This is a genomic window from Collinsella sp. 4_8_47FAA, assembly GCF_000763055.1.
In the GTDB taxonomy this organism is placed as follows: Bacteria; Actinomycetota; Coriobacteriia; order Coriobacteriales; family Coriobacteriaceae; genus Collinsella.
Genome location: NZ_KN214134.1, coordinates 341,641 through 392,434, shown reverse-complemented (window position 1 = coordinate 392,434; position 50,794 = coordinate 341,641). Strand labels below are relative to the sequence as shown.

The window sequence follows — 50,794 nt, the reverse complement described above, 5'->3', positions numbered from 1 at the left end:
TGACGCCGGCGCGCGTGCTGCGGATGGCCCTCGGGGAGGACGCCTCCGCCCTCATGGACGCGTTCGGGATAGAGGAGCTGGCGCCCGGCGAGCTCGACCTCACGCCCGGCTGCATCGAAAGGGCCAGGGCCGCGAGGGGCGAGGGGCCGCTGGCGGGATAGGCGGCGGGCCGGGACATGGGCCGGAGGGCCCGTTGCGCTGAGTCCGGAACGGCTGCGCGGCGGGCTGGCGGAGCATGCGGCGGCGGCATGGGGGCACCGGACTCCACAGCCCCTCCACCTGCGGAAACGAAGTGATGGCCAGGTGCCGGGAGCTATTTCCGCGTTGCGCTAGCTGCGGAAACGCGGGGTCCGTTCAGGCTGTTGCGTTGAGATTGAAAATCAACCCGGTTCTATAAATCGGCACGTCAGAGGCATCAGCCGGCAGCAAGAAGTTTTTCGCTCAGAGCCGCACGGGCAAACTCACTTGGCGTCATCCCCTCGGCAGCCGCCCGTCGACGAATGGCCTCCTTCATTCCCAGAGGAATCTTGACCGACAGCGTTGCCGTCCCCTCACCTGAGAGCGGGGGCCGTCCATGCACGATCCCACCAACGGTGTGTTCGCCATCCGGAAACTCTCCGCGCTCGTACGACTCGCACCACGCGTCAATCATTTCATCCGTTACAACCTGACCATTAGCGGCCGTATACGTCTTGCCCATCATCGACCCCTCTGCCGAGCTCGCTCGATCTCTTGCCAGAATTTCTTCTGAACCGGAGACAGGGCATGAATAATGAGCCATCCACGAATTAGTTCGACCGCAACAAGTTCCACACTTCGACCATCTGGAAGCCATCCAATGGCAAGCCATCTCGGCGGCTCGTCCTCCGACTCGCGGCGAATGCACTCAGTAACCGCGAACCAGGCACCTAGTACCTGCTTTTCCGTCAAGTGTTTTTTGGCGTTCGGATGGATCTCAACATCCATGCACCTTCTCCTCCATCTTACCCAATTTCGTATGACGAAAGTCCGCTGTCGCCAATCTCTTACGCCGGCACGCGTTGGAGAGCAGGGGTCGAAACAATGATTGAAGGACGCTCTAGTACGGCCCAGGCGCCGGGGCAGGAGCACATACACCAGGGACGTACGTTTTCGTAGCGCGCGAGGATATTGCCGTCGCGATTGATGAAGGCGATGTCGATGGGATAGGCCATAAAACACGTATGGACCGAAGAACAGCGTGGAAACGCCATGACGAGCGGCAGGCCGTTGGCGGCAACCGGACGCCGTCCCAGCATGCCGCGCAGGCGCACGACAAACGACTCCGCCACCACAAACTCGGCCGGCGTCCAACCCAGCCTGTTGAGTGCCCGCGCGTAGGCGATGTAGGACGAGACCGCGGTCACATGACCACCCCCGGACGCCATGGATCGACCGTCACCGCGCGCTCGTGCGACAACGTTGTCGGCGCCCCCAGCAAAACGCCAGCGATGCTGAGAGAAGTCGGCCACGGCTCATAGTGCATGGTGCAGGTGTAGGTCCTAAACGTACCGGATAGGGAGAGCAGGCCACCATCCAATGCCTTCGCGCCTTGCTCGCTCGACACTTCGATCTGCAAGTCATAGCCTTCCATGGCATTCAGAATTTGAGTCTGAACCGTCGCCGAGGCATCGGCAGAGCTTTCGTCGCCCTCCCCCTCCGACGCCACGGCGTGCGCCAACACGATGTCGGGCACCACGCGGTCGAAGCGCGCGACAGCGCTGGCAAAGATCATGACGTTGTACACGACGAGTGCCAGCACCAGCAAAACGGGCGTAACCACTGCCATCTCAACCGTCGCTTGGGCGCGCTCCTCGCGCAGACGCATGCGGATACTCATTACGACCCACCGCCCAGAGCGCCAACCAGCGTGGCGACATCGACGGTGAGCGGGATGGAGCCGCCGCCGGGCAGAGGAATCTCCGCAAGTGTGAACACCGTACCGCTAATGGTGCGTTCGACTTGATATTCCAACGCCTCGCAAAGCGCCTTGGGATCGGTCACGCCCAACGGAATACTTCGCAGTTTGTCTTGCGCTTGAGAGAGACCCGCAATGTCAGACCCCGGGCTCTTAATGACATTTGCGGAATCGGTCAGCACCGGCTTTCGCAGGCGCAAGTCGCACGGCTCCAGGCCCAACGCCGCCACGGACGCCGAAACGGTATCGCCGAGCCACGATGCGATGGAGCCCAACGCGCCGCTGCCCCCTCCTAGGCCCTTAATCATCTCGTCCATAAGTTCGTCGGCCGAACCTTGGATATCACCGTATCCTACGAGCAGCCGTCCCCAAACATCCATGACGCCATCGAGTACGCCGGCAACGCCGCCCGAGCGTTCCTTCAATGTCGAGAAAAATCGCGAAAGCACGTTGTTTTGCGCCGCCGCCTCATCGGGCGCCAGCACCGCGGCAGAGATAGCACCGCGATCGCCAAGCCTGACTGCCGTGTTAAACGAAGAGTTGAGCTCATCGGGGCTCGAGATGGCACCCGAAACCGCAAGGGCAACCACGCCGTTGCGACCGGGCGGGGCGATACGCGGGCGCTCGCCGGAAAGCTCCTTGATGGCCTGGTCAAACGCATTGCCCGCACGGTCGGCCTCATCCTCGGTCTGACGCTCGAGCTCGAGCTCTTTGTTGCGGCATTCGACGTAGTCTTCCAGGGCCTCTTTGAACTTATCGAAGTGGTACTCAAAGCCGTTTTCGATAGAAGTCGAAGGCGCTGCAACGGCACCGAGCGACGAAACGCCAAAATGGCATCTGTTGCATCTGTCCTGTCCGTCATAATCAGCAACCGAGGCTAACCCGCCTGGCGACCCCTTCTTATAGTTGGGGCAACTCGTTCCGTAATGCAGATACGTCTTGCCATCGATGGCGCTGGTTGGCCACGCCGCATCGGTATAGAGTTCCGTCGCTCGCACCTCGTCAGCGTTGCGCGGCAACAGCGGGATATGGGAAGTAACTTCATCTCCGTCCTCGGTTACATATGCACGATTGACCTCTGTACTCGCATAGGTGTAAAACGCCTTGCGCGCCGCCGACTCCGCCTTCATCTCGACGCTCGATCCCTGAGGTTTTTCATTCGCCAAGCGCTGCCGGTAATAGATTTTCGCGCGATCGAGCGCTATTTGCGGCTCCCATGTGATGCTCGACTTTTCATGACGGTTCTGACTGTCAGATAGTTCTGCTAGTTTTTTCGCACGCTCCCACATACACGAGTACTTGCCAATCGAACTCTCGTCCGACCCGCCACAATCCGCCAGCCAAGCGCGCTCTTTAGCCTTCGCCGTGTCCTCAGAAGCCTTCCGCAGCTCCTCGGCCGCACGCTCTAAATCATCTGATGTGCCTTTAATGGCATCGGTCGAGATCTCGGACCCCTCGAGCGCAGCGAAGTCCGACTCGGATGTCTTGGGCACGGCAAGCGCCGTACCGGTATAGGTCACACTATCGGTATCCTGCGCCGACACCGCCTGCGTGGCACGCGCGGCGATCAGATACGGCAGAGCCGTCTCGATTTTCTGTAAGCCTTCCGATGCGCTTTTGGCAAACTTGTTGCGCGTTTTAATGATCTCAATCCCGGTGTCGACCATATTGCCGGCAACTGGTTCGGCACCCGGGATGAGGATGGCGACCAGGCCCGTCCCGATCGTGGCAAACCCCGCTAGGCCCAAACTCAAGATGCTCGCATCCACCACCGTGGCAGCCGTGTGATAGGACGACACCACATTGGCGCCTGCCAGCGCGCCGCTATCGGCAGCCACCTGGGTGTCCCCCGCGCGCGACATGCTCCATATCGCCGCCGTCGACGAAAACAGCAGCGTGAGCACCACCAAGATGACCACCGCAGAGGAAAGCGTGGTGTAGGCACCGTCTTCGATAAACAGGTCGATACCGGCTCGACCCATAAAGCCGCCTCGCTTGCGATGGCAGCTCGGACGGCGCGTCAAAACGCGTCTAGACCAGAAACGCTTAATCCCATGCAGCAATCCACGAATCATAATCTCCCTCCAGCCATTCGGGACGTGATTGATACGAGACATCGACCTTGAGCTCAACGTAGCCGCCCTCGGCGGTACCACCCATAGCCTGCGCAAACGCACCGATCACAGGCAACGGCTTGACCTCGCCGGAAACGGACACGGACGAGACGCCGCCCGCATCGGCCCGGCTAAGCTCGACATCCCACGACAACGGCCCGCCGGCATGAAAGATCGAAACGTTGGGCACTGCGGCAAGTCGGCGGCGGGTGAACTCCTTAAGATCGTCGTCCTCCGCCGTCGTCGTGGTCATGAGCCGCGCGGTCTCGGCGGCGGCAGACTCCATGACCGCGCGCGTATAAAGCAGGCACACCGGTTGCAGTGCGAGAAGGATGAGCGTCAGAAACGTCGGCAGCAAAAAAGCGGCCTCGACCGTAGACTGCGCCCGGTCCTCGCGCGCGATATCAATACAACGCGATGTCCTTAGCGCCCGCAGCGGCGTCGATAACCGACGTCGAGGTAACGCCATGGGATGCCGCCCGCTCAACCAGCGCTGCCAAGCGCCCATCGGTGCCAGCACGCCAAAGCCCCGCGATCGCCAGCACGATCGATAACAGCGCCACCGTGACGATGGCGTATTCGACCGTCGCCTGGGCAGATTCCTCACGCAGAACGCCATGCATTTCACGATCCCTCCTTTGAGCTTATTGTTTGCGGGACCAGACGCACGGCGCGCAGACGACACGAAGCATCGCCAGCATCCGCGGCAACCGTCACCATATCGACCCAGCCGCGCCCATCGCGCACGATGGCGCCCCATACGTTGCCCTTAATATCGAGATAGCCGCTCAGGGCGAGCTGGGCCGTTGGCACCTCGCGGTAGCCGCGTAACATATCCGCCGCTGCCTCGGTCATCGGTCGGTCCTCGGACCATGCAAGCCGGACCGCAATCGCGTTGTCCTCAGGTGAATCCGTCGCAGTGCCAGACCGCTTGTCGAGCGTCCGCAGAAAGGTTTGCGCCGTGACAGCGACATCCGAATCGTCCGCATCTCGCATCTCATCTTTTTGAGACGCCACCGCCGAATCTGAGCCCGAATCGAAGGCGGCCCCAGGACGCTGCTGCCGCGCGGCGTTAAGCCCCCAAAGCACCGCCGCTATCGCCACGGTCAGGCAAGCAAACACCAGCAGCACCCCGATGGGGCGCTCGCCCTCTACAGGCTGTTGATGCCCTCGCTGATAGCGTTCCATAGATCTTGGACCTTGCCCTTAAATGCAACAATGGCAATGATGGCGATCACCACGAGCACGCCGACCAAGATGGCGTATTCGGTGGTGCCCTGCGCACTCTCCTCCTGCAGTAGCTCCCCGGCATGCTGGCGAGCGCGAATTGACTGGCAAACAGCCCAGCTCCAGACCTTGCCAGCAACGTCAGTCATCGTGTTCATGTATTCCTCCCTACATCATCCCGCCTGCTCCCAACAGCGGGCCCAATATGGACAGAAGCAACGCCGGCAAGATGAGTGTGCCGGTGGGAATCAGCAGCTTGACGGGCGCACGCTCGATCTCGCGCTCGACCGCGGCGCGATGAGCCGCACGGATCTCGCGACTTTGAGCGGCCAGTGCCTCGGCAAGTGGGGCACCCAGAGCGAGCGCCTGTCCCACCGTGATGGCAAAGGTCTCGAGCGCTCGCACGTCCAGGTCGCGCGCGGCGGCCAACAACTCGTCCTCACGCGTGCCCACGCCCACCTGCCACGCCATGCAGGCCCGCTCAAGTCGAAGAGCCAGCACTGACCGGCGGTTGGCGCAGAAAATCTCAAGCGCCGCATCAAACGAAAGACCGGCCGAAAGACCCAAGCGCACAACATCGATCATCTCGGACACTTCGCCGAGCGACACTCGCGCCGGGCCGCCCGCTCCAACCGCGCCCTTCATTCGCGCGGTCAGAGCATCGACCACCGAGCGACCCGCGGCAGCGACCAGCACCGCCTCGCGCTTGCAGGCCTCTGCGATCTTGCATGCATCCGCCCGATCCAAACCCGTCGCGACAAATACACTCAGAGCGCACAGGCAAGCCGCAACTGCAACCGGGGCGCTCATAGCTCCACCCGCATAATGCGCCTGATAACCACCAGGGCAACGGCGTTGAGGGCAAGACCCAGCACCACAGCGCCCGCGCCGGCAGGCGTCGCAAGACCGCGACGAAAATCTGCCGAAAGCAGCGCCAACACCGCGCACATGCCCGTCGGCATCGCCGCGACCATATGCGCAGACATGCGGGCCTGCGACGTCTTAACATCTAGGCGGCGCTTGAGCTCAATGCGCTCCCCCACCATGCTCGACGCCTCGGACAGTAAGTCGGCAAGCGGAGCGCCGGTGCGCTGTGACACCTTAAGCGCCAAGGTCACAAGCGAAAGACCGGGGGCGTCGATGCGCACGAGCAAGTCATCGAGCGCGTCGGTCGCCGAGATGCCGCAATCGATCGCCGCCGCCACCCGCAAAAACTCGGTATGCACCGGTTCTTGCGCATGAGCGCCCACAAAGCGCATGCCCTGAGCCAGCGAATGTCCCGAGGCAAGCGACATGGAAAGTGCGGTAAACGCCTCGGGCATGGCCTCTTCTGCATCGTGTTGCTCGCGCCGGCTCTCAAAGCCATCCCGAGCGGCGCCAACGGCAATCGGAGCAACAAGTCCCAAGGCAAATCCGAGGGGCGATAACGACACCATCGTTAGTAAAATGCAGCAGACACCGCTCGAGAGCAGCAGAAACGCCAAACGCCCCGAAGCATCTTCGATCACGAGGCCAAGGCGATGCGCCGGAGCCAGCGATGCCCACGAACGGGCGATCTTTTTCAGCAGATCGTTTTCCACCAGCTCACGCGGCAGTTTCTCTGCCACCGTCTCGAGCGCCTGACGCGCCAGCTCCGCCGGCGGCACCTGCGGCACACGAGGTTCCGCCCCGCACGCCGTCGCGACAGAAAACCCTGCCAAACCCCCTACGACGAGGGGCACAGCGACCTCCATTCGTCCACCTCCTCTTGTGTGAGCGTCCCCGACCGCAGGCCTTCTGCGATAAACGGCGGCTCGCGGTCAAGCGTCCAGGTGCGCTCGGCGGCATCGAAAGTCACATAGCGCTCGAGTTCTACGCCGCCCGACGCGGCGCGACGCACCCCCGAATACGAGGAGACGAAGCGCCTGCCATCGGCGTGGCGCTCGGACATCACGATGCCGTCGAGCGCCATGGCAATCTGCTCCTCGATGAGCTCGCTCGGCAGATCGATGCCATAACGTGCAAGCAACGTCAGACGCACCACGGTCTCCTGTTCTGAGCCCGCATGAAGTGTGGTGAGCGACCCGTCGTGGCCCGTGTTCATGGCCTGCAACATGTCGCAGCACTCAGCACCGCGCACCTCACCCACCACGATGCGGTCGGGGCGCATGCGCAGGGCATTGGTCACCAGGTCGCGGATCGTCACCGCGCCCTCGCCCTCAATTGAAGCCTCGCGCGCCTCTAGACGCACCACGTGTGGATGATGCGCAAACTTGAGCTCGGCAGAGTCCTCGATCGTCACGATGCGCTCGCCGGTGGAAATCTCGCATGACAACGCGTTGAGCAGGGTGGTCTTACCAGATCCCGTGCCTCCCGCAACCGCCAGGTCCTGTCTCAGCGACACCGCGCATGACAGCAGCTGCGCGTACCAAAGCGGCAGCGACCCCAGCCCCACAAGCTCGTCCAGCGAGCAGATGCGGTCCGAGAACTTTCGGATGGTGAGAATCGGTCCGTCAATCGCCACAGGCGGAATCACCGCGTTGACGCGATAGCCCGTTTTGAGGCGGGCGTTGACGATGGGGCTGCGCTCGTCGATACGGCGGCCAAGTGGCGAGATGATGCGGTCGATAAGCACACGGATCTGCTCATCATCCTCAAACGCATGCTCGATGGGGTACAAGACGCCGCCGCGTTCAAAGAAGGCCGAGCGGCAGCCGTTAATCATGATCTCGGTAACGGTGTCGTCCTCGATGAGCGGCTGCAACGGCCCCAAGCCCACCACATCATCCAAAATCTCGTCGATGATGGTCTCGCGCTCGGGCGTCGCGAGATCGGTCGGCTCCTCAACATTGAGCGCCGCCTCCACCGCGGGACGCAATTCCGAGCGGGCAAGTGCCGGGTCGATATAGGCGCTGATACGCGCCACTTCGTCGTAACCCATGCGGTCCATCACGGCGCGCTTGGTGCGTCGTTTCACCGCGCGGCGACGCCCCGCATCTACAGGCGCTGCCGCCGCTGCAGCGCCGGCAGCCTTAATCCTCGTTTGCAGGCTCATCGCTGATCACCCTCGCGCGACCAGGGAAGGCGGATACGCGGACGTTCGGTGCGCGTTGCACGGTCGGCGACCATATCGCTCCAAGGGCCGACGGCGCACCCCAGTTCCACGAGCATCTCGCGCGTGGCCTCGCGCACGCTGGTCGCAAAAGCGCTGGTCTGCCCCACTGCCTCGTCAGCGCGCCCAAACGCCATGAGCGCGGCGAGATCCTGCCCGCCATCGGCGATACGAATCTTGGAGCTCAACGCACAGGCAATCTCAAAGCGCATGGCGACGTCCTCGTCTGCCCCGCGCGCGCCAAACCGGTTGAATACAGCGCTCATGCGCGTGCGCGGCACACCTACTCGACTTGCCAGTTCAATGACGCGCGACGCCGATGTCGCGGACGACACCGCCGCATCGCCAACGACCAGGCAGCGGTCGCTCGCCGCCACCGCAGCCGCCACGGCATCACCCCAAAAGACCGAGGTGTCGACAAAGACCACGTCGGATTCGCGACGCAGAACATCAAGCAGTAGCTCCACCGGACGTGCCATGAGCTCGGCTTGCTCGGGCGCCGCGACGGGACCCCAGAGCGTAACGCCCGGCGCCACGCGCATCGATGCGGCTACGATATCTGGCTCGGCGAGCGCGCCCGCCGCCGACGGCTCGATAAGTGCCGCCATATCGCGCGGAGCATCGACGCCTAACAAGTCGTAAAGGTTTCCAAACATCAGGTCCAGGTCGAGCACGGCGGCACGCAAGCCCAACAGCGACGATGTGTGTGCCATGGTGGCAACGATCGTCGACTTGCCGCAACCGCCCGAACCCGAAATGGCGCAGATGACCGGAGCTCGGTGCGGCGAAGCGGCAGCGTCTGCCGGCGGCATCGGAGGCGGCGGGGCGGGCGTCGGCGGCAGCGTCCCCGTCTCCCCCGCCGCAACCACACGCTGCGTCCAAGCCGGCATGGCAGCTTGTTCGGTCTGCAAGGCAGGCTCGTTCTGCACAATCTGCTCATGCTGCATCAGCGACAACTCGCCGCACCCGGCAAAGCCCTCAACTTCGTCGAGTTCATCCGCCAGATTCACGCCGTGCACGTATCCCAAATCTACAGCCGGGGAGTCGCCAGCATGCTGCGCCGGCCCTCCAGCGTCATCGTATACAAGGGGGTTCCGGGGGCGCCGACCATGCTCGGCTTCCGCTTTTCCATAATCATCAACACGCGGGCCTCTTGTAGCGCGAGGCGCCCCGGGTTCCCTATCAACAAAAGCATCGGGCTCAATCGTCATGCGCCGATCGGAATCAACCGCTCCCTCGCCCGCGCGCCCGTTGCCGCATATACTGTGCGCAGCGATGACCTCGGTCGCCCCTGCGCGAAACAGCCCCTCGATATCCGACGGATCGAGTGCTTCTATCAACACGACCACGCGACTCACGCGGCCTTCGGCCGTCAGGCGCGCAACAGTCTTGCGCACATCTTCGATATCAAACAGAGACGCCGCGATGATGGCAGCCCCGCGGCGCGACGGAAACGCCCGCGCCATGGAAATCAGCCCGTCCAGGTCACCCACGCGAAGCACCTGTGCACCCGCATCACGGCCCTCGACTTCCCGCTGCAACAGCCCGTAATCGCCGCACGCGCAGCACGCAAGCCAGATCGCCTTCATCACTCGTCGCCTCCGCTCTTTTTGCCGCGCGCCGTGGCGGGAATCGTCAAGCTGACCGTTCCCTTGCCCGAGGCTCCCAGCAGTTCCTTGACGTCTTCGGGGTCAGCCGCCAGCGTCACCCATTCGATCTTGCCCTCGCGCGTGGCACCGGAATTCTCACTGGTATCGATCACGTACGCGCCGCACAGTCGATCGGTTACGCCATCTTTTTGCACGTACACGTCCACATAGCTGCCCACGCCCGTGGCACCGCCGACCGAGTGCTCGGCATCGACCGCCACCGAAACGGCGACCTTGCCCTTAGGCACCTCGAGCTTGTGGCTCTCGGCCTTGGTGTAGACATTGCAGATCACGGCGTTTTTGGGAATACGTGAAGTCGTCACGTCGCCGCGTACCTGGCGCAGCTCGGTCGCCGCGTCACGCGGCAGCAAACTCGTCAGCCATTCCTGGGTTATGACATTGGTCTCATCGAGGGTCTCGCCCACATCGATATCGCGCGCCGCGACGCATACCTCGACGCGATCGCCACCATACTTGGCCAAGGTCTCAGCCTGGACCTGTTCGGCTTGCGAGCGGATCGACGAGCCGTAAACCATGCAGAGCAGAGCAGCGAGCACGCCCGCGACCAGACTGATGGCGATGCGCTTGCTCTTGTTCACGGCCGCTCCTCTCATGGCAGTGCCGGGCGAATGCCCGTACCACCATTGTCTGGGCGGTCAGAGTGCAAAGCGGCGCAATCGCGATCTTGGTTTTCGATGTCAAACCAATCGCTGACCAAAAGCTGACCAGCCCGTCAAGCTCGTGGCAAGGTTTTGGTCAGCACGTCAGCAAACTGCATATTTCGAGGCTTTTCCGCAGCAAAAAAGCCGTCTCCCGAACAGTTGGGAGACGGCTGTCATAGGAAAAATCAATTACAGATGGACATCGGGATCGAGCATTTGAGCGCTCACGCGCATGGATGACGCCAAGTTTTGGAACGTTTCCAGACGCAGACTGTCGATCTGCCCGGCGTCCTCGGCCTCGCGAACGGCGCAACCCGGCTCATGGGTATGTGTGCAATCGCCAAACCGGCACGCGCGCGATGCCTCAACAATCTCGGGGAAGGCGCGCGCCAGACCCCGCTCGTGACCCACGAGCGGTAGGCTGCGCAGGCCCGGGGCATCGGCGATCACACCGGCGTCGCCCGGCAGCGCCACCATCACGCGCGCGACGGTAGTGTGACGGCCCTGGTCGTCGCGTTCGCGCACACCGCCGGTCGCCAACGTATCGTGGCCCAGCAGTGCATTGAGCAGCGTCGACTTGCCGGCACCCGACTCGCCCAGAATCATGGCGCAGCTCCCGGCAGGCACGCAGGCACGGACCTCGTCCAGGCCGCGGCCCTCGGCAGAGGACGTCACGATCACGCGCACGTCCGGACCCACCAGGCGGCGCACGCGGTCCAGATCGCGCTCGAGCTCCTCGGCATCGCAGCGGTCAGCTTTGGTAAGCACCACCACCGGCTCGGCATCGCAGTCAAGCGCCAACACCAGCGAGCGCGCCACGCGGTCGAGCAGCACCTCACCGGCACCGAGCGCCTGCACGATTAGCACGCTATCCACGTTGGAGCAGAGCACCTGGCGCTCTCCACGGGCACGGCCGCGCCAACGCTCAAAGCTCGTACGGCGCGGCAGCACGCACTCAATCACGCCCATATCGTGCCCGGGAGCGCGGCGCACCGCCACACGGTCGCCCACGGCAGGCAGCAGGACCTCGTCCTCGCCGCGCGACTTGGCAAACCCCACGGCATGCTCGGCGCGAAAGGTGTCGTCGGCAGTCGCCACCAGCGGAAACCCGCGATCCAAGCGCACCACGGCGCCAAGCTGCATCTGCTCGGGCTCCTCGGCATGTGCGCAAAAGTCGTCAAATGCCGCCTGCTGAGCTTCATCGACCGGCAGGTCATCGAACGCCGGAACATCCTGCAGCGCGTCGAGTCCCGGCACGTTTGCCAGCAGCTCCTCGGCAGATGCGGGGGCCTCGGTCGCAAGCTTCCGACGACGATCGCGCTTAGCCCGCGCCCCCGTCGTCTTTTTCTTCGCCTTCGCCTTAGCCTTGCCCACAAACGCCTCCCAGCACCACAAATCACAACTGAGCAGGTATTTTACCCACAAAAAAGAGTCGGTCGAGCAATTGCTCGACCGACTCACACACTTTCCCTCAGCTTATGGTCCCGAGAGGTTATCCGAAGGCCCGACCGCCGGGAGGGATTTCTTCTGAGCGATCCCGCAGCGCGAAGCGCGAGGACCAGCGAAGAAGAAACCCCGCAGGCGGTCGGGCCGGTGGGAAGGATGGCCTTTCGACCTACTCTTTCTCGACCGCGCGCATGATCGCCTTGTAGATCTCCATCAGCGGGATGATCAGGAAGGCTAGACCCAGCGCGGCAAGAACGCCCTTGAGCTCAAGCGTCACGGGGCCAAAGAACATCTCGGCAAGCGTCGGCTGAACGGTCACGATAACCGTCAGTACCAGCGCCAGCGCGGCGGAAGCCCACAGCCACTTGTTCTGCTTCTTCATGGTGAACAGCGACGCACGACGGCTGCGCATATTGAAGCAGTGGAAAATCTCGACCATGTTGAGCGTGATGAACGCCATCATCACGCCTTCCTCGTCGGCATTGCCGGCGATCATATCGGAGATGTGGATGTAGCCCATGTCAAAGTACACGCCCACAAAGAAGCTCGCCAGCACCAGCGCGGTGATGATCAGGCCCTGGACCACGCAGTCCAGGCCCATATTGCCGGCAAAGACGCCGTCCTTGGCGTTGCGCGGCTTGCGCTTCATGATGTCGCCCTCGGCATCCTCCATGCCCAGCGCGAGCGCGGGGAAACAGTCGGTGACCAGGTTCACCCACAGCAGCTGCACCGGCTGGAAGATGGTAAAGCCAATGAGCGTGGCGATGAACACCGAGAACACCTCGGCAAGATTGGCCGAAAGCAGGAACTGGATGACCTTGCGGATGTTGTCGTAGATGCGACGGCCCTCTTCGCAGGCACCGATGATGGTGGCGAAGTTGTCATCGGCAAGCACCATGTCGGCGACGTTCTTGGTGACGTCGGTACCGGTGATGCCCATGCCAACGCCGATGTCGGCGCGCTTGATGGACGGGGCGTCGTTGACGCCGTCGCCCGTCATGGCCACGATCTGGTCGCGCGACTTCCAAGCCTCGACGATGCGTGTCTTGTGCTCGGGCTGGACGCGGGCGTACACGCCGTAGTCCTCGATGTGCGCGTCGAGCTCCTCGTCGCTCATGCGGTCGAGGTCGGCGCCCGTGATGGCCTGACCGCGATCGGTGACGATGCCCAGCTGCTTGGCGATGGCCACGGCGGTGTCGATGTGGTCGCCCGTGATCATGACGGTGCGGATACCGGCGTCGTGGGCCTCGCGGATGGCGTCGGCGACCTCGGGGCGGACCGGGTCAATCATGCCGGACAGGCCGCAGAAGACCAGGTCATGCTCGAGCGCGGCGGGGCTGCAATCGCCCGGGACCTCGGTGTAGGTGCGGCTTGCCAGCGCCAGTACGCGCAGGGCCTCGTCGGCCATGGCCTTGTTAGCGGCCACGAGCTCGGCGCGACGCTCCTCGGTCAGCGGAACGACCTTGTCGCCCTCGTAGATATGGGTGCACAGGCCGATCACCACGTCGGGCGCGCCCTTGGTGTACTGCTCATACTCGCCGTCCAGGGTCTCGACGACCACGGACATCATCTTGCGACCAGAGTCGAACGGGGCCTCACCCACACGCGGATGCTCGGCAGTCAGGCCAGTGAGACCAGCCTTGCCGGCATCGTTGACGAGCGCGCACTCGGTCGGCTCGCCCACGGCCTCGCCCAGCTCCTCGTCCCACTGGGCGTCGGAGCACAGCGCCATGCCGGCCAGGAACTTCTCCTTAGGCGCAGCGAGCTCGTGCTTGACGACGGTCATCTTGTTTTGGGTGAGGGTACCGGTCTTGTCGGAGCAGATGGTCTGCGTGCAGCCAAGGGTCTCGACGGCAGAGAGCTTGCGGATAATCGCCTGGCGCTTGGCCATCTTGGTCACGCCAAGCGACAGCACGATAGTCACGACGGCAACTAGGCCCTCGGGGATGGCGGCGACGGCAAGCGAGACAGCGACCATAAAGGTATCGAGCAGGGCGGTCGGATCGGTAAGGACGTTGCCCACGCCGTGGCGGATGATGTCGACGCCAAAGATGACGACGCAGATGACGATAACCATGATGGTGAGGATGCGGCTGAGCTCGGCGAGCTTCACCTGCAGCGGCGTGAGCTCTTCCTTGGCCTCGGCCAGGGCGCCGGCGATCTTGCCCATCTCGGTGTTCATACCGGTGCCGACCACGACGGCGCGACCGCGGCCGTATACCACGGTGGAACCCATGTAGCACATGTTCTTGCGGTCGCCGAGCGGCACGTCGTCGGTGCCGGCGGCGAGCTCAATGACGTTGGCATGCTTCTCGACGGGCACAGACTCGCCGGTAAGGGCGGCCTCCTCGATCTTCATCGTGGCGCTCTCGAGCACGCGGCAGTCGGCCGGGACGGAGTCGCCCGCCTCGAGCATGATCACGTCACCGGGCACGAGCTCGGCGCTCGGCAGGTGCACGAGCTTGCCGTCGCGCAGCACCTTGGACTGCGCCGCGCTCATCTCCTGCAGGGCCTCGAGGGCCTCCTCGCTTTTAGCCTCCTGGACCACGCCCAGCACCGAGTTGACGATAACGACGAACATGATGATGGCGACGTCGGCAAAGTCGGGCTCGCCCTTGACCATACCCGTGAGCGCGCTGATAACGGCGGCAACGATCAGCATGATGACCATGGGGTCGGCCATCTGCTCAAAGAAACGCTTCCACAGCGGCGTTTTCTCGGCTTCCTCGAGCTTGTTAGGGCCTGTCTTGGCGAGGCGCGACGACGCCTCGTCGTTGCTCAGGCCGAGGTTCTCATCGACGCCCTGGTCGCTGAGCACCTCCGCCGCGGCGGACAGGTATTCCTTTTGCATATAGAGTCCCCTCCTGGGATTCGGGCCACTCAGCAGATTGATGCCCGATCATAATTCCCAGGAGAAGGGCAAGGGCTCATCAAGGCTGCCGTGCTGAGCGGCAGTTGATAGTGGAGCTATGGTACCCCAAAGCAGCGCGTCTAGCCAAAACATTCCAATTGGAAACACGGCTCGAGTGCAACGATGCAGACCGTGTGATGCTCAATATTGATAAAACGTTTTTTCTTCGGCGCATCGTCAAACTGAAATATCGCCCAGATAGCAGCGGTCAGAACGGTTGGTAAAGTTTTTGCATATACCGTTTTTCCGCAAAAAATGAACTTCTAATTCGGCATACGGTCGATTTTTTGGGGTATTCGGTCGCCATTTCGTTATAATCATCTCAGTTTTATTTCTTATGGTTTATCTATCAGCGCAAGACGATGTCAGATGGAGGTCTGAATGTACAAGCGCACCAAGATTGTATGCACCATGGGTCCCGCCTGCGATAGCGACGAGACCATCCGCGAGATGATCAAGGCGGGCATGAACGTCGCCCGTTTTAACTTCTCGCACGGATCCTACGACGAGCACCACGGTCGCATCGAGCGCGTCCGTCGTATTTCCAAGGAGCTCGGTCTGCCCGTCGGCATCCTGCTCGACACCAAGGGCCCCGAGGTCCGCACCGGCCTTCTGGTCGATGGCAAGAAGGTTGCCGTCAAGACCGGCGATAAGATCGTCGTCACCGCTCAGCCCACGTCCGAGGATTTCCACGGCACCTCTGAGCATATCTCCCTCGACTACCTGGCTCTGCCCTCCGAGGTCGAGAAGGGCTCCCTCATCCTGATCGATGACGGCCTGGTCGCCCTCGAGGTCGAGTCCGTCGACGGCCAGGACATGACCTGCGTCGTCAAGAACGACGGCCTGATCGGCGAGCGCAAGGGCGTCAACATGCCCAACGTCAACATCTCGCTGCCCGCCATCACCGAGCGCGATCGTCAGGACATCCTCTTTGGCCTGACCGAGAACATCGACTACATCGCCGCTTCCTTCATCCGTGACGGCGAATCCGTCCGCGGCATCCGCGAGCTTTGCCGCGAGAACGGCGGCGAGCACGTGACGATCTTCCCGAAGATCGAGTGCGCCCTGGGCGTCGAGAACTTCGACGAGATCCTCGAGGCTTCCGACGGCATCATGGTCGCCCGTGGCGACCTAGGCATCGAGATCAAGCCCGAGCTCGTTCCGCACATCCAGAAGGAGATCATCGCTAAGTGCAACGCGGCCTACAAGCCCGTTATCACCGCTACGCAGATGCTCGACTCCATGCAGCAGAACCCGCGCCCGACGCGCGCCGAGGTTGCCGACGTTGCCAACGCCATCTACGACGGCACCGACGCCGTCATGCTGTCCGGCGAGTCCGCTGCCGGTAAGTACCCGGTCGAGGCCGTCAAGATGCAAGCCAGCATTGCTCTCGAAACCGAGAAGTACCTCCCGGCTCACGCTCCGCTCGAGGTTCCGGCTGACGCTCACGGCACCCGCGTCGTCAACAACGTTGTGGGTATGTCCGCCGTGAACATGGCTACCACCGTTGGCGCCAAGTGCATCACCGTGCCGACGACCACCGGTCGTACCGCTCGCCTGATCTCGCACTTCCGTCCCAACATGCCGATCTGCGCGTTCTCCCGCCACGAGTGGGCCGTCCAGCAGATGATCATGTACTGGGGCGTTATCCCGCACCAGGCCGAGATTACCCAGGGCACCGTCAACGGCACGATCGTCAAGGCGATCGAGACCGCTAAGGAGCTCGGCTACGTCGAGGCCGGCGACCTGACCGTCGCCACCGCCGGCGATCCCCGCATGAGCGTCCAGCTCGAGGACAAGGTCTCCTCGACCAACGTCGCTTACGTCGCTCAGGTGCGCTAAGTCGTACTTGCAAGCACACTTGCATCGCAAAGGGCCCGGAAGGCGAAGCCTTCCGGGCCCTTTTTCTGTGCCAATGCCGGCGCACGGCAAAACACACACTCATTTCTTTACCAAAAGCGCGAAATCCACCCTTCGAGACCCAATGAATAAAGTCCCAAGCGCTAAAAGTGTTCGCCCGGTGGCAAACCCACACCTTAACCGACGCTGCTAAATCGTTTTAGCAAGAGCCGGATTGACCTGCTTTTCGGAAGTATGCGGCAAATTCTGATACCTCCGAGCACACCCCGTTTTTTCGCAACAAAATGCCTGATAAACTAGCCTCAAAAGCCAGGTCTGCTCACAAGGTTTAGATTTTGCCGCATACTTCCGAATTGACACTGGCATCGCACGGTCCAAAAGCATATTTCGACCAGGAGGACGTCATGGACCTGACGCTATGCGGTCAATCCGCTTTTTACTATCACCGTATCCCGCCACAGATATTAGGCCTTTACCCTGCCATTAGCCTTGGCAATATGGATCGCAGATGTTGCGGCCTCGGAAGTCATGCAGTTGTAAAAGACCTGCTTCACGCACCGCTTCACAGGATTGTATTCACTCGGGCACAATCCGGGTCGCGAAGCCTGTTTAAATCGCACCTCCTGACCCAAGAGCCGCCTCCCGGGTCGTTTAGGCAAACCGAGCATGGGTTTGATGTCACATCGCCCGAGTTCACACTGCTCAACCTTGCTACGCAGGTCTCACGCAACCAGCTGCTTATGGCGTGTTATGAGATGTGCAGCTCGTTTGCTGTGTATACACCCTGCAAACGAGCGCAACGGCAACTTGATGAAGCTATTTCGCTTAAGCTCATTCCACCCAACTGCGGCTGGGAGCGGGTTATCGACGTCAACGGCAAGGATACCAACCTGTGGAAGCGCACGCCGCTTCTTTCCGCAGCGGATATCGCCGCGTTCGCCAAGCAGGCCGCAGGCCTGCGCGGTGTTAAGCAGCTCCGCTGGGCCGCCGAACGCATGACAGGACAGACCGCCTCGCCCTTCGAAGTACAGACCTCCATGCTTATCTCGCTCCCCCGCGACGAGGGCGGCATGGGCATCAATATCGCAAACAACGTGCGCATCCCACTCAGCGACGCCGCGCGCTCGCTGTATGACAAAACCTGCTGCTACGCCGATATCCTCATCGAAAGCGCCACCGACAGCATGGGTGTCATCCTTGAATGCCAAGGCCGCTCCGCCCACGACAGCGAAGCCGCGAGCCTCTCCGATGCCGAGCGCGCCACCGCGCTCACAAGCATGGGCTACGACGTCATCCAAATTACCTTTGGCCAGATTAAGGATAAGAAGAGCTTCGACCACATAGCCGAGCTCATCCATAAAAGGCTGGACTTTCCTACACCCCAAAGACCAAACAGGAGCGCGCCGCCGAAGTCACCCTGCGGCAAGAGCTACTTGTCAATTGGGTTGAGCTATTCACCGTCAAGCCGGCCAGCTAGCAGCTAGCAATCAGGGGAAGCGCAGGCATATCGGGCGATTCGACGCGAGCCGCAAATCCCGCCTCGGTTAGCTCGATGACCTCGGTAAACGTTGTATCGAAAAACTCCTCGGTTAGCAGGCGATACGGCGGATGATCGGACTCGCCGGGGTTTTCGCGTACAATCTCGTGCATAACGCCGATGGTCTTGAGCACATACTCCTTATGGATGGGATACTGACCAAAACGGGTCGCCGCAGTATACAGGCGATCGGTCGCGCGCGGTATCGAAACGATGCCGAGTGTCTTGCCAAACCAGTCAAAGTCGCCTTGCTTTTTAATGCGGAATTCCTCGCACGGCTTGCCGCCGTGCGCCTCCAGGTACTGATTCACACGCGTATTCCATACGGTATCGGCCACCAGATGCGACCAAACGCCCAGCGTCAGATCGAGCAGCGACTGCGCCACGTCATCGGGCGCGAGCGAAAGCTCGCTAGCACCGGGACCGGCGACCGGCTCGGCGTCCTTGTAACGTTGGGGATAATGCACCCGATTGAGTCGCTCGCGCTCCTCGACAATCGAGGTCGCGGCAGCTGGCGCACCGGTGGGCGAACTTTTAAGCAACGGTGCCACATAGGTATCCCAGAACTCATGCTCACGAGGCTTAGGGATAGGCTCGGGCTTTGCAAAGTGCGTAATGCGGTACGGGATGGGATCGGCGATGCCAGGGACCATATAGCCCACGAAGATATCCGGAACCACGCAGCCAAACAAAAAGGCATTGCGGTCGCGCACGCTATTGGCAAGCGCACCGGTGCGCTCCAGCAAACGCTCCGTCTGAGCGATATGAATGTTCCAGCTTGGCATAGCCACCCCCATAAAAACCTGGATAACTATACCATCACGGCAAAGCCGCGCGGGCGGCTACGCACGCTCCACGCAGCAACTATTCCACAACGCCGCTCTCGGTTCCATACGACGATACCGGCGCCTCGACCACATGGTGATATCGATCGATAAAGATTGCACGGGCACCCAGGCGTCGTACCAAATCCTGATGGTGCGTGCTCATCAAGACCGTCTTACCGGCAGCAACATAGGCCAGTAGAAAGTTGACCACGATGTCGCAAGAGTCCTCGTCAAGTCCGTTGGTAGGCTCGTCGAGCACCAGGATATCCGGGTTCATCGACACGACGGCAGCCAGCGCCACGCGCTTCTTTTGCCCGCCCGAAAGCTGATAGGGCGAGGCATCGACCAGATCGGCAACCTGGAACAGCTCCATGGCGTCGCGGACGCGACGCTCGAGCTCGTCTGCCGGCAGCCCCATTTGAGCCGGGCCAAACGCGACCTCCTCGCCCACCGTGGCGCAAAAGAGCTGCGCATCGGCATTCTGGAACACAAAGCCCACGCGCTGATGGAACCGCTGGGCCGTCGCGGAATCCTTGAGATATGCCGCATCGACCGCATGCCCGTCAAACAGATACGCACCCGCGTCCACAAGTTCAAGGCCGTTGATAAGGCGCATGATCGTCGTCTTGCCGCAGCCGTTGGGACCGAGCAGAGCAACGAGCTCCCCACGGTTCACCTGCAATGAAATGCCGTCGATCACCGTATGACCCGCATAGGAAAACAGCACGTCGCGAAACTCGATGATCGGCGTGACCTCGGTGCCGGCAGCACCGCTCGCACCCATCGCGTTATTCGTATCGTTTGCCAAAACGTCGCCCTTCCCTACTCACATCGACGGTTCGACCGTCCGCGCTACAGCACCGCGCACAACACGGCGAGCAACGCAACGCCGGCCGCGTAAACCGCATCGCGCCAGCCAAAGCCGCTCCGTGCAGGCGCCGGATACACGCCGGCGAAGCCGCGGCACAGCATGGCCTCGTCCATCGCGCGGCTGCATTCCATCGCCTTGATAAACGTCATGCCCATGATACCCGCCAGCGAGTCGGTACGCGAAAAACCCGCGGGCGCGGAACCGACGCTGCGCAGCATGACCGATTCGCACAGATCGTGCGCCGTGCGTCCCAGCACCTCGATATGCTTGAGTGCCATATCAAACGTAAAGATAACCTCGTCGGGCAGGTGCAGCATTTTGAGCGCCGCCGACATGCGGCTCCAGGTAAGCGTCCACGAAACACCCAGCACCAGCGACACATTAATAAACGTCTTGAGCGCGATCTTGAGCATGGCGCCCGTGGCAGACGCGCCCAGCAGCAGGGCAGGCAGTGCCAGAACCACGGCAAGCCCCGTGGCGCCGAGCGCCGGTACAAAGGTCGCACGCAGCCCGCGTGCGGGGCGCACCGCGACCAGCACCAACGCGATTGCCGCCATCAGCATCAGGTACAGCGGACTCTGCGTCAGGCACACGCACAGGACGCAGACGAACATCCCCACCAGGCGCACCGGAGCCGAAACGCAAGAAAGGGCGCGGTCGACCATCGACCCGCCCTCGTGCGCGCCTCCACCCAGGCGAACCCGCTCAAGCAGGCTCGCCAGGTGCAGGACATTCTTTTGCATCACACGATGCCGAGCCCCCGCGGGCTCGTAACGCTGCTCGGTCGCAAGCCAGCTAGGCAGCTCGGCTATTGCCATGAGCACCGCTTTCCTTGACCGTCAGCGAGATCAGACGGAATGCGATGGTGAGCACCGCCACGCCAATCACGCCGGACAGGATATACATGGCAGCCTGACCGGCAAAGCCAAGACCCTGCTCCTCGGAATAAGCCTGCAGGTAATCACCCGTGGGCAGCGCGTCGGCAAAGGTCGGGGTATCGAGGCCGACCGAAGCCTGCAGGCTGTCGTCGCCAGCCTCCTGAACGGCGGTCGCGGCGCCCTCGGCGTCCCACTCACCCCAGGCGTCACCGGTGGCAAGCAAGCCCAGCGGCGTGGCCACCACGAGCACGGCGACCAAAATGAGCGTGGGGACCAGCGAGGTCTTCTTGGCAGCAGCGCCCTCGGCAGCAAGCTGGCCATCGACGGCCTCGGGCCCGACGATAATGCTCGGCGCCGTCTTCTTAATGAAACCGTAGATGGCGGCCGTCGCCACGCCCTCGATCACACCGGCAACCAGCATATGCGGGATCAACATGGCCGGAATAGCCACGGACAGCGGGAAGGGGCAGTACAGCGGAGCGCCCGAAGCGTTGGTGAAGAGCATCGGCTGAATACCGAACTCGACCGCCGCGCACAGGGCCGCCAGGCACAGGCCAACCCAGCCGCTCACGATGGCAGAAACCGAAGTGCCCCAGCTCTTGTCGTGCAGACGGCTGTTGAGCGCACGAAACACGATAGCAGCGACAAACGGCAGCACAAAGGCCATGTTAAAGCAGTTGGCGCCAAACGACAGAACGCCGCCGTCGCCAAATAGCAGCGCCTGCAGCGCCAGCGCGACCGAGACAGCGATAGCCGCGGCCTCGGGGCCCAGCAGCAGCGCGATGAGCGCGCCGCCGACGGCGTGACCTGTGGTGCCGCCGGGCAGCGGCACGTTGAACATCATGAGCAAGAAGGAGAATGCGGCGCAGATGCCCAGGAACGCCATATGCTCGCGATCGAGCGTGGCACGCACCTTCTTGATGCAGTGAACCCAAACGGGCACCATCGCCACCGCCATGACGGCATCGGTCTGCGGGGACAGATAGTTATCTGGAATGTGCATGTACGCCTCCCGGTTGTCGGCGCACAGAATTGCAACGCCGCTTAAATCACCTTGACAGTGTTACGTATTGTCAAATTCGTAACACGACGCGGGCTATCATAGCAAAACGGCGCACTGCCGACAAAGCAGCACGCCGTTATGTAATGCGCGTGTCATATATACAGGCTCAACGGTGCCTCATACCGAGCATAGCGGTCACGTAGGACTCGGCGGCAGCCACCGCCGACCCATATCCCAGTGCAGGACCTATCCGCGGACCTCGCCGTTTACGCCCTTGCACACCTTGGTGACGATCTTCTGGTGTGCTTTTTCGACCTCTTCGCTGGTGAGTGTGTGGTCGTCGGAGCGATACGTAAGCGCAAAGGCCATGGACTTCTTGCCCACGCCCACGCGGACCGGGTCGCGGTAGACGTCGAACAGGCGCACGCCCTCGAGCAGCTTGCCACCGGCGCTGGTAATGCGGCGCTCAAGATCCTCGCAGGTCACGGAGTTATCGACCACGATAGCCAGGTCGTGCTCAACAGCCGGATACTGCGAGAACTCGCGGTAGTTCTCCTGGTTGCGAGCGCCCTTGATCAGCTTGTCCAGATCGAGCTCAAAGGCAACGACGACCTCATCGATGCCCATCGCCTCGCGCGCCTCGGGGTGAATCTCGCCGACCCAGCCCAGCACGGTGCCGCCGGACAGGACCTCGGCGGCGCGACCCGGCTGCAGGAAGGCATAGCCCTCGCCCTCGACGGGACGGAAGCGAACCTTCTCGATGCGCAGCTGGGCGAGCAGCTCCTCGACGATGCCCTTGCCAAAGAAGAAACGCAGCTTACGGTACTTCATGCTCCAAGACTGCTCGCTCCACTGGCCCGAGAGCACACCCGCCACGGACTTGGTCTCCTTGGGTAGGCTGGCGTTCTCGCGGCCGTGGAACAGGCTGCCGACCTCGTACAGGTGCACGTTGGGCGTGCCGTGGGCCTCGTTATAGGCCACAGACTGCAGCAGGCCCGGCAGCAGCGAGCGGCGCATCTCGGTCTGCTCGGCCACCAGCGGGTTCATGAGCACCACGGGGCAGCCGCGGCCCTCGGTGGACATGCCGATCTTCTCCAGGTCGCCCGGGGCGGCAAAGCCAAAGGTCGTGGTCTCGTTGAGGCCACAGGCGCGCAGGATCTCGCCGACCTTGCGGGTAAGCTTCTGCTCGCGCGTCAGACCGCCGATGTGGTTCTTGGCAGCCGGGATGGTCGCCGTGACGCGACCCATGCCCCACAGGCGCAGGACCTCCTCGATCAGGTCAATCTCGCGCGGCAGGTCGGGACGGAAGCTCGGCGGGGTGACCATAAAGTCCTCGCCGTCGCGCTCGACGGTGCAGCCCAGGCGGGTGAGCGAGCGCTCGATAAAGTCGGGCTCGATGTCGGCGCCGCAGATGGCGTGCACGCGGGCCAAGCGCAGCTTGATGCTGTCGATGGTCTTGGGCGCGGGGAACACGTCCACATAGCCGGGGGCGACCTCGCCGCCGGCGATCTGCTCGATGAGCGCGCAGGTAACGTTGGCGACATCCACGCAGCCGGTCTCGTCGACCTGGCGCTCAAAGCGAATGGAGGCGTCGGAGATCAGCGACAGGTCGCGGCTGGTGTGCGAGGTGCGACCGGCGTTGAAGCAGGCGCTCTCGACCATCACGTCGACGGTGTCGTCCTCGATCTCGGAATCCATGCCGCCCATAACGCCGGCCAACGCCACGGGACGCTCGCCGTCGGTGATGAGGCCCATACCGGCGTCGAGCACGCGCTCCTCGCCGTCGAGCGTCGTGAACTTCTCGTCCTGCTGGGCGGCGCGAACCACCACACGACGGTGGCCATCGCGCTCGGCAAAGGTGTCCAGGTCAAAGGCGTGCAGCGGCTGACCGGTGAGCATCATCACATAGTTGGTGATGTCGACGATGTTGTTGTGCGGGCGCACGCCCAAGGCGTTAAGGCGCTTGACCATCCAGTCGGGCGACGGGCCGACCTTGACGTTGCGCACGATGCGGGCAACGTAGCGGTCGCACAGGCCCTCGTCGGCAATCTCGACCGAAAGCTCGTCGTCGGTCGCGCGGCCGGTCTCGGCCTTGATGGCGGGCAGCTCAACGTGGAAATCGCGGTCGAAGATGGCGCCGGTCTCGCGGGCCATGCCGATCATGGACAGGCAATCGGGACGGTTGGGCGTGATCTCGCAGTCGAGCACGGTGTCGCTCGAGCCCACGTACTCGGCAAACGGCATGCCGCAGGGCGTATCCTCGGGCAGGATCATGATGCCGGAGTGGTCGCCGCCCAAGCCGAGCTCGCGCGCGGAGCAGTTCATGCCCATGGACACGACGCCGCGAAGCTTGCTCTTCTTGATCTTGACGTCGCCGGGCAGGACAGCGCCGATCATGGCCGTGACGATGTGGTCGCCGGCCTCGAAGTTCTGCGCGCCGCAGACGATCTGCAGCGGAGCGGGATTGCCGTCGGCGTCGAGATTCTTGTCGCCCACATCGACCGAGCACACATACATGTGGTCGCTATCGGGGTGCGGGATCTTGGTGAGCACCTTGGCGGTCACCACGTGGTCGAAGGACTCGCCCACGGTGTCGATCGCCTCGACCTCGGTGCCGGTACGGATATATTCGTCCGAAAGGGTCTTGGGATCCTCCGGAATATCGATCATGGTCTTGAGCCAGTCGTAAGAAACGCGCATGTAGCTCTCCTAGTTCTTAATCTCCGCATAGGGAGGAAATATCAAATGAAGACGTTCGCCTTAGGGTTGTCCAGGTGCCCCAGGTTGGCGTGAAAGAGGAGCGACGCGTACTAAAGGTACGCGAGCGACGGTTGAACGCCAAGATGGGGTGCCTGGGCAAGCCTAAAATTGGTTCAGGAAACGCATATCGCCTGTCATCAGGGTTCTGAGGTCCGGCAGGTCGTAGCGCAGGGCCGCGACGCGCTCGGCGCCAATACCAAAGGCGAAGCCGGTGTACTTCTCGGGGTCGATGCCGCAGTTGATCAGGACGTTGGGGTCGACCATGCCGCAGCCCAGGATCTCGATCCAGCCGCTGTGCTTGCAGAAGTTGCAGCCCTTGCCGCCGCACACGTGGCAGCTCACGTCCACCTCGCAGGAAGGCTCGGTGAAGGGGAAGAAGTGCGGGCGATAGCGCGTCTTGCGATCCTCGCCAAACATGCACTTAACAAAGTAGTCGAGCGTGCCCTTAAGATCGCCAAAGGTGATACCCTCGTCGACGACCAGGCCCTCGATCTGGTTGAACTGCGGCAGGTGGCAGGCGTCGGCCGTGTCGGGACGGTAGACGGTGCCCGGGCAGATCATGTAGATGGGCGGCTTCTGCGACTCCATGGTGTGGATCTGCACGCCCGAGGTCTGGGTGCGCAGCAGCACGTCGGACTCGCCGTGAGCGTGAGCCTCGGGATGCGCGACGCTGCCGGGGTTGTTGTCGACCACATAGAACGTGTCGCGAGCCGAGCGACTCGGGTGATCCATGGGCGCGTTGAGCGCAGTGAAGTTGTAGTAGGAGGTATCGACCATGGGGCCGGACTCGACGGTGTAGCCGATGCCGCAGAAGATGTCCTCGGCCTCCTCGATAATCTGCTTGATCAGGTGCTGGTGACCGATCTGCGGACGAATGCCCGGCAGCGTGATGTCGACGGCCTCGTGCTCGAGCGCGTGCTTGAGGGCGGCGGCCTTCATCTCGGTGGTGCGCTCGTCGAGCATGCCCTCGATCAGCTGGCGCATCTCGTTGGCGCGTTTGCCCATCATGGGACGATCCTCGGGAGCGAGCTTGCCCATCATGCGCATCAGGCCGGTGATACGGCCCTTGCGGCCGAGCAGCTCAACGCGCGCGGCCTCGAGCTTGGCAGCGTCGTCGGCGCCTGCGACGAGCTCCTTGGCCTCTTCCTCGAGTTTGACCAGATCATCAATCAGACTCATGTCTTCCCTTTCGTCTCTCGCACATCCGCGCTCCGGGACGGCTGACGCCGCCCGATGTTGCGGATGCGCGGCCCGGTTCGGTAACAAAAAAACCGCCCTCGGGCATGTACATTGCCCAAGGACGGTTGAATTCCGCGGTACCACCTTGTTTGACCCGGCGGATGTCTGGCCCGCCGCGCCCACTCTGTGCCTCTTGTCGCGAGGCTCACGGCTTCCCTACTGGGACTTTGCTGCCACTGGCCGCGTGCCCGTTGAGGTCGCTGCTCGGGAGTGAACGCTTGGCCCTTGCCACCGCAGGAAGGCTTGCAGCCCATGACCTTCCCTCTCTTGCCGGCGACGCGGCGGGCAAAACCCTCTCCGTCAACGCATTGGGCTATAGGATAACACATTTCGCGAGCGCATCGCCGCGTTCCGTTTTATTCGCGCTGGGTACAAGGCAGGTAGCTGTGCAAACTGGCCGCGCACCCGCCTGCGGCGCTCGGCCTGCGAGATTAAGGATACGGTATGGGAAAGAAACTCGATAAGAAGGCCAAGGTCGCCGTGGCAAAGGCCGCCAAGGGCGTCAAGGCCGCTAAAGTCGACAAGGCCGTCAAAAAGTTCCGCAAACTCGAGGGCAAGCTGTGGACTCGCGAGTACCTGCTCAAGATTGCCGAGTTCGATGGAGCGACGATTGCTCCTGCCAACGGCGCTGCCGCCCGTGCCGACGCCATGGGCACGCTTGCCGGCGAGCATCACAAGCTGCTGACCAGCGAGAAGTCCGTTGAGCTCGTACGCTCGTTAGCACGCGAGACGGTTGCAGGCGGACACGTAGACGACCCGCAGCTGCTCGACGAGATTCGCGTGCTCGGCCGCGACCAGCGCGAGGCAAGCGTTATTCCTACCGAGGAGGCCGAGGCCTGGACCAGGCTCACCTGCGAGGCCGACGCCGTGTGGCACAAGGCCAAGACGGCCAACGACTGGGCGAGCTTTGAGCCCTATGTGGATAGAATCGTCGCCCAACTTAAGCATCAGGCCGAACTCATGGACCCCAAGCGCGACCCATACGACGTTTGGCTCGACCAGTACGAGCGCGGCCTTTCTGCCGAGAGCTTCGATGCGTTTTGCGATGAGGTCAAGGCGACGGTCGTGCCGCTCGTGCACGCCATCGGCGAGCGCGGCCAGCAGCCCGATGCCGACTTTTTGCACGCCCGCGTGCCCGAGGCCGCCCAGCGCGCCATGAGCTTTGACCTTATGAAGCTCGTCGGCCTAGACCTGGACGACACCACGCTTGCCTTTACCGAGCACCCGTTTAGCGAGGGCTTTGCCGTGGGCGATGCGCGCATCGCGACGCACATCTACGAGTACGACTGTATCTCCAACGTCTTCAGCATCATCCACGAGGCAGGTCACGCCATGTACGAGCTGGGCGTGAACCCCGCCTATGCGCGCACGTGCCTGGAGGGTGGCACCTCCATGGGCATCCACGAGAGCCAGAGCCGCTTTTTCGAGAACACCGTGGGCCGCAGCCGTGCCTTTATGGGACCGCTGCTCGAGGTGCTGCGCCGCCACGCACCCGAGGTCTACGGCGACGTCGACGAGGACACGCTCTACCACGCCGTGAACATCGCGCAGCCTTCGCTGATCCGCACCGAGGCCGACGAGCTCACCTATCCGCTGCACGTTATGGTGCGCTACGAGATCGAGCGCATGCTGTTTGCCGGCGAGGCCACGGCCAAGGACATCCCCGCGCTTTGGAATCGCTTTATGGATGAGTACCTGGGCATTCCCGTTCCCGACGACACGCACGGCTGCCTACAGGATACGCACTGGAGCGGCGGCTCGTTTGGCTACTTCCCCACGTATGCGCTGGGCAGTGCCTACGATGCCATGTTTGTGCCGGCCATGTGCCGCGACGGCGTCGACCTTACCGGTGCTTGCGCGAGCGGCGATCTGGCGCCCGTCCGTGCCTGGCTGGGCGAGCACATTTGGCAGTGGGGCCGCGCCAAGGACGCGCCGGAGCTCATCAAGGGCGCCTGCGGCATGGCGTTCGATGCCCGCTACTACTGCAGCTACCTCCAAGACAAGTTCACCACGCTCTACGAGCTGTAAAGCTTAGGCGACACGCCAACGCAAAGGGGGCGCCGCGGAACCAATCCGCGGCGCCCCCTTTCCACCTAGTCGTTTAAGAACGTCCCCAATGACTACCTTACAGAGCTTCCAGCGCGTTGGCGATGCGCTTCATGGCGGCATCGGCGGATGCTTGGTCGGGCGCCTCGGCCAGCACGCGGATAACCGACTCGGTTCCGCTCTTGCGTACGAGCACGCGGCCCTCGCCCGCCAGCGACGCCTCGGCCTCGGCGATGGCGTTCTGCACGCCCATGTTCTCGAGCGCGGCGTCCTTGTCCGCCACGTGCACGGCCACCTGCGCCTGCGGCAGCAGCTTGCACGGAGCCGTGAGCTGCGAGAGCGTCTCACGCTCGGCACGAATCACTTCCATCACGCGCAGCGAGGTCATAATGCCGTCGCCCGTGCGCTCGATATCGCCAAAGATCGTATGGCCCGTCTGCTCGCCACCCAGGCTGTAGCCGCCCTCGCGCATCTTGGCATACACGTGACGGTCGCCCACACCGCTGGTCACGGCGCTCAGACCGGCAAGCTCCAGCGACTTGACCAGGCCAAAGTTGCTGGCAATCGTCGGCACCACGGTACCGCCCGAGAGTCGCCCGTGCTTGTTCAGATACACGCCGCACACGTACAGGATCTGATCGCCGTCTACCACGCGACCGCGCTCGTCCACGGCCAGGCAGCGATCGGCATCGCCGTCATAGGCAAAGCCCACGTCCAGGCCCTGCTCCACCACATGGCGCTGCAGGCGCTCCATATGCGTGGAGCCGCAGTCGACGTTGATGTTAAAGCCATCGGGCGCGGCGTTGATCACGCGCACGTCGGCGCCCAGTGCGTCGAACACCGGCTTGGCCACCGAGGATGCCGAGCCGTTGGCGCAGTCGATACCGATCTTGACGCCCTGCAGCGAAAAGTTCGCGCTGGCGATGAGCGAGGCAATATAGCGGTTGCGGCCCTGCATGTAATCGACCGTGGCGCCGATATGGTTGCCCGTTGCCAGCGGTACCTCGCTCTTGCCATCGATGTAGTCCTCGATGAGCTCCAGCACGTCCTCGTCCATCTTAAAGCCGTCGCTGTTGACGAGCTTAATGCCGTTATCGCAAAACGGGTTGTGGCTCGCACTGATCATGATGCCGCAATCGAAGCAGCCCTCCACGGTCTGATGTGCCACGCCCGGCGTCGGGATCACGTGCAGTATATAGGCGTCCGCACCGCTCGCGACCAGGCCGCTCACCAGCGCCGCCTCGAACATATAGCTCGAGCGACGCGTGTCCTTGCCCACGATGACGCGCGCCTTGCGCTCGCGGTTGACACCGTAATACCAGCCCACAAAACGGCCAATCTTATAAGCATGCTCTACCGTCAGCCCAACGTTGGCCTCACCGCGAAAGCCGTCGGTGCCAAAGTACTTCATGCGCTCTCCTTACAAAATAGGGGCGGACAGATTGCCTGTCCGCCCCAAAATGGTACTCGATTATCTGCGCTACCAGAAAAACCCTACGCCGACGCGCTGTCGCGAGCCGCCTGGCATGTAGGGGTCTGACGCAGCGTAAGAGGCTTGTCCCCCGCCTCGGCCGACGTGGTCAGCGTATACGTGATCGTCGTCGTCTCGCCAGCATGCAGGTCAACGGTGCCCGAATAGAAGGGGATTCCATGCCACGTAGCGGCACCAAGACCAAACTGGGTACCCTCAACCGTAAGGTCACTGATGTTGCCACCCGTCGGGGCAAACAACGAGACATTCAGACGCTCGTCGTCACGCGCGGCATCGGGCGCGCTCGCCGCAACGTAGTCGGGCAGCTTGCCAGCCTCCTCCTGCGTCATGATGTTCGTCAGGGTAACGGTGATGTGATAGGAGCACGTGCCGTCGCCGTTCTTCACGCCCTGACCAATCTGAGTGTCGGCGTTCAGATACCAGTCGAGCTTGGAGAAGCTCAGGTTGTTAAAGTAAACGCCGGCAACGGGATCGGCACTAGGATCATCCGGATCGGGCAGCGAAGCGTCAATGCCCGTCTCTTTGATGGCATTCTGCTCATCATCGTTTCTCATCCACGCGATCAGGCGGCCCTCTTCGGCACCGCGCTCAACGGCGCTGACAAGCTTCGTAACATCGACATCGCCGATACCGCCAAGGACCTTGTCGAAGGCAGCGCTGGCGACGGATGCAAAGATGCCGTCCGACTCCTCGACCGGATAGTTCCAGTACACATCGTGCATGAGGACCTTTGCGGCGTTGGTGCCGTCGACAACCGTTCCGTCGGGCAGTGACACGTTACCGACCAGGCCCAGCAGATACTGCAGGAACACCGGGTCGATACCGATGACGCCATCAACGTCCTGTCCATACTGGGACTTCCACAGCGCGGCGACACGCTGCGAGTTGCGGGGCCAATCAGGCGAATAGGTATTGCCCGAGTTGTACAGGTTGCTGTGGTTGCCGAACAGCGCCTCATCCTCTTCGTCGACGCTCTCGACCGCCTCATCCTCGCTGAGTCCAATGCGGGGAACAAACTCGCCAATCGACATCTGACCGTCGGTGACCGAAATCAGGCCCTGCGAACCGCCAAAGCCGCCGCAGGCACGAATCTCGACGTTGTTCATGGCGTACATAAGGTAGTTGCGCGTCTGGCCGTTGGCGCCGAGCATCTGGGGAAGGACGGGGGCGACCTTCTCCGCCGCGTCAACCGCGCCGTTGAGGGTGGCAAAGCCGTCCTTGGCCTTATCGACCAGCTCGGTCACCTGGGAAATATGAGTATCGCCAATGCCCTGGACCTTCTCGTTGGCGCTCTTGAACACCTTCGAGCTGCTGGAAAGCGAATCGGCGACCGCCTGCAGCGCGGACACGTTAATCATGCCGTCCTGGAACAGCTTGCCGGGCGTAGCCTGCGAAAGGTTATCGGCCATGGGAACCAGCGCATTGCTCGAGACATCGGACAGGGCGTCAATCATGGTGCGGGCCGCATTGATATCGCTGCCATACACCGGGATAAACGAAGCCGCCGTCCACAGCGGGCTCGAGGTCTCCGCCTTCATGCTGTTACAGAGCTCATCGATCTTCTTCGCGTCGTCAGGCAGCGTCGAAAAATCGCCCGACGTGACCTTGTCCTTAAGGCCACCGACGATCTCGACAGCCTCCTTCGCTTCGCTCTTTACGGTCTTTGCCGAGTTAAGCAGCATAAAGCCGCTTGCGCCAAGCGCAACGAGAAGCACCGCGACTACAGCGGCAATAATGGCGCCGGTGTGACGCTTTTTGCGCTCGCCCTTGCGATGGCGATGACGGACCAGACCGTCAGAGGTCGAACTCGACGAAGCATCGCTACCGTAGTTCAAGCCAAAATCGTAATAATCTTCCTTGGAACCCGAGCCCGCAAACTCGGCACCGCTATCATCCAGGCGGGCGAACGTGCCTGTCTCGGAGGCGCCGGTGTAAATCGTGCCGAGGTTACCCGTAAGCCCCGCGCCACCGGCAGAGGGAGTATTGTTGTCGGCCTTGCCGGCATTAACGTTGCCGGCGCCATTCGCGGCGTTGGCAGCACCTGCGTTGTTCGCAGGTACCGAAGGAGCCCCGCTCGGCTGCGACGCAGAGGTTGCACCGCCCGCAAAGACATTTCCTCTTGCACGGCCGGTCTTTTTTGCCTTTTGAGACTGCTCGTACAGAGCGGTAAACATCGCCGTCTCGCCCGGGGACACGCGCTTACCGGAACCGCCCTGTCCAGCGCCGCCCGGCGTGCCGGCCTTACCAGCCCCGTTCGGACGCGGCGGAACTGCAGGGCGGCCGCTATCGCTGCCCTTAAAGTGATTACCAGCCATAAAGAAATCCTCGCAATTGAGTCGCAATGAAAAAGTCCATAACGTTACTAGTTTATGGCATTTTGAGCATCGACAGCTAAACTCCAGACACGGACATCAATTGGCGAAAATGCGGCACAACACCTTTTCCGTCTTGGCAGCGGCGCTAGCTACACCGTGAGGAACATCATCACGATGATCATGACAAAGCCGATAAGGTCGGTCGGCAAAAACACCGTCCCCAGCATAACGGCGCTGGTGATGGTCGCCGAAACCGGCTCCACAGTTCCGATGAGGCTCGCGCGCACCGAGCCGATGTCCTTAACGCCCTGCATATAAAGCATGTAAGCAAAAAACGAGCCGATAACCACGAACACCGCGAGCGCCTCGATGCCGGCAGCGTCGAGCGCCGGCATATGCGCCCAGGGCTGCACGAAGACGCACGAGACCACGCCCGCCGTGAGCATTGCCGAGCCCGTGACGATGGGGCTGCCGTATTCGGGCAGGATCTTGGCGGGAATCACCGCCATACACGCGGCGCTGACCGCACACATAAGACCTGCTGCCAGGCCAAGCGGCGAGATATTCAGGCTGGTGGGGTCGCCGCCGGTGGCGATTAAAAAGGTTCCACCCAGAGCCAGGCCAATGCCGATGACTTCGCGAGTACGCGGCATACGGCGATCGGTCACGCAGGCGTAGCCCATGATGATAACGAGCTGCAGGCACTGGAGCACCGTCGCGGTTCCGGCGTTCGTCAGGCGCACGGCCGAAAGATAGCAAAACTGGTTGAACAGCAGGCCAAAAGCGGTAAAGAGCAGCAGCTGCTTGCGATCAGCGGGCGTCGTCCAAAGCTTGACCAGGCGTGCGCGGTCGCGCGTGACAACCACAGCCATAAAGAGCAGGCCGGCGAGAATCTGACGCACGCTCATAAGCCACAGCGTATCGACATGGTAGGTATCGAACAAAAAACTCGCGCTGGTGCCCGAGAAGCCCCAAAACGAACCGCCCACCAGCGTAGCCAAGACGCCCGTGATCATCTTGCGCGTCGAAGCGCTGTTCAGGCGGTCGCGCCATGCGCGACGGGTGTTGCGGCTGAGCTCGTCGGTGCCCTCGGGCACATCAATGTTCGATATATCGGTCATCGGCACCGAAGCCCCTGCGCCTTCGACCTGCTCGACACACTCTTTGCTCATTCCACTCCCCCGAAACAGCCTGGAAACAATTCGGCTTACCTTACCACGGCGAAGTCACCAGCTGGAGGCTTGTCCGCTTATCGGTAGGACAATTCCGCAGGCGTCTTTCCATAGCTCGATACCGCAATGGCCTTGCATTATGCGACAGCCAAATCGCGGCAGCAGGCTCTTTTGAAATGGATGCGACAAAGCCCCCGAATTCCACAATGTAAGCGATTTTTAAAAATGTTCTTGCCACCGAGTTCAGGCTCCGTTATATTATCCCTTGCGCGCTTGCGCACCCTTGATCGGGCGTTTAGCTCAGGGGGAGAGCGCTTCCCTGACACGGAAGAGGTCAGAAGTTCAAATCTTCTAACGCCCACCAAATGTTCGCAGCTCAGAGGCTATGTCCTCTGGGCTGTTTTGTTTTATGTCGCCAAATCAGCTGGCAGCTCCAACCGCCCAACTAGCCAAAAGCCGACCATCTACTTGCCGATCTATTCATCGGCATAACCAATCAGTCCGCACCGCAACTTCTCAGCAAAACGCCGCGATGTCTGCGCCCTGCGGTATCCTTGAGCCACTTGCACCTGCAGCACCAAGGAGCCGCCATGCGCACCGAGCTCGATGTCCCCTTTTCGCACAAAGAAGAAGCCAAGGCGCTGGGCGCCAAATGGGACCGGACCAAGAAGATCTGGTATGTACCCAGCGGCGTCAACCCCGAGCCCTTTGCCGAGTGGCTGCCCGGTGTTGACCGATCCGACCCCTCAGCGCCGTATATATATCTAGTACTGGGCAAGCGCGAGTGCTGGAAGTGTCACAAAGAGACCTCGGTCGCAGCCTTCGGCATTCCCTATCGAACCGATAACGACGAGAGCATCGCCATCGCGCACGCGCCCAACGAAGCCGGGTACATTGCCATCGACACGGCCAACGCCAACGCACTCGCCATCGTGCCCGCTCTTGGCTGCGTACCGGGCGAGATCCGCGACTACCTTCATAAGCGCTGCGGCTACAAGCCCGTAGGCGCGCGAGCCTCCAAAGCCCCGTCGCTCGGCAACACGTGCACCAGTTGCGACGCGCTGCAAGGCAGCCGCTATCTGTTCGAGGAGCCCTCGTCCCCGTTTGCCCTCACTGCCATCAACAAGCTGCCGGCACTGGAGTTTATACGCGTCGAAGTTGCCGGCGTCTTTGGCGTCCCGGTCACGCGTACCGACTTTGACCAGGCGCTCTTTACCTGGGCACGCGACCATCACGCCGAGTTCCACAAGCAACTCGGTGAGGGGATTTATTTGTAGAGGCAAAAGACACTCACAGCCAACTCCTCCGCATCACCTATCCCTCGTCGCCGGCGTCGTACACGATATCGAGGCCACAAACAGGGCATTTCTCCGGATACACCGGCATATGAACGCCTGTCCGTTTTCTCACTTCGTCGCTGAGTCTGTCGCGCGCATCGATAAACCGAATGTCGAGACACGGTATTTGCGAGCCGCAGCAAGGGCAGGTGACGACAAACGACGCGCAATCAACCTCTACGCTCGGAAACATATTGTTGTCTATAAGGGCACACGGCAGTTTTCCGTACTTCCCCATCGCAATATCGCCTCGCCAGCTCATATACGCTCCCCTCTCGCTATACAAATCAGGAAGAGCATGCACCGGCGGGCGTGCGCGAGATTGCATCGCCACGCGATCCGATCAAACAACACGATCGTCAAAGAATGCCAAAGCCAAATACGCTAATACGGCAGAAGCCCCGCCTTTTCACGCTTCTTTTCCGAGCGATCGAACTCAATGCGATGGGCCTCAAGAAACACCGTATCGGGTCGCCACTGACGCTCATCCGGCTGCCTTAGCGTCGCACCCGCAAAGGAAGCGTAGTCGGTCTTATCCAGCAGGTACGATCCGCACAGCCGATATTCGCCGCAAACAGGCTCAAACGAAATCAGGTGAGCATCAAATAGGGAATGAAGATCGCGCCGAAGCAGAATACCGTTGCTGGCAACCTGCGATTTGGGTCCCGAGTAATTCTCGATATGTGCAGCCTCCAGAGCTTCACTGACGCCGCAGTCCGACACCGCGCAACGGCCATCATAGGCGGCAACGAGCTGCTTGCGGAACCATTGCTGCCCCAATCGCTCGCGCCTTAACGCATAGCGGACCTTTTCGTCGTCGGTCGCACCCTGTCCGGCAAACTCAATATCGACGGGTATGTGCTTCAGATAACTCATGTCGGGCGCAAAACGAGGGTCCGGTCCGCCTTTATGAACAGGACCGTGCAGAACAAACCATCCATTTTCGGGCTCGAACCGCTCAACAAACGCAAGGCCGAGCACCTTATAGCCCACCTCGGTTGCAAATATGACTCCGACTGGGACGCCACATTCCATGCAGTTGAGCATTTTACGGTTGTAATTCTGGTCTCGAGAACCAACGGCTCCTGGCGCTTGGACCGAATACTTAATGACCCACGTACCGTCATCCAAATAGAGCGGAGGCACATCGGTGTAGAAGCTCTTTTTAGAGTTATGGACCGAAAGCGCAAAGATCTTATTGGGATCTTGCTTCACCCGATCCTGGCCCGGCCAGAAGATCCCTGAATCCCGCGTTACGGGAAAGAAGTCCGAGCCAATTCTCAAACGGTACTGATACTGAGGACTATCTTCCTTGGTGTGGTGCGGAAGGCTGGTCCAAACGCCGCCGCGCTGTTCCTCACCCAGAAACCACTCCCATGCCTCAACGTATTCGGAAGGCACGAGACTGCAGGCGCGGTCATAGCTTGGTCCATCCATCAACGGAACAGCAAGGTCAATGTCGTTCATCGCCAGCACCTACAACCATACGAACGCGAGTCATGCCCCTCAATAATATGGCCGAGAGTCAATTATTACGAGATCTCATTCCGCGATCGGCACATCGTTGATGCTCTCGGTTTGCCGCTGGCGCGCTTGTACCCCGCTACCCCACTTCCCTGTATACTGATGTAGCACGTGTTTCATCCGGGCTTGTTGGGCCGGGTCGTTCATGGGAGGTTCTTGTGGCTGTTTCGAATCCGCCTAAGGGAAGCGTTTCTTCTTCGTCCATCAAGCCGGTTACGCGCAAGGCCGTGCGTTGCCAGCGCGAGGTCGCTTGGCTTGTCACGCAGGCGGCGGGCAGGCTTGTGGCGACCACTCAGGACGTCAATGCGCCTACGCCGAGCTTTGTGTTAGCGGCGGCGCTGGATTTTGTGCGCCAATTGGAGGTTGCCGCGCAGGATGCCAACGGCCACCTCGACTACCAGAACGTTATGGCGCCCGACCTGCAAACGTTCTGCCACATGGCCAAGTTGCCTGCCGCGCCCAATGCGCTTTCGGACGCAGGCTACATGTTTACGCTCTCGGGCGCGGACCTTATCCGCGACATCTATGCATACTGCAGCGAGCTCGCCGAGCGCCACGTCTTTGACGCGGCAGAAGTCAAACCGGGAAATGTCATCAAGCTGGTTCTTAGGCTGTTCCTGATAGACGGGTTCGGGGCCATGCCGGCGTAAGCCGAGTCTTTAGCATCACCGTCGACTGGGCAACAACCGCTTTACCTTAATGGACGCCAATCGAGGGTCGATTATTGGGTCGCCTCGTCCACTAACGCATCTATCCCACGCGCTCCGACAGTCGATACTTGCGGTTGCGGCTCGTCGCCGGCGCCGTGGGCTCAAGCTCGCCTTGAGCAATGAGCGCGTTGACGCGCGACCTAACCTGGGAAATTGTGAGCCCTGTGTGCTCTGCCAGCTCGCGCGTCCCCAGCTCGCCGTAGTGTTTGAGTGCCGTCACAATTAAGCCCCCGCCATGATCGACCGGCTCGATCTTTGAACGGTAAAGTACGACCTTGAACCGATCGAATCCCGGGCAGAACAGGGGCCCGGCCAGACCATGCGCGCGCATGGCATCGATCATCATCGGGATGCCCGAGCCATTGCCCTCAGCCGGCGAACCTGCGCCATCCGGCAGCGGGACAATCGACATGAGCTTCACAAGCGTCGCGTTACGGCATCGGGAGCTGCCGTCAAACAAGTTCTCGCGAGTCTTTCCCCCGTAAAGGCCGCCAGGATTTGTCACCTCGACACGATCATCAAAGACGTCGACGGCAATCGATTGTCCACAGAACCGATCCCCGTATTCTCGATGGATTACGGCGTTGGCGATTGCCTCGCGCAGAACCTCCTCGGGAATCTCAAGCGAGTCGACACGCGAGACGCCTTGGACGGTCGAGGTTCGCCGCAAATTCTTGGCGACGGCTGCGACGGCATCCGAGATCATCTCGCCCAACGTTCCCTCACAGATTGTGCGGTCCATGAACCTCAGCGACCCCGCCATGCCCTTCTGAGTTCCCGCATGGACAGCCACGTCAATGAAGAGCTTGGGATAGAACTGCTGAGGGTAGGTGCCCACAACTAGGAGTCCAGCCTTGGTGACATTGCCCTGGGAATCAAGGATATTTAGGCGCTCCAGCTTCGTTTGTTTGTCCGGCGCGCCGCGCATTGCCCGGGGCGTCAACGAGAAAGCCCGATCTATCGTACGGTCGACCAGCGTCTCGTCGAGATTGTCCGCGCCCGCACCCGCCACCGCGTCCCGATCGCTCGGAGTCGCTCGACCGTATGACGCCAATGCGAGCACCTCGGTCGATGAAAGCGGCACATCTTTGTCATCGATGCGCTTGTAGCTGCCGCCCTGGGCGCCCCGCTCTATGACATAGCAGGGCTTGCTCGACGGATCGAGCTCCTCAATCGTAATGACGAGAACGATGACGTCCTGAAGCTCCACTCGCTCGATCGTGTATTTAGGCGGATTGGCCAGCTTTCCTCGACCGCCCGCATCACCCATGCCTGACACAAATTGGTTGAGCACTTTCTCGGTCTCGAAGTTCTCAACCGGGACAAAACCTGCGCGCTCACTCACTCCGAGCACGATGATTCCGCCGGCAGTGTTCGCGAATGCGCTCACCGTTTCCCACACATCGCGGGAAAGCGTCGTGGCGCTCTCCTTCACTTCGACGTTAAGATCATCCGAGCCCATACGCCTTAAAGACTCAAGCAGACCGGTCAGCTCGTTTTCGTTCATCTGCACGTCCTTTCGCTCGGTCCTGCGGAGAATGCCGCGGATAGATTTCCCTCGTCTCTCAGTTATCTCTCGAAATTATCTCTCATCTATCTCTCTATCTCTCGGCTTAGAGATAGAGAGATAGATGAGAGATGGAATGTCTACCATTTGCTTCATTTATACATATTTTTGCTGGTAGAACAATTGGTATTGAGACAATACCATGATTGCCTGTCTCTTTGCTGCTCAGTTATCTCTCATATTTTTCTCTCATCTTCCTGTCATCTCTCATATTAGAGACGAATGAGGGACGAGAGATACGCGAGTGATGGACGAGCGAGGATTTTCGGACGGTCGGATATCGAGAGTGGATATTTGGACGGTTTTTGGGGCTTTTGCGGCAAATTCCGTCCAAATATCCACTCTCGTTCGATAGGTATCCGGAAATCCTCGCTCGTCCGTCCGAATATCCACTCTCGTTTGGCGAGTGTCCAATTTTCCACGCTCGTGCGGCGGGCACGCGAGCCCTTCGCCCAATCCGCTGGCATCGTCTCCAGTTCGCCGCAGGGTCGCGGCCCCATATGGGTATACTCTCGAGGATTCGACTCGATTCGCCCCCGCTGGGGCGTCAAAGGAGACTGCATATGCCCACCACCTCAACCGACCCGCGCGCCGCAGCCGCTGCACTGCTGGTGCCCGGCACTACCTGCCACGGCTTTGCCGTCGAGCGCCGCGAGACCGTGCCCGAGCTCGACTCGGACGCTTACGTGCTGCGACACACTGCCTCGGGCGCTCGTCTGCTGTACCTGGCGTGCGACGACGAAAACAAGGCCTTTGCCATTGGCTTTAAGACGCCGCCGGCCGATTCCACCGGCGTGTTCCATATTCTTGAGCACTCGGTGCTGTGCGGATCGGCCAAGTTTCCCGTCAAGGAGCCGTTTGTCGACCTGATCAAGAGCTCCATGCAGACGTTCCTCAACGCCATGACCTACCCCGACAAGACCATCTACCCCGTTGCCACCACCAACGAGCAGGATCTGTACAACCTGATGGACGTGTACCTGGACGCGGTGTTCAACCCGGCCATCTATACCAAGCCCACCATTTTTGAGCAGGAGGGCTGGCACTACGAACTGGACCTGCCGGAGGGCGACGGCGACAGCAGCGCCGCGAGCCTGCACGAGGGCACGCTGCGTTATAACGGCGTGGTGTTCAACGAGATGAAGGGCGCGCTGTCCGATCCCATGAGCGTGCTGGACGATGCCGTCAACGCCGCGCTCTATCCCGACACCGCCTATGCGCACGAGAGCGGCGGCGACCCGCGCGCGATTCCCGCGCTCACCTACGAGCAGTTCCTGGACACGCACGCGCGACACTACAATCCCTCCAACTCCTACATCACGCTCTACGGCGACCTGGACGTGGACCGCGCACTGGCCTTTTTGGACGAGCGCTATCTGTCGCAGCCGAGTGCCGCGAGCCGCCGCATGGACGCTGCCGTTGCCGCCGGCGAGGACCCGTCCACGCTGGCGCCCAATCCGTTGGACGCGCAGGCGCCCGTGACCTGCGAGTACAAGCGCATCGAGATGGCCACCACACCCGAGAACGCCCTGGTGGGCCTGGGCCTTGTGCTGGGCAGCGCGCTCGACCGCAAGCGCACGATCGCGGCGGATATCCTGTTCGAGGCGCTGCTGGGCTCCAACGAAGCGCCGGTTAAGAAGGCCATTCTGGCCGCCGGCCTGGGCGGCAACGTGGTGAGCTACACCGCGGCCGAGAGCCTGCAGCCCTACGAGCTCATCATGCTGCAAAACGCACAGCCCGGTGTGGCGCGCGAGCTGCGTCGCGTGTTCCAGGACGCCTGCCGCGACCTGTGCGAGCACGGAGTTCCGCGCGAGCGTCTGGAAGCCATCATCAGCAGCAACGAGTACGACCTGCGCCAGCGTGACTATGGCATCGCCGACGGCGTGGCCATTGCGTGCGACGCGCTGAGCACCTGGCTCTACGATGACGACGCCGCGACGCTGGCGCTCAAGTACGGCCCGGTGTACGAGGAGCTGCGTAGCGAGCTGGACGGCAGCTATTTTGAGGACCTGCTGCGCGAGCTGGTGCTGGAAAACGACCACATGGCACTGGTCGAGCTGGTGCCGGTGGACGCCGCCGAGGGTTCGGAGGGTGCCGAGGCCGCCGAGCTGGCAGCCAAGCGCGATGCCATGACCGATGCCGAGCTGACCGACGTGGTCGAGCGCACGGCCGCGCTGCGTGCCGCGCAGGAGGCGGAAGACACACCCGAGGCCAAGGCCACGCTGCCGCGCCTGCGCGTGTCCGACATTGGCGAGGCGCGCCCCGAGCCGCCACTGATCGTGGACACGACCGTGCCCATCCCCTGCCTGCGCCACGGCATCCCCACCAACCGTCTGGCCTACGCCATGCAGTATTTCGACCTGAACTGCGTCGCGTTTGAGGACCTGCCCTATGTGACACTGCTCTGCCGCCTGCTTAAGCAGCTGCCCACGCGCGAGCACTCGGCCGAGGAACTCGACAACTTGCTCGCTGGCAAGCTCGGCTTTTTGAGCTTTACGACCGAGGTCATGACGCAGCCCGAAGTGGACGGCGTGCGCCCCTACCTGCTGGTGAGCGCCGGCGCCCTGTCCGAGAAGATCGATGCGCTGGCGAGTCTGCCGCGCGAGGTATGGTCGAGCACGCTTTTGGCAGATGCCGACGCCGACCGCGTGCGCGACGTGCTCACACAGATTCGCATTGGGCTTGAGCAGGGCTTTATCAACAACGGCCACTCGGCGGCGCTCGGTCGCGCGATGAGCTACAGCTCGCCTTCGGCCGTGGTGCGCGAGCAGCTTTCGGGCGTGGACTTCTATCTGTTCCTGCGCGACCTGCTCGACCACTTTGACGAGCGCGTGAACGGGTTGCGTACCAAGCTTGCCGAGCTGGCAGGCCGCATCTTTGTGGCCGATGGCTGCCTGGCGAGCTTTACCGGCAGCGACGAGGACTTTAACGCATACTGGGCCGCCGCGGGCGACCTGGAGCTGGGCGCTGGCGACGGCGCCGATGCCGGCCGCAACGCGCTCGTGGTGCCGACGCCGTGCGACCGCCACGAGGCCTTTGTCATCCCCAGCGACATCTGTTTTGCGGCAAGCGCGTGCGACCCGCGTCGCTTGGGCATCGACGTGACGGGCGCCTGGGCGGTTGCCGCCAACGCGCTCTCCTACGACTATCTGTGGAACGAGATCCGCGTTAAGGGCGGCGCGTACGGCTGCGGATTCCGCGCGGCCGGCGAGCGTCAGGCGGCGTTCTACACCTACCGCGACCCGGCAATCGACCCCTCGATTGAGCGCGTGGCGCGCGCGGGCGAATGGCTCGGCAGCTTTGATCCCGACGAGGCCGCCTTTGAGGGCTTTATCGTGAGCTGCGTGAGCGGCATGGACGCGCCGGTGAAGCCGTACGCGCTCACCAAGCGCCGCAACACGACCTACCTGGCCGGGCTCGATCCGCATGCGCGCGAGGAGCGCCGCGCCCAGATGCTCGCCGCCACGCCCGGTGAGCTTCGCTCGCTCGGCGCCGACGTAACGCGCATCGCAGCCGAGTCACCCACCTGCGTCTTTGGCGGCCGCGACGTCATCGCCAAGAGCAACGCCGGCTTCAACGTCATCGACCTGCTGGGCTAAGGCACGGCAAGCAAAACTACCACGAAGGGCGCAGTTCACAGGAGCCCTTCGTGGTAGTTCGAACACTTGTTCTATACGCACACATGTTCTATAGTAGAGGTGCTTGCATCGAACTGAAATTGCAACTAGAATATAGTTGCAGAATGTGAGGCGGGATGACTCGATCCGATAAACTCATCGCCCAGCTGCTTAGCTGTCCTTCAACGTATAGATTTGCTGACTTTCTTAAAGTTATGGCTTCATATGGCTTTGAAATGGACAGTAAAGGCAAGACGTCCGGATCGCGCGTTCGCTTCTACAGGCCATCAGATGGCAGGATGTTCGTAATGCACGCGCCTCATCCATCTGACGAATTGACAGCGGGGACCATTCGAAACATCGTTCGCTTTCTGCAAGATGTCGGAGGTAGTCATGAGTAACGTTTTGGCATACAAGGGTTATTTCGCCCCGGTCGAGTTCGATGCCGAACAGCATGTGCTAACAGGTATGGTCGCCGGCATTAGGGACGCAATCGTATTTGAAGGCTCCACGGCTGAAGAGGTGGAGCAATGCTTCCACGACGCCGTCGACGATTACCTTGAGTTTTGCGCCGAGAAGGGCAAGGAACCCGAGCGGGCTTTTAAGGGCTCGTTCAACGTAAGAACGGGCTCTGAGCTCCACAAGCAAGCAGCGCTGGCAGCGGCAAAGAAGGGTGAGTCACTCAATAAGTTTGTGACTGAAGCGATCGCTGCGGCGCTGTGAAGCCAACGTCGAGTCGAAGCCGCCACACAGGGCGCCTTTGTGGCGGCTTCGACGTTTGCCCAGATAAAACCAGCCAAAATAAGCCTGTCACTTTTTGGCAGGTTTGCTAGAGGAGGTTGGGATGGACAAGGCTGAGTTGCGGCGGGCGGTGATTGCCCAGCGCGATGCTCTTGATTTGGACTTGCGGGCGGCGAAGTCTGCTGATATCTGTGCGCGGCTGGTTGAGCTGCTGGGCCGCTTAGATGCCGCGGCGCCGCGCATCGTTGCCGTCTATGCCGCGATGGGTTCCGAGGCAGACCCTGCCGCGTTTGCCGCTGCGGCCGCCGCGCGCGGCTGGCGCGTGGCCTATCCGTGCATGCTCTCGGCAACAGACACCGTGGCTTGTGGCCAGCGCATGTGTATGCGGGCAGTTGCCGCCGACGATGCGTCCGCGGCTCCGTTTATCGCCCACCCTACGCGGGCCTTTGCGGCCACGGACATCGACAGCAACCACTTCCCTATCGTGCCTGCCGAAGCTCTCGACATGATCGTCGTGCCGCTCGTGGCCTTCGACCAAACCGGCGCGCGCCTGGGCTACGGCGGCGGTTGCTACGACCGCTACCTGCCCATGCTCTCGCCCGCATGCCAAATCATCGGCATCGCCTTTGACGAGCAGCGTGTCGACCGCGTTCCCACCGACGCTCACGACCTGCCGCTACCCCACATCATCAGCGCCTAATCGCCGCCATATCAGCCACGGCTACAGCAGTACCATCGCAGCCTAGTGCTCCTCGCCGGCGCGGGCCAGGTCGTAGGGCGTGGTCTGGTAGACGTAGTAGTTGAGCCAGTTGGTGTAGAACAGCTGAGCTTGGCTGCGCCAGACGTTGCGCGGCTCGGCGGAGGGGTCGTCGCCCGGGAAGTAATGCGCCGGCACCTCCGGGTTGAGCCCGCGCTTCACATCGCGCTCGTACTCCAGGCGCAGCGTATCGGTGTCGTACTCGGGATGGCCAAAGACAAAGAAGCGACGGCTGTCGGTCGACTTGACGATGTACAGGCCCACCTCGTCGGACACGGCCACGACCTCAAGCTGCGGCTCGGCCTCCACGTCCTCGCGGCGCACATCGGTGTTGCGCGAATGCACGGCATAGAAACGGTCGTCGAAGCCGCGGACCAGCGGGCTTTGCGGCTTCACCAGATAATGCTCGAACACGCCGCTCGCCTTTGCCGGCAGGTCATACTTCTGGATACCGTAATGATGGTACAGACCGGCCTGTGCGCCCCAACAAATGTGCAGCGTAGAGTGTACGTGCGTGGTAGACCAGTCCATGATCTGGCAGAGCTCGGGCCAGTAGTCGACCTCTTCGAACGGCATCTGTTCCACCGGGGCGCCCGTGATAATCAGGCCGTCGTAGTGGATGTCGCGGATGTCGTCGAACGTGCGGTAGAACGTCTCCAGGTGGCCGGCGCTCACGTGCGTGGCCTCGTGTGTTTTGGTGCGCAGCAGGTCCACCTCCACCTGCAGCGGCGTGTTGGAGAGCTTGCGCATGATCTGCGTCTCGGTAGCGATTTTGGTGGGCATGAGGTTGAGGATGAGCACGCGCAGCGGACGGATGTCCTGGTGCAGCGCCCGGTACTCGGTCATGACAAAGATGTTCTCGCTCTCGAGCTGCGCGGCGGCAGGGAGGGCGTCGGGGATGCGAATGGGCATGGATGCTCCTTACGAGTCAGTTGCAGCTATGGTACAACGACCAGCGCCATCCGCGCGAGCACATCGCCCAGCGATACCGTCAGCGGCCCAAATCGCTCCAAAAGTAGAGATTAAGGCATGCCCAAAAATCTATAGCGCTTTAGCCTAGCAAAGTGGCAACAGGACGCTACAATGGTTCGACGCGAAAAACTCGGCCGAAAGGATACATATATGTACCAGACGCGTAAGATCGGTGTGGTCGGCCAGGGCCACGTAGGAGCACATGTCGCCAACAGCCTGCTCATGCAGGGCATTGCCGATGAGCTGTACCTGTGCGATATCAACGAGGCCAAGGTGACGTCCGAGGTCCAGGACCTGCGCGACTCCCTTTCGTTTGTCCCGTACAACACCAAGATCGTCAACTGCTACGACCACTACGAGGAACTTGCCTGCTGCGACGTCATCGTCAACGCCGCCGGCAAGGTCGCGCTGGCCGCCGGCAACCGCGACGGCGAGCTGTTCTTTACCACCGACGCCGCCCGCACCTTTGCCAAGCGCATCGTCGACGCCGGCTTTGACGGCATCTTCGTGAGCATCTCCAACCCCTGCGACGTCGTGTGCACCGAGCTGTGGCACCTGACCGGCTACGATCCCAAGAAGATCATCGGCTCGGGCTGCGGTCTGGACTCCGCCCGTCTGCGCACCGAGATCTCCAAGAAGGTCGGCGTGAGCCCCAAGTCCATCGACGCCTACATGATCGGCGAGCACGGCTTTAGCCAGCTGGCCGCCTTTAAGGCCGCAACCATCGCCGGCAAGAGCCTCAACGAGCTTCAGGCCGAGAACCCCGACAAGTACGCCTTCGACCACATGGAGGTCGAGGAGCTTGCACGCAAGGGCGGCTATGTGACCTACCAGGGCAAGCAGTGCACCGAGTACGCCGTCGCCAACTCCGCCGCGCGCGTCTGCGCCGCCGTTCTGCACAACGAGCACGCCGTGCTTTCCGCCTCCACGCTCATGACCGGCCAGTATGGCGAGGAGGGCATCTTCACCTCCCTGCCGTGCGTGATCGGCGCCGAGGGCGTCGAGGAGGTCTACACGCTCGACCTTTCCGAGTATGAGCTCGAGGGCTTCCACAAGAGCTGCCAGCACATCCGCGACAACATCGCCCAGCTCGACTGGTGGGAAGCCGAGGCATACGACGCCAAGTAAGCGTCGGTTGCCGCGACACCTCGTGAATCTAAGCGCAATACCAAGCGGGCTGCGTCGGAAATCCCCGGCGCGGCCCGCTTTTTGACTCAAACGACACGCTTGCGAATCGAAGGTGAATGTTTTTTCGACAGATGGAACAGGGCGCTTTAATCCTCAAACCACGCGATTGCGCGAATGGGCGAGCCGTCGCAATCCTCAATTTTGAGCGGTGCGCAGCTAAACCAGAACAGATCGTCGCCGCAACAGTCCAAGTCCTTAAGATTCTCGATGTTAACGATATCGCATGCGCGGAACAACTTCTTGTGGCGCGTCAGGTTTTCGTCCGCGATGGGGTCGAGTCCAATTACATCAAAGCCGACGCCCTTGTAGCCGCCGTCGATGATCAGGTCCAACACCTCGTCGTCCACGCAAGGATAGTCGCCAAAGTACGCCTCAGTTCCCCAGCGCTTATCCCAACCCAAGTTGAACAGCAAAAACTCGGCTTGGGTCACCTTATCGCCATAGGGATGGAGCTGCTCCACAGTAATGGCCTCACCCTCGGCGAGCATGCGGCAATCGACAACCAATGCCCTGCCTATAAACTGGCTTGCCGGAAACGCATCGAGTGTCGTGCGGTCGGCAAACAGATGCGCCGGTGAATCCATATGCGTCCCCGTATGGGCGTACATCTGCATGAGCGTCTCTTTAAATCCGTCGTGCTCGTAGGTGCTCGACGGCAGCAGCTTGGGTGTATCGGCTCCGGGAAATACCGGCATGTCTTCCCTAATAGTGTGAGTCAAATCAAGCACGCGCATGTTCAATCCCCATTTCTTTCTTGGCAAAGCAAAACGGGGCCCGCACTTGCCGGAAGCCCCGTCGTGAGAGGTTATTCCCGGTACCTAGTACTGCTCGATGCCCATGTAGCGACGAATCTCGGGGCTGTGGTCGAACACCTTGCCGCGGGCGGCACGCAGCTCGCAGCTCATCGCGTAGAAGAAGATCGGCTCCAGGTACGAACGCACGCTGGCAGGCACTTCACCCACGCCGTACTCGAGCGCATCGAGCACCATGACGGTATCGGTGTGCGTGTTGAGGAACGCAAGAGCGCGCTCCTCCATGGGGCGGCACTCGCCCGATCCGAGCTGCACAAAGTAGAACACGCCGGGCTCGGTGGCTTCGAACGGGCCATGGAAGTACTCGCCGGAGTGGATGTAGCAGCAGTGCTGCCACTGCATCTCCATGAGCGAGCAAATCGCCATGGCATAGGTCTGGCTAAAGTTGGGACCGGAGCCCAGGATATAGAAAAACTTGTGCTGCTGGCAGAGCTCGGCAAAGCGGGCGCCCAGCTCGGCGTTGACCTTCTCACGGGCGGCGGGCAGCAGCGCATCCATCTGCTTGAGGCCCTCATACATGTCGGCGAGTGACTCGTAGCCTTCCTGCTGGTCGAGCAACTCGGCGGCGATCAGAGCGCCAATGCCCTGCGGCACCTCAGCCTGCGACACGCCCTCACCCCACGGATAGACCCAGGTAGTCCACTTGCCGTTGTCGATCTTTGAGCCCTCGCAGTCGGTAAGGGCAATGACCTCGGCACCGGCGGCCAGCGCCATCTCGCAGCCGTCGACGACCTCCTGCGTGTTGCCGCTGTGGCTGCAGGCGATGACGAGCGACTTCTCGCCAAGACTCTTGGGAGCCATCAGGCAAAACTCGCGCGCCGTGTAGACCGTCGAGGTAAACGTGGTGGCCTCACGCTTGAGCAGCTCGTTGGCCGGCATGAGATCGATCATCGAACCGCCGCAAGCGATCCAAAAGACGTTCTCGATCTTGCCCTTGCGCTCGATGATTTCCTGAACCAGATCATGTGCGTTCATGCTGATGCTCCTCCTTGTGGGGCGGCTTTGAACGACGACAGCTCGTACCTGCTGTCGTTCTATGTTGTCCTATTTATAGCACGTGTAACAACGCCCGTGAAGTCATCTCAGCAAATTTGTTCTATGTTGTTCTATCTGTGGACGTTAGATGTCGAAGACGTAGCGCGAGCCCACGATCTTTTGGCGGCCGAGCAGTAGAGGGCGCCCGCCGGCGTCGGTAAAGTAGGCCTCCATATAGAAGAGAGGCTCGCCGACCGGCACCTCCAGCAGCGGGGCCGTCTGAGTATCGGCAAGCGCAATCTCCACGGTGCAGGGGTCGGACTTGAGCGGCGCGCGACCCGAATGCTCGGCAACGAGCGCAAAGATTGAGTTATCGGTGAGGTCCTCGTCGGCCAGCGTCTGCAGGTAGGGATGGTCGGCGAGCACAAAGGCGTTGTTCTCGAGCATGACGGGGATGCCGTCGGCCGTGCGCACGCGCTCGACCACGATAAGCTCGCAGCCGGGCTCCACGCCAAAGAACGCCGCATCCTCGTGCGTCGCCGCGACCACCGTGCGCGACACCAGACGCGCACCCGGCACCATGTCGTTGGCAGCACAACCCTCAGTAAAGCTCTGGACGTCACCCTTCTGGCGAATCTTGCGCTTGAGCTTGGGAGCGCACACAAACGTGCCCCTCCCCTGCTGGCGGTTGAGATACCCCGCGCGCGACAGCTCCTCGATGGCACGGCGCACGGTGATGCGCCCCACGCCGTAGGACTTCGCGAGCTCCATCTCGGCAGGGATGCGCGAGCCGGCGGGGTACACACCGCGCGCGATCTCGCCCTTTAGGTCATCCATGACCTGTTGGTACAGCGGCACGGCGGGCACGTCAGTGCGGTCGGTTTTATCGTCGAATGCCATCGTTACGCTCCATCCCGCGCATGCTCGGACTCAAATTCTTCAATCGCCGCCATAAACTGCTCGCCAAAGGCGTCGGCTTTTTTCTCGCCAATGCCGTTGACCTGGATCAGCTCCTCGCGCGTCTGCGGACGCAGGCGGCACAGGCCGCGCAGGGCCTTGTCGGAAAAGACCATATACGGCGCCATCTCCAGCTCGGTCGAGATCTCCTTGCGGAGGGCACGCAGGCGCTCGAACAGCTCGGCATCGTCGCCAACGCGCGGGCGCTGATCCAGCTCGGCCTCCTCGCGCAGCAGATCGACGGCGCGGCGGGCGCGGGCCGAGGCCTTGCGCTTGGACGCGCGACGCTTAACGGTAAAGGCGAACGCCTCGTCCTCGACCTCGCCGGCACGCGGACCCAGTCCCACGACTGGGTACTGCCCCTGCGAGGTGGCCAGATAACCGCGGCCGCACAGCTGGCCGATGATATCCTTGATGCGCCCGACCGATTCGCTCGACAGCTCACCGTAGCCGCAGTCCTCGTCCAAATGCATCTGGCGAATGCGCTCGGTGTTGCCGCCGTGAAGCACATCGGCGATGAGCGACTTGCCAAAGCGCATGGGACGCGTGGCCACATAACGCACAGCGGCGCGGGCCATATCGGTGACGTCCTCGACCTCGAACTGCGTGAGACAGTTGCTGCAGTTGCCGCAGCCCTCGGCGTCGTCTGCCGTGCCGCCCGCGGCGGCTGCCGCATGCTCGGCCGCGGCCTCGTCGCCAAAGTAGCGCAGCATGTATTCGCGCAGGCAGCCGGTGGTATTGCAGTAGCCCTCCATCTGGCTGAGCAGACGATAACGGTTCTGGAGCGCCCACGCGCGCTGCTCGTCGTCGAGCGCCTCGTCGGCCGCATCGCCGCGGTCGATCAAAAAGCGGCGCATGCGAAAATCGTTACCGTTCCACAGCAAGTGACAGCTGGCCGGATCGCCATCGCGGCCAGCGCGGCCCGCCTCTTGGTAGTATGCCTCGATGCTCTCGGGCACGTTGTTGTGGATCACGTAGCGCACGTTGGGCTTGTCGATGCCCATGCCAAAGGCGTTGGTGGCAACCATCACCTGAATGTCGTCGTCGATAAAGGCACGCTGGCTCTGGCGGCGGGCGTCGTTGCCCATGCCGGCATGGTAACGGCCCACGCGAATGCCACTGGGTCCCAGCGCCTCGGCAAGCTCGCCCGCCAGCGCATCGACCGTCTTGCGAGTCGAGCAATACACGATGCCGCTCTCGCTCGAATGCGCAATCACGTAGTCGCGCACCCAGGCAGTCTTGGCCTTGTCGCCCATCTCCTCGCAACCAAAGTAGAGGCTCTTGCGATCGAAGCCCGTCACCACCGTCGCGGGGTTTTGCAGGCCGAGCATCTGCTGAATGTCCGCACGCACGCGCTCGGTCGCCGTAGCGGTAAAGGCCGCAACGATGGGGCGCTGCGGCAGGGAATCGATGAACTCACGAATCTGCAGATAGGCGGGACGGAAATCCTGGCCCCATTGGCTCACGCAGTGGGCCTCGTCAATGGCCACGAGCGGCACGCCAATGCCGCCGTCCGCCGCAGCCTCCTGCGCAAAGGCTAAAAAGCGCGGCTCGAGCAGACGCTCGGGCGCCACGTACATAAGCTGGTAGCGGCCCTCGCGCGCCCGTTTGAGCACGGTATTTTGCTGGGCCGGAGTAAGGCTGGAGTTGAGATAGCTGGGTCGCGCACCCGCCGCGAGCAACGCACGGGTCTGGTCCTCCATAAGCGACAGCAGCGGACTCACCACAAAGGTGATGCCGGGCAGTATGAGCGCGGGCACCTGGTAGCAAATGGACTTGCCGGCGCCCGTGGGCATAACACCCAGCGCATCGCGGCCTGCAAGAATCGCATCCACCATGCGGTCCTGCCCCGGGCGAAACGAGGTGTAGCCAAAATAGGCGCCGAGCGTGTCAAGCGCCATCTGCTGCATGCTATCGGTCATGGTTTCCTAACGTCCAAGTCATCTGCCGCCGATTATACGCCGCCACGCGGACCGGCGTCGCCCGGCTGCCGACCACGGGCAATACGATCCAAGGCGGGCAACCGTGGATTTTCGGACACTTGCCAAACGAGCGTGGATAATCTCCCACTTTGAGACCGTCACCGAGCCAAAAACGGGAGATTATCCACGCTCATTCTGCAGGTAGTCATTGGGGACGTTCTTGAATGACTAGTCGTTTAAGAACGTCCATTACAGTCGAAATTGTCAGCCCGGGACCGTCTCGGGCTACGATTGAGGCGCGCCCAGAACGGGCCGCCGACCGGGCGCCCGCGCACGGCCGAACGTCCCTGCCCCCGAGAGGGCCTGTTGGGTGCTGCCGGCGCGGGACGCGCCGCCCCCGACGGCTGATAGGAAAGTGCCGGGCAGGCGCCGCGGCTGGTAATGTGAGTGCCGAGGGGGAGGCCATCCGGTCGAACGACTACCGGAAGGATACCACCGTGAAAGCGCCATCCACCAGACCCGCGGCCGTGCTCGGCCTGGACGTCGGCAAGTCGTCGCACTGGGCCTGCCTGATCGACCGCGACGGGGAGGTGCTGGCCAGCGCCCCCGTCCGCAACNGGGAGGCCGAGCTCGACGCGCTGTTCGCCTCCGCGCCCGCCGGCACGGCTCGTCGTCGTCG

General features: G+C 61.8%; 43 protein-coding genes and 1 tRNA gene. 12 read left to right on the top strand and 32 right to left on the bottom strand.

Translation table 11 applies throughout. The features are described from left to right. Positions 1–415 precede the first annotated feature (415 nt). The 16 genes from HMPREF9463_RS01845 to HMPREF9463_RS01770 all read right to left on the bottom strand — a co-directional run bounded on the left by HMPREF9463_RS01845 (position 416) and on the right by HMPREF9463_RS01770 (position 14,976). The gene (locus HMPREF9463_RS01845) at positions 416–700 is read right to left on the bottom strand and encodes an ATP-binding protein (protein ID WP_035137167.1); all 285 of its coding nucleotides are present in this window, start codon (positions 698–700) and stop codon (positions 416–418) included. After that, positions 700–966: a hypothetical protein gene (locus HMPREF9463_RS01840; protein WP_035136816.1), complete on the bottom strand. Its 267-nt coding sequence runs from the start codon at positions 964–966 to the stop codon at positions 700–702. The genes HMPREF9463_RS01845 and HMPREF9463_RS01840 overlap by 1 nt, the downstream gene beginning before the upstream one ends. A gap of 59 nt (positions 967–1,025) precedes the next feature. Next, positions 1,026–1,385: a DUF192 domain-containing protein gene (locus HMPREF9463_RS01835; RefSeq protein ID WP_052044007.1), complete on the bottom strand. Its 360-nt coding sequence runs from the start codon at positions 1,383–1,385 to the stop codon at positions 1,026–1,028. After that, positions 1,382–1,858, bottom strand: a complete 477-nt coding sequence (locus HMPREF9463_RS01830; protein WP_035136815.1) for a hypothetical protein — start codon at positions 1,856–1,858, stop codon at positions 1,382–1,384. The genes HMPREF9463_RS01835 and HMPREF9463_RS01830 overlap by 4 nt, the downstream gene beginning before the upstream one ends. Beyond that, positions 1,858–3,918 carry a hypothetical protein gene (locus HMPREF9463_RS01825; protein WP_035136813.1) on the bottom strand — a complete coding sequence of 687 codons (2,061 nt, stop codon included), beginning with the start codon at positions 3,916–3,918 and terminating at the stop codon, positions 1,858–1,860. Before HMPREF9463_RS01825 ends, HMPREF9463_RS01830 begins: the two co-directional genes overlap by 1 nt. 64 nt (positions 3,919–3,982) lie before the next feature. Then, complete coding sequence (locus tag HMPREF9463_RS01820) at positions 3,983–4,519, bottom strand: TadE/TadG family type IV pilus assembly protein (RefSeq protein WP_084591736.1); 537 nt, start codon at positions 4,517–4,519, stop codon at positions 3,983–3,985. Next, positions 4,455–4,673, bottom strand: a complete 219-nt coding sequence (locus HMPREF9463_RS10840) for a hypothetical protein (RefSeq protein WP_148334135.1) — start codon at positions 4,671–4,673, stop codon at positions 4,455–4,457. The genes HMPREF9463_RS01820 and HMPREF9463_RS10840 overlap by 65 nt, the downstream gene beginning before the upstream one ends. A 1-nt stretch (position 4,674) precedes the next feature. After that, positions 4,675–5,238, bottom strand: coding sequence for a hypothetical protein (locus HMPREF9463_RS10355; protein ID WP_052044006.1), 564 nt, complete (start codon positions 5,236–5,238; stop codon positions 4,675–4,677). Then, entirely contained in the window at positions 5,202–5,435 is a 234-nt protein-coding gene (locus HMPREF9463_RS01805) for a hypothetical protein (protein WP_006235091.1), read from the bottom strand. The genes HMPREF9463_RS10355 and HMPREF9463_RS01805 overlap by 37 nt, the downstream gene beginning before the upstream one ends. A gap of 10 nt (positions 5,436–5,445) precedes the next feature. Then, positions 5,446–6,087: a type II secretion system F family protein gene (locus tag HMPREF9463_RS01800; protein WP_035136812.1), complete on the bottom strand. Its 642-nt coding sequence runs from the start codon at positions 6,085–6,087 to the stop codon at positions 5,446–5,448. After that, positions 6,084–6,977, bottom strand: a complete 894-nt coding sequence (locus HMPREF9463_RS10350) for a type II secretion system F family protein (protein WP_232219721.1) — start codon at positions 6,975–6,977, stop codon at positions 6,084–6,086. The genes HMPREF9463_RS01800 and HMPREF9463_RS10350 overlap by 4 nt, the downstream gene beginning before the upstream one ends. 5 nt (positions 6,978–6,982) lie before the next feature. Then, complete coding sequence (locus HMPREF9463_RS01790; RefSeq protein WP_006235095.1) at positions 6,983–8,311, bottom strand: CpaF family protein; 1,329 nt, start codon at positions 8,309–8,311, stop codon at positions 6,983–6,985. Beyond that, the gene (locus tag HMPREF9463_RS10345) at positions 8,308–9,957 is read right to left on the bottom strand and encodes a nucleotide-binding protein (RefSeq protein ID WP_052044004.1); all 1,650 of its coding nucleotides are present in this window, start codon (positions 9,955–9,957) and stop codon (positions 8,308–8,310) included. The genes HMPREF9463_RS01790 and HMPREF9463_RS10345 overlap by 4 nt, the downstream gene beginning before the upstream one ends. Then, positions 9,957–10,616 (bottom strand): Flp pilus assembly protein CpaB, encoded by a 660-nt coding sequence (cpaB, locus tag HMPREF9463_RS01780; protein WP_035136811.1) that lies wholly within the window; start codon positions 10,614–10,616, stop codon positions 9,957–9,959. The genes HMPREF9463_RS10345 and cpaB overlap by 1 nt, the downstream gene beginning before the upstream one ends. A 252-nt stretch (positions 10,617–10,868) precedes the next feature. Further along, positions 10,869–11,822 (bottom strand): ribosome small subunit-dependent GTPase A, encoded by a 954-nt coding sequence (gene rsgA, locus HMPREF9463_RS01775; RefSeq protein WP_035137160.1) that lies wholly within the window; start codon positions 11,820–11,822, stop codon positions 10,869–10,871. Positions 11,823–12,294: 472 nt separating this feature from the next. Next, positions 12,295–14,976 (bottom strand): cation-translocating P-type ATPase, encoded by a 2,682-nt coding sequence (locus HMPREF9463_RS01770; RefSeq protein WP_035136809.1) that lies wholly within the window; start codon positions 14,974–14,976, stop codon positions 12,295–12,297. Positions 14,977–15,417: 441 nt separating this feature from the next. Here HMPREF9463_RS01770 and pyk point away from each other — a divergent pair, with 441 nt between their 5' ends. Next, positions 15,418–16,878, top strand: a complete 1,461-nt coding sequence (gene pyk, locus HMPREF9463_RS01765) for a pyruvate kinase (protein WP_035136807.1) — start codon at positions 15,418–15,420, stop codon at positions 16,876–16,878. 422 nt (positions 16,879–17,300) lie between these two features. Further along, positions 17,301–18,380, top strand: coding sequence for a hypothetical protein (locus tag HMPREF9463_RS01760; protein ID WP_035136806.1), 1,080 nt, complete (start codon positions 17,301–17,303; stop codon positions 18,378–18,380). Here HMPREF9463_RS01760 and HMPREF9463_RS01755 read toward each other — a convergent pair. The 6 genes from HMPREF9463_RS01755 to pheS form a co-directional block, all read right to left on the bottom strand. Beyond that, positions 18,370–19,218, bottom strand: coding sequence for a hypothetical protein (locus HMPREF9463_RS01755; protein WP_052044001.1), 849 nt, complete (start codon positions 19,216–19,218; stop codon positions 18,370–18,372). The genes HMPREF9463_RS01760 and HMPREF9463_RS01755 overlap by 11 nt on opposite strands. Positions 19,219–19,297: 79 nt before the next feature. Beyond that, on the bottom strand, positions 19,298–20,068 hold the full coding sequence (locus HMPREF9463_RS01750) for an energy-coupling factor ABC transporter ATP-binding protein (protein WP_052044000.1): 771 nt from the start codon (positions 20,066–20,068) through the stop codon (positions 19,298–19,300). 44 nt (positions 20,069–20,112) lie between these two features. After that, positions 20,113–20,949, bottom strand: coding sequence for an energy-coupling factor transporter transmembrane component T family protein (locus HMPREF9463_RS01745; RefSeq protein WP_035136805.1), 837 nt, complete (start codon positions 20,947–20,949; stop codon positions 20,113–20,115). Continuing rightward, complete coding sequence (gene cbiM / locus HMPREF9463_RS01740; protein WP_035136804.1) at positions 20,927–22,012, bottom strand: cobalt transporter CbiM; 1,086 nt, start codon at positions 22,010–22,012, stop codon at positions 20,927–20,929. Before cbiM ends, HMPREF9463_RS01745 begins: the two co-directional genes overlap by 23 nt. A 246-nt stretch (positions 22,013–22,258) precedes the next feature. Then, entirely contained in the window at positions 22,259–24,712 is a 2,454-nt protein-coding gene (gene pheT / locus HMPREF9463_RS01735; protein ID WP_035136803.1) for a phenylalanine--tRNA ligase subunit beta, read from the bottom strand. Between the two features lie 162 nt (positions 24,713–24,874). Continuing rightward, positions 24,875–25,951: a phenylalanine--tRNA ligase subunit alpha gene (gene pheS / locus HMPREF9463_RS01730; RefSeq protein WP_035136801.1), complete on the bottom strand. Its 1,077-nt coding sequence runs from the start codon at positions 25,949–25,951 to the stop codon at positions 24,875–24,877. A 504-nt stretch (positions 25,952–26,455) separates the two neighbouring features. Between pheS and HMPREF9463_RS01725 the strand changes: the two genes are divergently transcribed. Then, positions 26,456–28,039 carry a carboxypeptidase M32 gene (locus tag HMPREF9463_RS01725; protein ID WP_035136799.1) on the top strand — a complete coding sequence of 528 codons (1,584 nt, stop codon included), beginning with the start codon at positions 26,456–26,458 and terminating at the stop codon, positions 28,037–28,039. Between the two features lie 97 nt (positions 28,040–28,136). Here HMPREF9463_RS01725 and glmM read toward each other — a convergent pair whose 3' ends face one another. The 3 genes from glmM to HMPREF9463_RS01710 form a co-directional block, all read right to left on the bottom strand. After that, a complete protein-coding gene (gene glmM / locus HMPREF9463_RS01720; RefSeq protein ID WP_035136798.1) occupies positions 28,137–29,468 on the bottom strand; it encodes a phosphoglucosamine mutase in 1,332 nt (443 codons plus the stop codon). Positions 29,469–29,551: 83 nt separating this feature from the next. After that, entirely contained in the window at positions 29,552–31,864 is a 2,313-nt protein-coding gene (locus HMPREF9463_RS01715; protein ID WP_035136797.1) for a DUF4012 domain-containing protein, read from the bottom strand. A 149-nt stretch (positions 31,865–32,013) separates the two neighbouring features. Continuing rightward, positions 32,014–33,036, bottom strand: a complete 1,023-nt coding sequence (locus tag HMPREF9463_RS01710; protein ID WP_192919570.1) for a DMT family transporter — start codon at positions 33,034–33,036, stop codon at positions 32,014–32,016. Positions 33,037–33,325: 289 nt separating this feature from the next. Between HMPREF9463_RS01710 and HMPREF9463_RS01705 the strand changes: the two genes are divergently transcribed. Beyond that, positions 33,326–33,400 (top strand) — tRNA-Val (locus tag HMPREF9463_RS01705). Positions 33,401–33,626: 226 nt separating this feature from the next. Further along, positions 33,627–34,313, top strand: a complete 687-nt coding sequence (locus tag HMPREF9463_RS10340; protein ID WP_052043999.1) for a DUF5710 domain-containing protein — start codon at positions 33,627–33,629, stop codon at positions 34,311–34,313. Between the two features lie 444 nt (positions 34,314–34,757). Here HMPREF9463_RS10340 and HMPREF9463_RS10335 read toward each other — a convergent pair whose 3' ends face one another. Further along, positions 34,758–35,840: an HNH endonuclease gene (locus tag HMPREF9463_RS10335; RefSeq protein ID WP_006235116.1), complete on the bottom strand. Its 1,083-nt coding sequence runs from the start codon at positions 35,838–35,840 to the stop codon at positions 34,758–34,760. A 215-nt stretch (positions 35,841–36,055) separates the two neighbouring features. Between HMPREF9463_RS10335 and HMPREF9463_RS01685 the strand changes: the two genes are divergently transcribed. Continuing rightward, positions 36,056–36,547 carry a hypothetical protein gene (locus HMPREF9463_RS01685; protein WP_035136794.1) on the top strand — a complete coding sequence of 164 codons (492 nt, stop codon included), beginning with the start codon at positions 36,056–36,058 and terminating at the stop codon, positions 36,545–36,547. A 100-nt stretch (positions 36,548–36,647) separates the two neighbouring features. Here HMPREF9463_RS01685 and HMPREF9463_RS01680 read toward each other — a convergent pair whose 3' ends face one another. Further along, complete coding sequence (locus HMPREF9463_RS01680; RefSeq protein ID WP_035136793.1) at positions 36,648–38,114, bottom strand: ATP-binding protein; 1,467 nt, start codon at positions 38,112–38,114, stop codon at positions 36,648–36,650. Positions 38,115–38,737: 623 nt separating this feature from the next. Between HMPREF9463_RS01680 and HMPREF9463_RS01675 the strand changes: the two genes are divergently transcribed. The 4 genes from HMPREF9463_RS01675 to HMPREF9463_RS01665 all read left to right on the top strand — a co-directional run bounded on the left by HMPREF9463_RS01675 (position 38,738) and on the right by HMPREF9463_RS01665 (position 43,232). Further along, positions 38,738–41,773 carry an insulinase family protein gene (locus HMPREF9463_RS01675; RefSeq protein WP_035136792.1) on the top strand — a complete coding sequence of 1,012 codons (3,036 nt, stop codon included), beginning with the start codon at positions 38,738–38,740 and terminating at the stop codon, positions 41,771–41,773. Between the two features lie 155 nt (positions 41,774–41,928). Further along, positions 41,929–42,192 (top strand): type II toxin-antitoxin system HicA family toxin, encoded by a 264-nt coding sequence (locus HMPREF9463_RS11535; RefSeq protein WP_084591735.1) that lies wholly within the window; start codon positions 41,929–41,931, stop codon positions 42,190–42,192. Then, entirely contained in the window at positions 42,185–42,514 is a 330-nt protein-coding gene (locus HMPREF9463_RS01670; protein ID WP_022094981.1) for a type II toxin-antitoxin system HicB family antitoxin, read from the top strand. Before HMPREF9463_RS11535 ends, HMPREF9463_RS01670 begins: the two co-directional genes overlap by 8 nt. A 121-nt stretch (positions 42,515–42,635) precedes the next feature. Continuing rightward, on the top strand, positions 42,636–43,232 hold the full coding sequence (locus HMPREF9463_RS01665) for a 5-formyltetrahydrofolate cyclo-ligase (protein ID WP_052043998.1): 597 nt from the start codon (positions 42,636–42,638) through the stop codon (positions 43,230–43,232). A gap of 42 nt (positions 43,233–43,274) precedes the next feature. On the opposite strand, the gene metA is transcribed toward HMPREF9463_RS01665, so the two are convergent. Further along, positions 43,275–44,201, bottom strand: coding sequence for a homoserine O-acetyltransferase MetA (metA, locus tag HMPREF9463_RS01660; protein WP_035136791.1), 927 nt, complete (start codon positions 44,199–44,201; stop codon positions 43,275–43,277). A gap of 210 nt (positions 44,202–44,411) precedes the next feature. Here metA and HMPREF9463_RS01655 point away from each other — a divergent pair, with 210 nt between their 5' ends. Next, on the top strand, positions 44,412–45,389 hold the full coding sequence (locus tag HMPREF9463_RS01655; protein ID WP_035136789.1) for an L-lactate dehydrogenase: 978 nt from the start codon (positions 44,412–44,414) through the stop codon (positions 45,387–45,389). Positions 45,390–45,535: 146 nt separating this feature from the next. Here the strand turns inward: HMPREF9463_RS01655 and HMPREF9463_RS01650 are convergent, their stop codons facing one another. The 4 genes from HMPREF9463_RS01650 to HMPREF9463_RS01635 form a co-directional block, all read right to left on the bottom strand. Next, positions 45,536–46,183 (bottom strand): cyclase family protein, encoded by a 648-nt coding sequence (locus HMPREF9463_RS01650; protein ID WP_035137154.1) that lies wholly within the window; start codon positions 46,181–46,183, stop codon positions 45,536–45,538. An 84-nt stretch (positions 46,184–46,267) separates the two neighbouring features. Then, positions 46,268–47,236 (bottom strand): SIS domain-containing protein, encoded by a 969-nt coding sequence (locus tag HMPREF9463_RS01645; RefSeq protein ID WP_035136788.1) that lies wholly within the window; start codon positions 47,234–47,236, stop codon positions 46,268–46,270. A 144-nt stretch (positions 47,237–47,380) separates the two neighbouring features. Next, positions 47,381–48,136: a GntR family transcriptional regulator gene (locus HMPREF9463_RS01640; RefSeq protein ID WP_035136787.1), complete on the bottom strand. Its 756-nt coding sequence runs from the start codon at positions 48,134–48,136 to the stop codon at positions 47,381–47,383. A 2-nt stretch (positions 48,137–48,138) separates the two neighbouring features. Next, positions 48,139–50,115: a RecQ family ATP-dependent DNA helicase gene (locus HMPREF9463_RS01635; protein WP_084591734.1), complete on the bottom strand. Its 1,977-nt coding sequence runs from the start codon at positions 50,113–50,115 to the stop codon at positions 48,139–48,141. A gap of 497 nt (positions 50,116–50,612) precedes the next feature. Here HMPREF9463_RS01635 and HMPREF9463_RS11265 point away from each other — a divergent pair. Beyond that, positions 50,613–50,794: IS110 family transposase (locus HMPREF9463_RS11265; RefSeq protein WP_035136786.1), on the top strand; the 182-nt coding region annotated here is incomplete at its 3' end.

Coding starts and splice junctions, on each gene's coding strand:
- HMPREF9463_RS01670 (WP_022094981.1), top strand. CDS start 42,185: ATGAGTAACGTTTTGGCATACAAGGGTTATTTCGCCCCGGTCGAGTTC.
- HMPREF9463_RS01805 (WP_006235091.1), bottom strand. CDS start 5,435: ATGAACACGATGACTGACGTTGCTGGCAAGGTCTGGAGCTGGGCTGTT.
- HMPREF9463_RS10340 (WP_052043999.1), top strand. CDS start 33,627: ATGCGCACCGAGCTCGATGTCCCCTTTTCGCACAAAGAAGAAGCCAAG.
- rsgA (WP_035137160.1), bottom strand. CDS start 11,822: ATGCAGCTTGGCGCCGTGGTGCGCTTGGATCGCGGGTTTCCGCTGGTG.
- pheS (WP_035136801.1), bottom strand. CDS start 25,951: ATGAGTCTGATTGATGATCTGGTCAAACTCGAGGAAGAGGCCAAGGAG.
- HMPREF9463_RS01745 (WP_035136805.1), bottom strand. CDS start 20,949: ATGGCAATAGCCGAGCTGCCTAGCTGGCTTGCGACCGAGCAGCGTTAC.
- HMPREF9463_RS10840 (WP_148334135.1), bottom strand. CDS start 4,673: ATGCATGGCGTTCTGCGTGAGGAATCTGCCCAGGCGACGGTCGAATAC.
- HMPREF9463_RS01790 (WP_006235095.1), bottom strand. CDS start 8,311: ATGAGCCTGCAAACGAGGATTAAGGCTGCCGGCGCTGCAGCGGCGGCA.
- HMPREF9463_RS01760 (WP_035136806.1), top strand. CDS start 17,301: ATGGACCTGACGCTATGCGGTCAATCCGCTTTTTACTATCACCGTATC.
- HMPREF9463_RS01675 (WP_035136792.1), top strand. CDS start 38,738: ATGCCCACCACCTCAACCGACCCGCGCGCCGCAGCCGCTGCACTGCTG.
- HMPREF9463_RS01755 (WP_052044001.1), bottom strand. CDS start 19,218: ATGCCAAGCTGGAACATTCATATCGCTCAGACGGAGCGTTTGCTGGAG.
- HMPREF9463_RS01840 (WP_035136816.1), bottom strand. CDS start 966: ATGGATGTTGAGATCCATCCGAACGCCAAAAAACACTTGACGGAAAAG.
- HMPREF9463_RS01655 (WP_035136789.1), top strand. CDS start 44,412: ATGTACCAGACGCGTAAGATCGGTGTGGTCGGCCAGGGCCACGTAGGA.
- HMPREF9463_RS01845 (WP_035137167.1), bottom strand. CDS start 700: ATGGGCAAGACGTATACGGCCGCTAATGGTCAGGTTGTAACGGATGAA.
- HMPREF9463_RS10355 (WP_052044006.1), bottom strand. CDS start 5,238: ATGGAACGCTATCAGCGAGGGCATCAACAGCCTGTAGAGGGCGAGCGC.
- pheT (WP_035136803.1), bottom strand. CDS start 24,712: ATGCGCGTTTCTTACGACTGGCTCAAGACCATGATCGATATTCCGGAG.
- HMPREF9463_RS10335 (WP_006235116.1), bottom strand. CDS start 35,840: ATGAACGACATTGACCTTGCTGTTCCGTTGATGGATGGACCAAGCTAT.
- metA (WP_035136791.1), bottom strand. CDS start 44,201: ATGCCCATTCGCATCCCCGACGCCCTCCCTGCCGCCGCGCAGCTCGAG.
- HMPREF9463_RS01635 (WP_084591734.1), bottom strand. CDS start 50,115: ATGACCGATAGCATGCAGCAGATGGCGCTTGACACGCTCGGCGCCTAT.
- HMPREF9463_RS01830 (WP_035136815.1), bottom strand. CDS start 1,858: ATGAGTATCCGCATGCGTCTGCGCGAGGAGCGCGCCCAAGCGACGGTT.
- HMPREF9463_RS01710 (WP_192919570.1), bottom strand. CDS start 33,036: ATGAGCAAAGAGTGTGTCGAGCAGGTCGAAGGCGCAGGGGCTTCGGTG.
- glmM (WP_035136798.1), bottom strand. CDS start 29,468: ATGAAGTACTTTGGCACCGACGGCTTTCGCGGTGAGGCCAACGTTGGG.
- HMPREF9463_RS01680 (WP_035136793.1), bottom strand. CDS start 38,114: ATGAACGAAAACGAGCTGACCGGTCTGCTTGAGTCTTTAAGGCGTATG.
- HMPREF9463_RS01725 (WP_035136799.1), top strand. CDS start 26,456: ATGGGAAAGAAACTCGATAAGAAGGCCAAGGTCGCCGTGGCAAAGGCC.
- pyk (WP_035136807.1), top strand. CDS start 15,418: ATGTACAAGCGCACCAAGATTGTATGCACCATGGGTCCCGCCTGCGAT.
- HMPREF9463_RS11535 (WP_084591735.1), top strand. CDS start 41,929: ATGACTCGATCCGATAAACTCATCGCCCAGCTGCTTAGCTGTCCTTCA.
- HMPREF9463_RS01770 (WP_035136809.1), bottom strand. CDS start 14,976: ATGCAAAAGGAATACCTGTCCGCCGCGGCGGAGGTGCTCAGCGACCAG.
- HMPREF9463_RS10345 (WP_052044004.1), bottom strand. CDS start 9,957: ATGAAGGCGATCTGGCTTGCGTGCTGCGCGTGCGGCGATTACGGGCTG.
- cbiM (WP_035136804.1), bottom strand. CDS start 22,012: ATGCACATTCCAGATAACTATCTGTCCCCGCAGACCGATGCCGTCATG.
- HMPREF9463_RS01640 (WP_035136787.1), bottom strand. CDS start 48,136: ATGGCATTCGACGATAAAACCGACCGCACTGACGTGCCCGCCGTGCCG.
- HMPREF9463_RS01820 (WP_084591736.1), bottom strand. CDS start 4,519: ATGGCGTTACCTCGACGTCGGTTATCGACGCCGCTGCGGGCGCTAAGG.
- HMPREF9463_RS01665 (WP_052043998.1), top strand. CDS start 42,636: ATGGACAAGGCTGAGTTGCGGCGGGCGGTGATTGCCCAGCGCGATGCT.
- HMPREF9463_RS01715 (WP_035136797.1), bottom strand. CDS start 31,864: ATGGCTGGTAATCACTTTAAGGGCAGCGATAGCGGCCGCCCTGCAGTT.
- HMPREF9463_RS01650 (WP_035137154.1), bottom strand. CDS start 46,183: ATGCGCGTGCTTGATTTGACTCACACTATTAGGGAAGACATGCCGGTA.
- HMPREF9463_RS01645 (WP_035136788.1), bottom strand. CDS start 47,236: ATGAACGCACATGATCTGGTTCAGGAAATCATCGAGCGCAAGGGCAAG.
- HMPREF9463_RS01800 (WP_035136812.1), bottom strand. CDS start 6,087: ATGAGCGCCCCGGTTGCAGTTGCGGCTTGCCTGTGCGCTCTGAGTGTA.
- HMPREF9463_RS01825 (WP_035136813.1), bottom strand. CDS start 3,918: ATGGGTCGAGCCGGTATCGACCTGTTTATCGAAGACGGTGCCTACACC.